The sequence below is a fragment of the Pseudomonas sp. MWU13-2100 genome, from assembly GCF_023242365.1.
Taxonomy (GTDB): domain Bacteria; phylum Pseudomonadota; class Gammaproteobacteria; order Pseudomonadales; family Pseudomonadaceae; genus Aquipseudomonas.
Map to the genome: position 1 here is coordinate 1 of NZ_JALLIX010000029.1, position 54,494 is coordinate 54,494.

Sequence of the window (54,494 nt, forward strand, 5' to 3'; positions counted from 1 at the left end):
TCGGGTCAGCCTGTGGCGCTTTCATCGTCACACAGGACACGCCGTCGAGGCCTGTCTGTTTCACCCACCAGTCCTTGCTCGGGTCGCTTTCCGCCCAATCCTTGATACCCGGAATCAAGGAGGTCAGTTGATAGTGCTTCTGGTTCTCCACATCCGTCAGCATCACCTGGAAGAAGCCCAGCGGATAGAACGCTGCTGCGTTGATCTCAAAGCCGAAGACCCGCCCGCCTGCCTTGAGCGTGCCGGTATGCCACCACCATTCAGTCGGTGCGCCGACGTGCAGGTACTGGTCCTTGGGAAGGTGGAGGACCACTTCGGACGGGGGAATGGGAACAGGAACAGAAGGATGCGCAAGCTGCGATGACTTCATGATGTCGCCTCTCTCTATGGAAACCAGATGGTGGGTGTCGACCGCGCCTGTACCCGCGCACTGCTGTGCGCTTGTGCAGGAGAAAGAAATCTACTGTCAGCGAAGGCCGGGGCAACCCGGTTCGGCGGGGGAAGGGCTGTCAGGGCGAAGGAGGGGTGTCGCACACTCGAGGTGACACCTGGGCTGGTCATGTCTTCTTCCATGAAAGAGGAGCAGCGTGATTGGCCGGTTTTCGGGGCTGGGAGCTTCAAACGTCCTGGCCGATAAGGCTAGCTGAGAATTCTGAAGCTGCAATGTCAATTTGATGTCGTTGGTTATTAAGGGCTGAATGCCGAAAAGACATTGCCAGCATGACCCCCAAGGGCGAGTGCTACTTCGACCAGGCTTGCTGCACGGGCGCCAATCATGCTTTCCTGCCATGTCCGTCGGATCGGTGGCATTACCGCAATGTGCAATCAAACTTCTGAATACCAGCATGGGGCCTGTTTATGTCGAGTGAAGTGAAGCTGGTTGTTTTGATTTCCACGCAGGTAGGGCGAGGGCAGGCGCAGATTGATGCATTTGAAAAGCTTGCCCCACTGGTCAGAAATGAAGAGGGATGCCTGCAATACGATCTTCATCGGGTTGCTGGCAATGACGACCAGTTTGTTTTGATGGAGCGATGGGCATCGACATCAGCCCTGGCGGCTCATGACCTAACGCCTCATATGATTGCGGCGGGTACACACAACCCTACCTTCAGAGCTGGTCCCGCAACCGTTTTGCACCTTGGCCCAACGATTCCAGCCTAGCTGCGCGAGGGCTTGGGCCAATTTTGACGCGTTCCAGGGGCGAGCCTGCACGGCGGTTATGATGTATTGCGGATCGTTGAACCGCTCATAAGGACCTGACACTACCTGGCGTGCCGCTCAACGACATGATCAAACACTCTTTGGTCGCGGCTGAGCGGGCACGCGCCTATTTTTCATAAGACGTTATCAGTATTAGTTGGGTTGTAGGATGTTTTTGATGGTTGGTGGGTACCGATATTAAATCAAAACCACATTGTATTTTGAAATCACTTTTTTCTGGCTGCTATCGTCTTCTGCATATGGGAGCAGTTTCAATAAGCCCGTCACTTATGAGTTTGTATCCGATTGTAGTCATTTCTGACACATTTCTTCATGTTCTCTTGTGTCTGTTAGTGCATGCTGGAGCAACTTCCGTAATCCTCTTCTGAACGGCGGCACGCCACTTTCGCCGGCTCGAAAAGTTTCATGTTCGAAAGCTTGAGGGGGTTCATGGCATCAGCGAATATCGCCGGTCTCAGCTATACCCCTATATAGAGTCCTCAGACTCAACAGCCAGGAACTCGGCCTGACACCGCATGCCGGAACTTGACTTTCAATTCGCAGAAGAGGTTTCGCGTCTATGCAAGACAGCCATATCAGCATCAGGCCGCTGTCGGAGATCGATGCGCAACCGTACAGGGAAATCCGTCTTCGCGCGATTGTCGATGCCCCCTCCACCATGTGGCCAACGGCTGAGGAAGAGCTGGCGTGGCCCGTGGCGCAAACCGAGGCGCTGCTTCATGCCACTGTGCATGAGATTGTGTTCGGGGCCTTTGCCGGAGAACACCTGATAGGGGTCACCAGCCTGCACCGAGAGCCTGTTCGACAGGCCGAGCACACCGGCTTTGTCTGGGGCGTCTTTGTCGATCAGGCTTACCGCCGGCAAGGAACCGCCCGAAAACTCTTCGCAGCCGTAGTCGCCCAGGCCAAGGCGACTGGCGTCATTCAGCTTCATCTGTCCGTCAATACCGAGAATTTCGCCGCCAGCAACTTCTATCGTTCGCTCGGTTTCGAGTCCTTCGGCATCAAGCCGCGGGTGTTGTGGGTAGGCGGACGCTTTTATGACGAAGAGCAAATGGTGCTGCGCCTGGACGACTGACGGAGAGGTTTCGGGAACCGAGCCCCCCGCTGGAGGACAAGTGTGCCGAGCAAAGACCGCGTTGTCGGCACGGCACCCGTCTAGATTTTCTCGGGCAGCTCCGCTTCTTCCACCATCACACAGTTCCTGCCGTTCTGCTTGGCCCGATACAGCAGCTTGTCGGCCTTGTCGAATACCGCGGCGACGGACTCCTTCTCTGGCGTCCAGAGGGCAACGCCGAACGAAACCGTGATATGTCCGACCGTATCGATGGCTTCGTTCTCGATCGAGGCCCGAAGCCGTTCGGCCACTTCGGCCGCCGTCCTGAGCGAGCTGTCCGGCAGCAGCAGCACAAACTCCTCACCTCCCACCCGACAGGGCAAGTCGTTCGCCCGTGAGTTCTGTCTCATCAGGTCGGCGACGACGCGAAGGGTTTCATCGCCCGCAGCATGACCGAAGGTGTCGTTTACCCGCTTGAAGTGATCAATGTCCAGGGACACAACGGCGAATGAATGACCGGTTTCCTCCCAGAGCGTCAGCGCATCTTGCATGGCCCGGCGATTGGCCAGCCCGGTGAGCGCATCGCTTTGGGCCTGCCGGTTCAGCCGGCCGATCTTATCCTGTAGCAAACCGACGCTGAACAGCAGGGCGCGGCGGATTTGCCAGGCTTCGTTGAAAAAGGCCGAAACCGCACTGATGCGCTTATAGCTGTCAGGCGCATCCAGGCGTTTCGCATACCTGGCCAGCAGGGAAAGCGGGCTGGCTATCTTCGTCCCCGACCACCAGATAAGAACCAGCCCGAGCAGTCCCAGCGGCGCTATGCCCTTGCCGACCTTGGCCATCAGGTGATTCAGCGTGGCCAGGGTATTGTTGAGCGGCTGTTGTGAAACGACGCCCCAGCCGCTGCTGGAAACGGTTTCGAAGCCGGCAAGCATCTCGATGCCGTTGGCGTCGCGCGACTGGAGGCTACCGCTCTTGTTTTGCAAGACGGCATCCACGATGGGGTCATCTCCCACTGTGACGCCGATGTTGTCGGGCCGAGGGTGATAGAGCACACGACGTGTTTTGTCGACCAGATAAACATAGGCCCCATCATGACGGACATGCTGATCGACCAGGGTGTGCAAGGCGTTTTCCTGGTCGAGCCGGACGGTCCCGCCGATGAGGCCCAGGTATTCTCCCCTTGCGCCGAATACGGGATAGGAGATGAAGATCACGAGATTGCCGGCGATGGACTTGAATGAGTTGCTGATCTTCGGCTCGCGGCTTTGCAGGGGTTCTGTGTTGCGCAGCGTCTGGCCATTGATGCTCAGACTTTCTGGTGCCGATGCCACGACCGTGCCGGAGGCGTTGGCCATCAGGACGGAGTTGAAGCTGTTGTCCTGCTTCAGCAGTCGCAGGGCTTCGTCATCCAGGCGTCCCTGGTCGTTGAAACCCTTGCCGATGGCACTGGCGCTGTATTTGAGTTTGTCGATGTCTGAACTGAGGACTTGCTCGATACCGGCGGCGATTCGGGAGGCATAGTCCTTGTTGTTTTCGAGTGCGTGGGTGATCAGTTCCTGTTTCTGAACCTTGTAGATGACCCAGAAACTGTTGGCCAGGGTGGTGACTGCGGAGAGTAGTGCGATCAGCAGGATGAGTGTGCGCAGGTTAAGCGTGGGCTTTGGCCGGGTGGGCATTTGATGAGATCCGGATAGACATGGGAATACCTGTTGCGGTGCTGAAACAAGGGGGCGCTGGGCGCGCGTGGCTTACGCGGTCCCTGGCCCCCGGGTTCTGCTATTGCTGAGTGGACCTTCAACCGCGGCGCGTCAGCCCCGTTAGTGTATCGGCAATTGTCTTGGTCCGTCGCGAGGTCCCTTCGGTCATCTGGCCGGAGTCTTCCAGGGCGTCGAGCAAGCTGCGCAGGGTACCCACGGCCGTGGACTGGTCTTCGATCTGCACCGCCACTTTCTGGATCTCGGACGACAGCCGATCGATATCCACACCGATCTCCCCGGCATTCTTGCGGGTGATCTCCGCCAGTTTGCGCACTTCATCGGCCACCACGGCAAAGCCCCGGCCCATTTCGCCGGCCCGTGCCGCTTCGATGGCGGCGTTGAGGGCGAGCAGGTTGGTCTGGCCGGCGATCTGTTGGATCACCTGCACGATCGATTGGATGCGCAGGCTCGATTGAGCCAGCTCACGGGCGCCGCCGACCACTTCGTCGGCCTGGGAGGACAGGCCGTCGAAGGTCGAGCGCGCTTCGGCGGCGACGTCGTGTTGCCGGTCGATGGTGCTGGCCAAGTCGTCCATCGACAGGTGCAGTTCCTGGGAATAGTGCTGCAGCTCGCCGCTGATCTGTTCCTGATGGCGGTTGGCCTGGTCGAGCACCGCACCGAGGTCGGTCAGGCCGTGGAACACCGGTTGCAGGTTTTCATCCAGGCCACTCACATCCAGGGTGCTGGCGAAGTTGTTGTTCTTGAAGGCTTCGATCTGTTTGACCAGGACATGGTTGAGGCCGACCAGCTTCTTGATCTGGCGACGCAGGAAGAAGGCCTTGAATTCGCCGTAGTGGATCGGGAAGCGGTCGACGTAGTCATCCTCGAAGCTGGCGCCGTTGGTGACGCGGAAGAAGAAGATCGCGGTCAGGGTCTGGTTGAGGTTGAGCCCGAGAATCTCGCCGAAAGTGGAAAAGCCAATCAGTGGCACGTCGCCGAAGAGGCCGGTCATGGACCCCAGCTCCGTGGCGTTGTTGAGCCGGCGCAGGATGCAGTCGTTGAGGATACCGGCAATCGGCTGGCCGCCCTTGCCCTGCAGGAAGCGTTGGTAGTCGCTACGGGTGGCGTCGCGGATCGAGGTGCGTTTGACCATGAGCAGCTCTTCGCCCGGCGCCACGTCGCAGAACAGGTGCACCAGGCCTTGCTCCGGGTCGATGCGGGCGATGGAGCGGACGAACAGCTCCTGGCCCACGCGGATGGCGAAGGAGTAGTCGCCCAGGTGCTGCTCCAGTGCCTGCGGCGCGCATTTGAAGGCATCGGCCAGGGCCTGGACCATGGTCTTGATATTGCCCTGGGCGTCGATGACCTGGTGAATGGTGCGATCTTCCAGGGACGCGGTCAGGACGCTGAAGGTCAGCGTCGAGGGTTGGAAGTTCTGGCTTTTGAACACGCCGAAACGGATACCGGGCGGGCACTTGAGAAAGACGATCTGGGCGTGGTTCTCGTAGCTGCGGTTGCCGTCATGGATCAGGGTTTTCTTGAAGTCGCCCTTGCCGCCCGCCGAGCCGCCAACGAACAGGCAAGGGAAGCGACCGGATTCGTAAAGGGCTTCCATGAAGAAGGATTCGGACGCCGACAGGCCATCGAAGAGGATGTAGGCCAAGGTGTCACGCTGGTCGATGGGGGTGCGCACTTGCGCCGCCTTGAGGTTTTGTACGAGGCGGGAGATGCGCTCGCGCATGCTGATGCGTTTGCCGTCGCCGCGGATGTCGGTGCACTCCAGGGACACCATGGCAATTTCGGCGCTGGCGATCACGCTGCGGTCGAACAACTGCAGCACGATCCGGTCCCAGCGTTCGCCGGTAGGGCAGTAGAGCTGGCTGTCTGTGCTGCTGAGTTCTCCGGAGGTGGTACAGAGGCTGATGATGCAGCTTGGGAAACGCTGGCGGACCGTGCGGGCGATCTGGTCGAGGTCCAGGTGCGGGGACACGAAGCCGCTGATAAATACCGGCTCCAGACGAACCGCCTGCAGCTTGGCCTGGAGTTCACTGGCGGTACTGAGCACGCTGTGGGTGCCTGAGGAAGAGGAACGGGTCCGGTTGAGCAAATGAGAGAGATTCATCAAGGACTACCTCAAGGTAAACCGCAGATTGTTATTGTGGATAACAGCGGTCCATTGCTGTCGGGGCGCTTGCAGGGCTTGGTGACGTTGATTTGAGCGTAGCCCGTGCAACCCGTGCTGTTCAGCGTGATATCAATATGATTTCGGGTTTTGATTTTGATCAATGAAACCGATTAGGCCGATTGTGCCAATGGTCGTTGCTGACACCACACTGCCCATCTGCTCGAGCGAAGAGGGGGCAGGTCGCTTGCAACGAATCATGTAGTCTATGGGGCGGAACGTTTCCCACTCGCGCGGGCTAAATCAGGAGTACCTGGCCATGGTTCGAGATCTCCTGGTTCTGATCGAGCTGGCTCCCGAGAGTCTTGCTCGCCTGGAAGCTGCCGGCTTCAGGGCGCACGTGGCGTTCTCCACTGAAGCGAAGGTCAACACCCTCAAGAGCATGGGCCCTGAGATTCAAGCCGTTCTGACAAACGGGTCTACAGGACTCTCGGCCGTTGAAATGGCCGCTCTACCTCAACTGAAGATCATCTGCGCCCAGGGCGCGGGCTACGAAAAAATCGATCTGATTGCGGCTCGTGCGCGTGACATCGTCGTAACCCATGGTCCCGGCACCAACGATGCCTCGGTCGCTGACCATGCGCTCGCACTGTTGATGGCTATTGTCAGAGGTATTCCCCAGGCGGATGCCGCAGTCCGTCACGGTCGATGGTCTCAATCCAGGCAGCCAAGGCCCATGCTCTCGAAAAAGAAGCTGGGGATTCTGGGGCTGGGCAATATCGGTCAGCAGATTGCCCGGCGCGCTGTCGGCGGGTTCGAGATGTCGGTGGGGTATCACAGTCGTCATCCTCGACCCGACTCACCCTTTACCTATTTTGATACGCCGGTAGCCTTGGCCGGCTGGGCCGATTTCCTGATCGTCGCCACCCCCGGCGGTGCCGGTACATTTCATCTGGTCGACGCCGCGGTACTGAAGGCCCTTGGCCCCAACGGTTATCTGGTCAATATCGCCCGCGGTAGCGTTGTGGACACGGTTGCGCTTATTGCTGCACTGACAAACCGGGACATTGCCGGGGCGGCACTGGATGTCGTGGAAGGTGAGCCGGATGTGCCGGTGGAATTCACTAATCTGGATAACTTGATCCTGACGCCGCATATCGCCGGGCGATCACCGGAGGCCGTCGCTGCCACGGTGCAATTGGTCATCGATAACTTGAAGGCGCATTTTTCCGGACATCCCGTCCTGACACCGGTGCCATTGGTTCAATAGGATTTTCAGAGGATTGGCTATGGCGCAATTGTTGGCGGTGATCTCCATTACCCTATTGGCTGTCATCAGCCCTGGCCCGGACTTCGCCATGGTCACGCGCAACAGCCTGATGTTGTCACGTCGGGCGGGTGTGCTCACGGCCTTGGGCATAGGGTTGGGCGTGCTGGTCCACGTCAGCTACACGCTGGTTGGCCTGGGCCTGCTGATCCAGCAGTCGTTGTGGCTGTTCAACAGCATCAAGCTGGCCGGGGCGGCCTACCTGATCTGGTTGGGTGTGAAGATGTTGCGGACCCGGCCCAGTGGCGCGCTGGCCGCGAGTGCTGTTGCACCGCTATCGGATTTTGCCGCACTGCGCACGGGTTTCCTGACCAATGTCCTCAACCCGAAGACGACGATTTTTATCATCAGCCTGTTCATGCAGGTGGTCCGTGCCGATACGCCGCTGACCGTGCAGATCGGCTACGGGGCTTTTATCTCGGGGGCGCATATGGCCTGGTTCAGCGTGGTTGCCTTGTGCTTTTCGGCTAGCGCCGTGCGCGAACGGTTGCTGGCTGTGCGGCATTGGATCGACCGTGCGTTCGGCGGGTTGCTGGTGGGCTTCGGTATTTTGCTGGCGGTTGCCAGAGGGGCACGCTGAGGTGCTTGGGGTTGCAGGATTCATCCAAGATCCTATAGAAATTGCCCTGATTGCAATCAATGCTTAAAATGCACTCATTGATGAGTGATGGAGGTATGCCATGGCCAGCATGACGATTCGTAATGTTGATGAACAATTAAAGGCGCGTTTGCGAGTGCAAGCGGCGTTGCATGGTCGCTCCATGGAGGAGGAGGCTCGCGATATCCTGCGTTCGGCATTGTCAGTCGTATCTGGGCGCTCCGGTTCGCTAGTCGAGGCCATTCGTGCACGGATCGAACCTTTAGGTGGCGCGGATTTGGACATTGCCCCACGCGAGGCGATGCGGGAGCCACCGGATTTCGACGCATGATCATTCTGGATACCAATGTCCTGTCCGAAATAATGCGACCCGTTCCGGCAACTGGGGTCATGAAGTGGTTACAGATGCAACCACGAGCCTCAATGTTTACCACCACGATGACTCGTGGTGAGATCCTTTATGGGGTGCGTCTCATGCCAGAAGGGGCGCGACGTGACCGCTTGTGGGATATTGCTTTGGATATTTTCAATATCGACTTTGCCGGGCGCTTGCTTGGGTTCGACAGTGATGCGGCGGATGCCTTTGCTGAGATATCAGCATCGCGCCGCCATGCAGGTTCACCCATCAGTCAATTTGATGCAATGATCGCGGCAATGGCATGTTCGCGTGGGGCAATATTAGCGACCCGCAATATCAAGGATTTTATCGGTTGTGGCGTTGATGTCGTAAACCCTTGGGACTGCTAGATATTGTTTTGAGTCCCCGCCGCCAACCATGGATAGCGGGCCGTCCTGCTGATTTATGCGTGATTTGGGATCGGGTGTGGAGCAAGGCCTAATAACGTTAGTTACGATATTGGCTTCGCCTCCCACCAGAACGCCATGCCTTTGGTGCGTGTGAGTGTCTGGAATCAGGGCGAAAGAGGGGCGATGAGCACCCGATCGGTTCCGCTGATCATCTCGAGTGCCGCGACATAACTATTGGTCCGGGCGACAATCTGCCGAGTAATGCTTCGGGTTGAACCGGGACCATCACGATCATCGCGGCCATCACCGCCGTCAGCGACCACCAGGCCCACTCGAAGCTGCCCAGCCGGTCGCGAATCACCCCGGCCATCAGCGGCGAGAGGCCGGCGATCAGATAGCCGATCCCTTGTACGAAGGCGGTCAGGCCGCCGGCACGACGCGGGTTATCCAGGTGGTCGAGGGCGAGATCAGGCTCAAAGGACAGGACGATGGTGCGGTGTTCACCGAAGCGCTGGGCGATACGCATCCCGAGGAACATCGCCAGGCCCATTGCGATGACCGGCAGCATGGTCAGCAACGAAGCGGCGCTGAAACTCAAGGGGATGTTCCCGCGAATCGCCGATAGCAAGGGCCCGACCGCGGCCATCGAGGGTCGCAGATTGAGGGCGACCAACACCACACTGACCATCAGCCATGCGGCGCGGGTGCTTGAGGCTCGTACATTGTCCATAGGTGAGCCTTGGTTGGCAAAGCTCTGATTAGGCCGTCGCGGCTGGGCAGGTGCAATTTGATAAATAGGCCGGGGTATCGAGAAATTAGGACTCGGTATTTTCCTGGGCCGAGAGCGGCCAGGAATGTGGCTGGATTTCACCGGCTGCCGAGCGGAGTTGGTGGTAGGCAACGACCAGTTGATCAAGGCTGAACGCACGATTGCGCCCGCTGGGGTTGGGCAGGACCCAGACCGCGGCATTGCCAAAGGTTTTTGACTGCGGCCCCCAGGCTACGTCTCGTTGGTCGGATAACCCGCAGTATGCGGCCTTGCCGAGAAAGGCCACGAAGCGTGGCGCATGGCGGGTGATCTTTTGTTCAAAGTCCGTGGCGATAGCGCTGAATTCAGCGGCGGACAACTGATCCGCGCGCGCCGTGGGCCGTTCAACCACGGCGGTCAATCCACACCGGTATTGCAGGATCGTTCGATCGTTTTCCGGGCGGATTTCCTCCTGGGTGAAACCGGCCAGATGCAGCGTGCGCCAGAAACGATTGTTTCTGCCCGCAAAGTGATGCCCCTGGGCGGCCGCCATCAGCCCCGGATTGATGCCGCAGAAAATCACCGCGAGGTGTTCATCCAGAATGTCTTCGAGTCTTTCAGCCACCCCGCACCTCACAGGCCCGGCGGCTGTCGGGCGCCTTATTCGCACTCATCCGCAGATCACCTTGACCGCGTTGCCTGCCAGCGTCGTCAGTTCCGCCCGGGACTTACCCGCCCGGGCCCGTATCGAAAGGCTATGCAGCAGGGATGAGGCAAGTACGGCAAGGGCGGCCGGGTCGGCATCGGCTTCCAATTCACCGGCGTCGACGGCCAGGCGCAGGCGCGCTTCGAGATCGGCGTCGAGTTGGCTCAGACGATCAGCCAGCAGGTCGCGTATTTCGGAGTCTTCGGCAGCCTCGGTGGTGGCGGTGCCAATCACAAAGCAACCGCGAGGCTGACCGTCCCCCGAGAAATAGATCGACAACTGCCCCTCGTAGAACCCCAGCAACGCCTCGCGCAGGGTCAGCGTGCTGTCCGTCAGTGCCGCGTGCACGGCAGCCGAGGCCTGCGCCCAATACTGCTCGAAGGCCTTGATGTAGAGGGCGTGTTTGTCGCCGAACGCCGCATAGAGACTGGGGCGGTTCATGCCGGCCGACGTGGCGATGCTGTCCAGCGACGCGCCGGAATAGCCCGTGCTCCAGAAAACCCCAAGCGCCTGCTGCAGTGCAGTCTGCGGGTCATAGGCGCGGGGCCGGCCACGGCCCTTGGCCTCGGTGACTTTATTTTGTGCCATTCTGTATAAAAATCCTTGAGTGGAGGTCGCTGTGGGGATATTCTTACATCATCGCACAAAATTAAGGAACCAGAAGTTCCTGACTCTCAGGTTTGTTGTGGCGGAGCTCGATGCGGGTGGTGCTGCGATTGAACAGGTGCGCTGGAGCAACCCTCCAGGCCGCGCATGGACTGCTTTCTCATAGCAACTATTGATCTTGGGGCCGCCAGCGATTCGCGGGCCCGAGTTCCCGGTTAAAGGTGCATTCGATCATGACCCAACAGTTCGACATCCCCGCTTCACAGAGCTTCGAGCACCCAGGGCCGAACCCGGCCGGCGGGCTTATCCGCAAACCGCTCAGGGAGCGGCTGCGGCCACTGTTGATGGTCGGTGTCCCGGTGCTGTTCGCCGCAGTCGGGTATGCCCGCTATCTGGCCGGCGAGCCTTATGTCACCACCGATAACGCCTACGCCCGGGTGGCGAAGGCCTCGGTCAATGCTCGGGTCTCCGGGCAAGTGGTGGAAATCGCCGTCGAGGACAACCAACCGGTGCGCAAGGGCCAGGTGCTGTTTCGGATCGATCCGCAGCCGTTGCAGATCGCGGTCAACCGGGCCGAAGCCCAGTTGAGCGTGGCGCGCCTGCGTATCCAGGGACTCAAGGCCAACTACCGCCAGCAGCAGGCTGAGCTGCAATCGGCGAGGGAGTTGGCCGGCTTCGATCAAAAGGAGTTCGCCCGCAAGCAGGCATTGCTGGCCACCGAGTTTGTCTCGCGCGCCCTTTATGAGCGTGCCGATACCGACCTCAAAGTGGCACGGCAACACGTGGCATCCATCGAACAACAGATCGCCAGCACGGTGGTCGCGTTGAACGGCAATCCGGATATCGAGGTCGATAGCCATCCGGCGATTCGCGAGGCCAAGGCCCAACTCGACGAGGCGCGGCTCTACCTCTCGTACGCCACGGTGTATGCGCCGGACGATGGCATCGTCGCCAAGGTCGACGATTTGCAGGTGGGCAACCATGTCAGCAGCGGTGCGCCGGCTTTTGCCCTGCTGTCCCGGCGGGTCTGGGTCGAGGCCAACTTCCGTGAAACGGAGGTGAGCCATATGCATCCGGGCCAGGCTGCGACGATCCGTATCGATACCTATCCGGGTCACGCCTTCAAGGCCCACGTGACCAGCATGAGCCCTGGGGCCGGCGCGGATTTCGCCCTGCTGCCGCCGGAAAATGCCACCGGCAACTGGGTCAAGGTGGTCCAGCGGGTTCCGGTTCGACTCGAACTCGATCAGGCCGATCCCGATCTGCCGCTGTTTTCCGGCACCAGCGCCACGGTCAGGGTCGATACCGGCTATCGCTCGCCCTGGTGGCAACCGCTCAAGGCGCTGTTGACCGCGGGGACTGATCAATGAACGGCAACCCCGGAAAGGAGGGCGCGCGCGCGCTCAGGCTTGCCGCGCTGTTCGTGACCTATATGCAGTCTGCCAGCCTGCCGCTGCCGAATGCGATGCTCAGATTTATCCAGGGCGCCTTGTCGATGAGCGACGACCAGGCAGGTTGGGTCTTCACTTCGTATCTGGCGGCGAGCGCGATTACTCTGCCGATGGCGCAGTGGCTCGCCGGCCGCTACGGCTTGAAGGTGGTGTATCAGGCCGCGATAGCCTGCTTTGTCCTTGGCTTGTTGCTCGCAACCCAGGCAACGACGCCGTTGGGGTTTGTCGGCGCACGGATTATCCAGGGCGCCGCGAGCGGTGTCTTGGCACCGCTGTCGATGGCCATTGCCATGGAGACGTTGCCGCCGGCACGACGTGGGAGATTTGGCCCGAGGTGGACGGCCATTGTGCTGCTGGGCATCGTCAGTGGCCCGAGTCTCGGCGGCTGGCTCGGTGAGCTTTACGGTTGGCGCTCGATCTTCTACATCAGCGTTCCCCTGTCGGTCTTGATCTTCCTCGTGGTGACGTTGTTGCTGGAGGAGAAAAGGGCCGAGCAACGTCCGCCCTTTGATTTCTTCGGCTTCGGCAGCTTCACGCTGGGCATGATCGGGCTGCAGATGCTGCTCGATCGCGGTGAACGCCTTGAGTGGTTTGCTTGCGCGGAAATCTGCCTGGAAGCCGTGGCCTGTGCCCTGGGGTTGTATCTGTTCGTGGTGCATGCGCTGACCGCGAAGGTGCACTTCCTCAGCAAGGGGTTGTTCCGGGACCGCAACTTCGTGCTGTCGACCGTGATGTTTTTCGCCCTCGGTTTTGTGCTGTTGTCGACCATGGCGCTGACCTCGCCGATGTTGGATGAACTGCTCGGCTTCCCGCCGGATACCACGGGTTATCTGACGATACCGCGGGGTGTCGGGCTGCTCGCTGCCTTCCTGCTGATGGACCGTGTTCCCGAGCGTCTCGACCGCCGCCTCTTCGTGGCCCTGGGGATCGCCGTGGTGATCTATGCCAACTGGCTGATGCTCGGTTATTCGCCGTTGATGGATTGGTGGCCAGTGGCGCTTGCCGGTGCGCTGCAGGGCGCGGGGCTCGGGGTGTTGATGCCGGCGCTGAGCAAGGTGGCGTTCAGTACCCTGGACCCGAAGCTGCGCGCGGAAGGCACTGGTTTTTTCAATCTGGCCCGGGTCTACGGCAGCACGCTCGGCGTGGCGGTGGTGCAAGCCTGCTTCTTCAACAACACGCAGGCAATGCACCAGGCACTGGCCAGTCATCTGACCGCGTATCGGCTGGCGGCAGCAACGTCCTTGCCGGCGCTGGGCGCGCTCAACGAAATGATCACCGGCCAGGCGGCCTTCATCGCCATCATCGACCAGTTCAAGATTTTGATGTGGGCGATGCTGGTGGTGGCTCCATTGGTGGTGTTTCTTCGCAAACCCGTTCCGACCAACTAGTTTTCGTGGAGTCTGGCAAATGAAAGCCAATATGTTCGTCCTCGACAGACCGCTGTTGCCTATGATGGTCGGTGCGCTGTCGGCGGTTCTGTTCCTGTCGGCCTGTACCGTCGGGCCTGATTACCAGGCACCGGTGGCCAGCCTGTCGCAGCACTATGACCAACAGGCCGAGTCGGGACTGGGGCGCAGCGGCAAGATTGACCTGGGCAAGAAGGCCGGCGGTGACTGGTGGTCGGCTTTTCAATCGGCGAAGCTCGACCAGGTTGTCCGGCGGGCCATCGACGGTAATCTTGAACTGGTGGTGGCGGATGCCACCCTGCGGCAGGCAGCTTCGTCCGTGCTTGCCGCGCAGGGGGCGCTGTATCCGCAGGTCGACTTTGCCGCCCAGGGCGGTCGCCAACGGGTCCACACCGGCGCCCAGCCTTCGGTGGCCAACTTCTACAGTGTCGGGCCACAGGTCAGCTTTGACCTTGATGCCTTCGGCGCTAACAAGCGGCGGGTCGAACAACAAGCCGCCCTGGTCGATTTTCAGACGCATCGCTACGAGGCCGCGTACCTGACCCTGACCGGCAACGTCGCCAGCCAGGCGCTGCTGGTTGCCTCTGCCAACGCGCAGATGGCCGCGGTCGGGAAACTGCTGGCCAATGGTCGCCGAAATCTCGAACTGGTGCGCATGGCCCGTCTCAACGGCAGCACCACGCAGATCGACGTGGCGCTGGCCGAGACGCGGCTGGCGCAGGATCGCACGCTGCTGCCGCCGTTGGCCCAGCAACGAGATGCGGCACGCCATGCGCTGTCGATTCTGGCTGGAAAAGGCCCGGCCGACTGGATCGCGCCTGACTTCGACCTGGCCGAATTTGCCTTGCCCTCCAGCGTGCCCGTCAGCCTGCCCTCGGAAATGGCCCACGAGCGGCCCGATATCCTGCAAGCGGAGGCTGACTTGCATATGGCCAGCGCCGCCGTGGGTATCGCGACCGCGAACCTTTATCCCCATGTGGTGCTTTCCGCGTCGCTCGCGCAGGCCGCTTCCGGCAATGGCGGCGCGGCACTCTGGGGCTTGGCGGCGGGGCTGGCGGGGCCGATCTTCGATGGCGGGACGCTCAAGGCTGAACGCCAGGCGGCCGTCGACGGTTACCGGGCGTCCCTCGCCAGCTACCAGCAGACGCTCATCCAATCGTTCGGCCAGGTCGCCGACACCTTACAGGCCATCAACCATGACGAGCAGGAAAGTCTCGCCCAAGGCGACGCGTTAAGCGCCGCCGAAACCAGCGTGCGCTTGAACCAGCAAGCCTACGCGCAAGGCGAGAACAGCGTTCTTCAAGTGCTGGAGGCCGAACGTGCCTATCAACAGGCGCTGTTGGGACAGATCCGGGTGAAGACCGCGCGCTATCTCGACACGGTGCGCTTGTTCGTCGCGCTCGGCGGTAATTGCGTCGGTGTCCTTGAGCAAAAAGTGGCGGCTCGCTAAGAGCGGCCAGCTTCGAGTCCACCGCTCAGTCATCTGTTCACGGGCCCTGTCCGGCCTGGCGAAATTTTATGAACGGGCACTGCCGTTGTCGCGGTGGTGACCCTTGGCAATGGAGTAAAGACATGACCTATCACGATGCTCTTCGCGACACCCGATTTCCCATCGTTCATGGAACCGGTGAGATGCCGGCGGTGGGCTTTGGTACGCTGTTTCGAGACCTTTCGCTAACCACGCAAGCCGTCAAGGCCGCATTGGAGGCGGGTTTTCGACATTTCGATTGTGCCGAGCGCTATCGCAACGAGGAAAGCGTCGGCATTGCTCTGCAGGCGGTTTTGCAGACCGGTGAGGTTCGACGGGAAGAGCTGTTCATTACCACCAAACTGTGGAATACCAACCATCGTCCCGAGCGCGTCGAACCGGCTTTTGCCGCCAGTTGCCGCCGACTTCAGGTGGATTACATCGATTGTTATCTGGTCCATACACCTTTTGCCTTCCAGCCCGGCGATGACCAGGACCCAAGGGATTTTCAGGGGCATGTGATCTATGACTCGGGCGTCACCTTGATCGAGACCTGGAGGGCGCTTGAGCGCCTGGTGGATGAAGGCCGCTGCCGGTCCATCGGTTTGTCCGATATCAGCTTGGAGGCCTTGAAAGAGCTGGTGGCCGTGGCGCGGATAAAACCCGCGGTGGTGCAGGTCGAATCCCATCCTTATCTGCCTGAGTGGGAACTGCTCGAGTTCTGCCAGGAGCACGGCATTATCCTCCTGGCGTTTGCGCCACTCGGGCATGGCATGGAGCCTAATGTGCTGGAAGAGCCGGTGATGACCGGGATCGCCCGGCGCTTGGGCAAAACCCCGGCACAAGTGGCGCTGGCCTGGGCGGTACAGCGCGGCGTCGCTTTCCTGACCACCTCCGTATCACCGAGCCATATCCAGGAAAACTTTGATATATCGAGCTTGCCGCAGCGGGCCATGGCGGAAATTCGCGACGATATCACCACCCGGATACGCTTCAATTCGGTGGTGGAAACCGGCGTGCCCGGGTTTATTCCGCGCAAGAAATAATCTGTGGCCGGGGGCGGCTGTTGCAGGGCCGTCCCTTTTTGCGCGAGCGCTGCTTCAAACCAGGCCTATGGTATTTTTACTGATTTCCCGAGGTGGAAACGATGGATGTGTTCCAGACCATGCGTTTTTTCACGGCGGTCGCTCAAAGCGGCAGCTTTACCGGCGCCGCCGAGATCCTGAACACCACCACCGCCAACGTCTCCAAAGCAGTCTCCAGCCTTGAGGCCAGACTGCAAACCCGCCTGATCAACCGCACGACTCGCCGCCTGGCATTGACCGAGGCTGGTCTGCGTTATTTGCAGCGCTGCGAGAAAATCCTCGATGAGGTGCGTGAAGCGGACGAGGAGGCCGGTACCGCTCAAGTCATGCCGTCTGGCAGGCTCAAGATTCATGCGATGTCGGCCATTGGCAATCATTATGTGATCCAGGCCATTGCCAAGTATCGGGAGACGCATCCCACGGTGATGTTTGATCTGGTCCTGACCAATCGCTTGCCTGACTTGCTGGAGGAGGGCTATGACATGTCGATTGTGTTGGCGCGGGATTTACCCGACTCAGGGTTTGTCGCGCAGCGGCTCGGTAGCACCTACAGCATTCTTTGCGCTTCGCCTGCCTACCTGGAAAAACGCGGATACCCGGATTCTCCGGGGGATCTTTGTTCACACGATTGTCTGAGAATCGTGAACACGGTAATGCCGGCTGAAAACTGGATATTCGAGGGGCCGGAAGGTATGGAAAGTGTCAGCACTCCATTATCTCCCCTGCACATCAATACCGCCGATGGCATGACCGTCGCGATAAAAAGCGGGATGGGCATCGGGATACAACCTATTGCTTCGGCTGTCGAGGGGCTCAGGCACGGAACATTGCTGCGGGTATTGCCCGACTATCATCTTGAAGAGTTGAATCTGTTTGCAATCTACCCCTCGCGAAAGTTTCTCGATGCCAAGATAAAAACCTGGCTCGAATTTCTCAAAGGCGCGATTCCGGAGTTGTTGGCATCGAATAAGGAAGTTGTCGGTTCACAACAACGATAATGACTTTTTTCAGCTGGCCGTGCGGGGAAGGAGTGTCGACCCTCCATCGTCCACAACAGGGCTCAACCGTTCGAGCAACCAGTGCCCATCACTTGATATTGCAGGATGTGGCGTTGGCCGTGGGAGTCTTCATAGGTCATTTGCACGGGGACCGGCGCGCATTGGTCGGCGGCCTCGGTGATTGAAACGACTTTTTCGATATCGGGTTTTGCTGCGTCAGTGTAGGTTTCGACAGGGACCGGGCTGCTGGCGGCCGATGAATAGTTGTCGTCGGCAAATGCCTGCGCGGCAGTACTGCCAAGAACAAGGATAAGTGCGATTTTCGAGAAGTTCATGATGTTCACCGTATCGTCTGGGTCGGTTGCTTGGCGACCACGATGGTCGTAAAGCCTGGAGCGGAGTTTCCGAGTGTTTACCAGGTGAGCGGTATTGGCTCACTCGGTAGAGACGATATTAGGTGTTTGTTATGCCTCCATATAGCGGCCTGTTGGACAAACACTGTTGCCAGATTCCGCATCAATCGCCGGTTGGAAACGACAACGGCCCCAATCAGGGGCCGTTGTCGTTTCGCCAGTCCAGCGCGTCGGGCTTGGTTACTCGGCACTGCGCTCCTGGTGGCTGGAGACGAATTGCTTGAAGCGTTCGGTCGGCAAGCCTTCGAACAGTTCCGCCGGCGTTCCCTGGACATCGACCAGGCCACCGTGCATGAACACCACCCGGTTTGACACGTGGCGGGCAAAGCCCATTTCGTGGGTGACCACCAGCATGGTGCGGCCTTCTTCGGCCAGGGAGCGCATCACCCGCAACACTTCGCCCACCAGCTCAGGGTCAAGGGCCGAAGTCGGCTCGTCGAACAACATCACTTGGGGGTTCATCGCCAGGGCGCGGGCAATCGCCACGCGCTGCTGCTGGCCGCCGGACAGGTGCGCCGGATAATAGTCACGGCGATCGTACAGGCCGACCTTGTGCAGCAGGGCTTCGGCTTCTTCGACGCACTCGGCGCGGGAACGCTTGAGCACCCGCATCGGGCCTTCGATGACGTTTTGCAGCACGGTCATGTGCGACCACAGGTTGAAGCTCTGGAACACCATGCCCAGGCAGCTGCGCATGCGCTCCACCTGGCGGGCGTTGCTCGGGGTCTGGCGGCCGTCGGCGTGCTGCTTCATTTCGATCATTTCACCATTGACGGTGATGATGCCCTGATCGGGGGTTTCCAGCAGGTTGATGCAACGCAGGAAGGTACTTTTACCGGAACCACTGGCACCAAGGATCGAGATCACGTCGCCCTTGTGGGCGTCCAGGGAAATGCCCTTGAGGACATGGGCGCTGCCGAAGGATTTCTGGATGTTGGTGACCGACAAGGCTGAAGCGGGCTGAGTGCTCATGGCATGCTCCGTAGCAAATCAGGAATGGGTAGGCAGCGAGGGGCTGGCTTTTTTGATGACGTCGACTGGCCGCTCGCGCAAGTGCGGCGAGAGGCGATACTCGAGCCAGGCGACAGCACGGACGACCAGGAAATTCAGCACCAGGTAGATCACCGCCGCACAGATGAACACTTCCATGGTGCGATAGGTGCGCTGGATGATCTGTTGCGCGACGCCGGTGACGTCCCACACGGTTACCAGGCTGGCCAGCGCCGTGGACTTGACCAGCAAGATGGCTTCGGTGGAGTAGGCCGGCAGGGCCTGGCGCAGGGTGACCGGGGCAATGATCCGGCGCAGCAGTTCCCAGGGCGACATGCCCACGGCCTTGCCGGCTTCGATCTGCCCCTGGGGCACGCTGAGCAGCCCGCCACGAATGATCTCGGCGGTATAACCGGCAGTACACAAGGCCAGCGAAACCACCGCGCAGCCATAGGGCGACTTGAGCAGGACCCAGGCGAAGCTGTCGCGGATGGCCGGGAACTGGCCCAGCCCGTAGTAGATCAGGAACATCTGGATCAGCAGCGGCGTGCCGCGAAACAGCATGATGTAGAAGCGCGCCGGGTAGCTGAAGAACCACCAGCGGCTGACCCGCAGGCTGACAATGCCGACGGAGAGGGTAAGGCCGATCACCAATGAGCAGAAAAATAGCGACAGCGTTGTGGGCAAGGCTGCCAACAGCTTGAGCATGGTGTCAGCGAGGAACGGAAAATCGATCATAAATAGTCCTTCCGACTCGAACTAGACTGGGCTGCGCTGCTGCGTGCGACGCACGCGAGCCTCGGCCATGTTGAAAAGCCGACCGGACAGGCCAGTGAGAACCAGGTACACGATGCCGCCGATGATGTAGAACGTGAAATATTGCCGGGTCGATCCGGCCGCGACCTGACTGGCCCGCATCAATTCCACCAGGCCGATCACGGAAATCAGCGCGGAGTCTTTCAGGCTCATTTGCCAGACGTTGCCCAGCCCGGGCAGCGCAAAGCGCAGCACTTGGGGAACCAGGATCCGTTTGAAGCGCATGGCCCGGGTCATGCCGATAGCCAGCCCGGCCTCCAGTTCACCCTTCGAGACCGCGAGAAAAGCGCCGCGGTAGACTTCGGCCTGATAGGAACCGGAAATCAGCCCGACCGCCAACGCGCCCACCAGAAAAGGCGGCACATCGATATAGCCTTCGCCGCCGAACCAGTGGCCAACGGCCGTGACCACACTGGCACCGCCAAAGTAGAACAGGTAGATCACCAGCAGCTCAGGGATGCCCCTGAACAGGATTGAATACAGGTCCCCGAGCCAGCGCAGGGTACGCTGACGGGATAGTTTGGCCGCAGCGACCAGGCTGCCGAATACCGCACCCACCAGCAGCGCCGCCAGGGTCAATATCACGGTCATGCCTGCTGCCTTGAGCAGCGCCATTCCCCAGCCTGAGTCACCAAAACTGAGTAGCTGCAAGAGGTTCATAGAAGGTCCCACTTATGATGAAGGTTCAAGCAACCCGGCAACCTTCAGGTTGCCGGGCCATTCAGAATCACTGCTTAGGGGTAAGGTCTGCCTTGAACCACTTCTCGCTCAGTTTCTTGATCGTGCCGTCAGCCATGGCTTCCTTGAGGGCGGCGTCGAACTTGGCTTTGAGCTCCGGGTCTTTCTGACGGAAGCCCAGCGCTTCGCCATCACCCCAGATCGGACCTTTGATGACCGGGCCGGTAAAGACCAGCGGTTTGTTCTCCGGCTTGTCCATGACCGAATTGAAGAAGGTCACGTCGTCGAAAGCGACGTCGATGCGGCCGGCCAGCAGGTCGAGGATGGCTTCGGCCGAGCTGCCGTACTCGCGAATGGTCGCGACGTCCTTGAAGTTCTCGTCAATGAACGAGGTGTAGATGGTGCCGGAGGCGATACCGATGGTCTTGCCTTTGAGGGCCTTGCGCAGCTCTTCAACGCCGGCGCGGACTTCCTTGGCATCGGTGCCCAGGGTGATGGCGGCGGCGTCACCGGTTTTGCCCGGCAGCAGATCGGCTTTCAGCGAGACGAAGCTGGCCGGGGTCTGGGCGTAAGGCGTCGAGAAGGCCATGACCTTCTGGCGCTCTTCGTTGATGACGATGGCGTCCATCAGCACGTCGAATTTACCGGCATTGAGGCTGGCGATCATCCCGTCCCAGTTCTGTACCACGACGTTGCACTTGAGCTTCATGCGCGGGCAGATGATATCCATCAGCTCCGGTTCGAAGCCGCCGATTTTTCCACCTGGGAGCGTCAGGTTCCAAGGCTCATAGGCGCCTTCGGTGGCGATATTCACCGAGGTCCACTCTTTGGCCTGCAGTGCCGGGGCACAGGCCAGAACCATTGCACTGAGCGCTACAGAACCCAACCAGCTTGATTTCTTCGACATCTTGATAACTTCCTGCCTAATCAATGGAGTGTTGCGAACTGATCCGGCTCAGGCCGAATCTCCAATGCTTGCCTGCGCAACGATTCTTGTGCAGACAAGACAAAACCATAAACAGCCAACCTGCCAGTCAGGCCGGTTGATTCGCACCCATAATGGTTTCAGCCTGGATTGCTGTCCCCTCTCCATGTGCCCCTGAGCGATCGATCAAGCCGTGATCATCGGCAGGTTTCTGGCCTTGCCCTCGAGCGTAAACAGGTGCCGTGCACAGGCCGTGTTGGCGACTTATACGCACACACATTTACTTGTACATACAAGCATATGCAATCAAGCGGCCAACTTGTCGGGTCCCGCTCAATAAAACCTGGGATTTGCCTGTAGCGCTTGTACGACAAGGGTTTGCCGGGACGCGTTTTTTTCCTGGGAGGTTGGCCATGGGGCTGACGATTGTTACCTGGGCTGGGAATTGCGCCAGGTTGGGGCGCTCGGTGACAGTTCGGGAGATGTTAGTGCGCGATGGGGAACGCTGGGTGTGGGGGCTTATGGGGCGAAAAAGACCGTCCTTCAGTTGTCAAGAAGCAGGCCAATGCCTAGCTCGACGGCCAAAGGACGACGCTGGGGTTCAACCTGTTTACTTGAGGTGTTTCTGCACCGTGGCTAGCACCTGTCCACTGCGTACTTGTTCGGTAACACTCACCATGTCCAGGTAGAAGGCACGGTCATTCTCGGCGACCGGTACGCGGCTGCGCACCAGGTCGTAAACCGCCCTGGTCACGCTGGACGCCTTGTGCACATCATGGAAGTCCAAGGCCTGGCAACCCACCAGCAGTTCAATCGCCAGCACTGACTCGAGTTTTTCGGACACCTTGTAGGCCTTGATGGCGGCGTTGTAAGCCAGGCTGACCAGATCCTCCTGGTTGGCGCAGGTCGAGAAGCTGTCGACCGTGGAGGGGAACGACAGCGCCTTCATTTCCGCATACAGGCCCGCTGCGGTGTATTGAAGGATCATGTAGCCGCTGTTGAGACCGGGGTTGCGCACCAGGAAGGCCGGCATTTCGCTGAAGTGCGAGTTGACCATGCGGTCGATACGGCGCTCGGAGATCTTCGCCAGGTTGGCCTGCGCCACGCACAGCGAATCCGCCGACATGCCGATATAGCTGCCGTCGAAGTTGGCGCCGGAGATGGCAATGCCGTCGCCGTCCTCAAGCGGGTAGATGATCGGGTTGTCGCCCGAGGAGTGGATTTCGTTTTCGATATTTTCCCGGGCGTGATCGATAAAGCGTTTCGACGCACCGTGCACCTGAGGAATAGCCCGCAGGCTGTAGGCGTCTTGCAGTCGGTAGTCGATGTTTTCGGCGATCAACTGGCTGTCGTGCAGCATCGCCTTTATACCCCTGGCGGTTTGCGCCTGCTCCTTATGGGCCTTGATCGAGTGATAACGCGGATCGAAGGCTCGAATCGTGCCCTTCAGCGCTTCCAGCGAAAGGGCGGCGGCGACGTCGGCCAGGGCGGCGCTTTGCATGGAGTTGTAGAGGGCCAGAATCGCGATGGCGGTCACCGACATGGTGCCGTTGAGCATGGCCAGGCCTTCCTTGCACTGCAGGTCCGTCGGTTGCAGGCCGACCTGTTGCAGCGCGGTGGCGCCATCCACCCATTCGCCGCCGTTGACCCGGGCCTTGCCCTCACCGAGCAGGACCAGGGCCAGGTGCCCTTCGACCGCCAGATAACCCACCGACCCCTCGCCGGGTGCAAACGGCACGACATCGTGGTTGAGCAGGCCGGCGATCAGTTCCAGCAACTCCAGGCGCACTCCGGAAAACCCTTTGCCCAGGCTGATCAGCAGCATCAACTGGATTGCCCGAACCTGTTCACGCTTGAGCGGCTCGCCGACGGCGACGGCGTGGGAGCGCACGATATTGATCTGAAGCTCCTTGGCATTCTGCGGTGAAATCACATGGCGGACGTTGTCGCCGAACCCGGTGGTCACCCCATAGACCAGGCGATTCTCCTCGAGAAAGCGCTCGACCAGGCCGCGGGACTTGTTCACGCGGTTCTTGTAGGTCTCGGAGAACGACACCTTGGCGCAATAACGGGCTACCGCGACGAACTCTTCGATGGAGGGTTCCCTGTCGCCAAGAACGACCTGAGTGATCTGCTGAGGATGAGCTTTCATTGCGAACTCCCGAGAAACGAAATGATTGAGGGCCGGACCGGCTGAGCCATCGCTCGATTGAGCGTGGAGGAAGGCTAAAGCGCTTTGAGGATGAAGAAAATATGGTGATTTCTGTCAGTTTTAATAGAATATCTAAACTTAAAACGCCTTCGAGAGCTTTGTATCGCATGAGCCGCCTACCGTCTTTACGCGCCCTCCAGGTATTCGAAACCGTCGGCCACTGCGGCGGCATATCCCAAGCGGCCAAGCGCTTGAGCATTTCCGTGGGAGCGGTGAGCCAGCAGATGAAGTTGCTGGAGGAGGCATTGGGTCTGAGCCTGACGGTCAAGGAGGGACAGCGCCTGCGGTTGAACGCTATTGGTCTGCGGTTTCATGCGCGCTGTTCTACAGCCTTTGAAGAGTTGAGAGCCGCCGTTTCCGAAGTCGAGCGTTCGAAGAATCCCAACAATCTGTATGTCAGTGGCCTGCCTTCGCTCATGACCAAATGGTTAGCGCCCCTGACCTACGAATGGCAGCATGGGCATGGGGATCTCGACATCTATCTGGACGGCACGCTGGCGGATACCTCGGAGGAGGAAAACGCCGATTTTCGGATCGGTTATGGCGAGCCTGGCCAATATGCCGAGCACAGCGTCGTGCTGTTTCGCGATTGTGTGGTGCCGGCCTGTTCACCGAGGCTGTCGGGCCTTTCAGGCTATCCTGGCCCGGTGCGGCAGGCCGCTGATCTGCTCCACTACCCGCTGATCCGGATCGATTCGCGGCCGAAATTCGACTCGCCACCGTCATGGGCCGAATGGTTCGAGCACGAAGGCGTTGCGCTCGAGCAGGCGATTGTCATCCGTCGCAGTTTCTCTTCGTCGAGTATGGCGATTCAAGCCGCCATCGATCACCAGGGCGTGGTGCTGGCGCAGTTTTCGATGATTTCCCGCGATATTGATGAAGGACGCCTGGTCATCCCCTGGGGACGTGCCATGCCGCTGCCTTCGCCGTATTACCTGAGCTGGCACCCCAACACCCTGCACAAATCCCAATGTCGGGCCTTTCAGCGCTGGTTGATCGGCCGGGGCAGGGCGCAAGAGGACATTAGCGCCGGCTTGATCGTTGCCCTTTGATCGAGCCAAAACCAAGTATCGTGAACGTTGCGCCGGGTTTTGGTAGATTCGCCGCGCGTACAGCCTGCCTTGTACGGCAGCTTCAGAGACTGAGCTTCAGATTCGGAAAGGTTCATGGCCAAGAAACCAGCGGCGTCCTCCACTGACACATCGATCTCCGCGCCCAAGAAGGGCGCCAGCCTGACCTTGATTGATGTGGCAAAGGTGGCCGGCGTTTCGCCGATGACTGTTTCCAGGGCGTTGCATCGACCGGCACGCTGGACACCGAATCCAGTCGTCTGCGACTCGCCCAGGCAGGTATCCCGGTGGTTGAGATCCTGGGATCTGAGCGAAGAACCCCTGGATATGCTGGTGGGCTTCTCCCATGAAAAAGTCGGGGAAGAGACCGCACGGCATTTGCTGAAAAAGGGCTACAAGCGTTTCTCGGTGGTGACCATCATCGACCCCCGCGGCCTGCGTCGCTGCAGCAGCCTGATTGCCGAGCTTAAACGCCAGGGTATCGGAGAAGTACCGCTGGAGATCCTGGCGCCGCCGGCCACCCTCTAAGTGGGCAGGGAAGGGTTGCGACGTCTGCTTGAACAGCCGGTGCCGCCCGATATCGTGGTGTGCAGCTCCGACACCGTGGCTCAGGGTGTCCTGGCCGAAGCCGCCAGTCGCGGGATGAATGTCCCGTCTGACCTGGCGGTGATGGGCTTCGGCGATCTGAGCAGTGCGGCGCAGGTTCACCCGGCCTTGTCGACCGTCAGTGTCGATGGCAGGCACATTGGTCTGCAAGTGGCCCAGGCGCTTGATGGTGGATGCCAATCAGCAATGGGATCGCCCAACGGCCCAGCGCATGTGTCGCCAGTTTGAAGCGCACAACCTGATCTGGATCGAAGAGCCGCTGGACTGCTACGACGCCGAAGGCCACGCCGCCCTGGCCCAGCAATTCGATACGCCGATTGCCACCGGTGAAATGCTCACCAGCGTTGCCGAGCATGCCGAGTTCATCAAGCTGCGTGGCGCTGATTTCCTGATGCCCGACGCACCGCGTGTTGGGGGGATTACCCCTTACTTGAAGGTGGCGGCCATGGCCGAGCAAGCGGGGCTGATGTTGGCGCCACACTTCGCCATGGAACTGCATGTTCATCTGGCGGCGGCTTACCCGACGGAGCCTTGGGTCGAGCATTTCGAATGGCTTGAGCCACTGTTCAACGAGCGTCTGGAAACCCGTGACGGTCGCATGCTCGTGCCCACCCGTCCGGGGCTGGGGCTGGGGCTGACGCTCAGCGAGCAGGTCAAAGCCTGGACCGCTCAAGTCGCCGAGGTGGGGGGGGCCATAATCCCGTTCGAGGCAGCGCGTGCATGACCTCGCCAAAGGTGTCTTTGGCAACGTTGTTATCCAGCTCGCTGGAACCTGATCTGTTTCAGCGACCGATTGATGCGAACACAATCAAAGGTGGTCGGATCAAAGTCGTTGTCCCCGAACCACTCCAGCACGTTCCCGTGCTCGGGGTGGTCGGCGTCATTCAGGGCCGTCAGGAACTCGTCATAGCCCGGCATGCCGCCGATATTTTCCGGCGGCCGGGCGTTGGCGCCGTCGATGCAGTAGGGCAGTTGCGGGCAGACGTCAGCAGGGATGATTTTTTCCAGCCTGATCAAGTGCTCCCAGCCATCCCGGAAATCGTAGACATAACGGAAAGCCCGGTTCCCTCGCAGGGCGCTGATCAGCGTCTTGCGTTTCTGCGCAATGATCGGAGGCTTCCAGCCGGCGCTGGAATCTGAAACGCCGTAGCTGTCACCGGCGATTTCAAATTCATGCAGGTGGGTGTCCGTCCAGCCCATCGTCGCCTGAATGACCTGGTGCAGGTTGCCCAAGGTGATGCTTTCGGGGACCGCCACCTGGCGCCAGATCGTGGGTGTTATCCACTTCAACTCAATGCGCAGAATCAGCACGCGGTCGCTGTTGGGTGTCGGCAATTGGGCAGTCGGGGTCATGAGTCAGGCGGCCTCTTGAAGGTCAATGGACAAGGAGCGAGGTCAGGGATCGCTCTGGGCTTCATCGGTCATCCACTTCAAGTGTTCAGTCTCTGGAGGAGCAGTTGTTGTAGGAACTTGATTGATGGACGCCATACTACCGATGGTAACGACGTTGTTCATTGACGAAAATCAGACCGCAAGGACAAGTTTGGTGTGAATGGGCCTACAGTAATTGGTTGTATTTAAACGTGGTGGCTGGGTAATAACGTTCAGCCTTGTCGAGTTGTTAGAATTTCGATTTTTTTGAAGTTGCTGAATGTCAATTGGCTTCTGTATGTATTCATTGAATAGGGAACACCGGCATTTTCTTCGCACCTTCTCCGCAGGGTTGGCGGTGATGGCTATATTGACGCTGCCATTAAGGCTTTTCAGGATCTTGCAGTGAAACTCGCGTACGCGCTCGTCATCGTCAACGATCAATATGGAAAGCCAGTCGCTCTGCTTGGATTGACTTTCGGTGGTGGTGGTTTCCTTGGCCTGCTCTGCCTGCATTGAAAAAAATTAAGCATATCTGCCCCCGAAAACTCAAGGTCGGAGCAACTTTTTTCGACGCGGGCCAGTAGCTGTTTCATTTGCTCCGCAGTCATGTTGTCCGCCTTCCTCGCGTATCGAGTGTCGTGTGCGTTTCTCAGCTTGATCCTTCGGTACGTGCAACCTCGCTGCGCAGCGCATTGGCCAACTCTTCGCAGCATCGGTAATAGGTGCGCTCGGCGATCTTGACGGCTTTGAACCCTTCTTCCAGCGTGTCTTTCGGCGACTTGCTCAAGGCAGCGACCGTCGTGCGCCATGTTACGCGGGCGTTGTCTGCCTCGGTCAGGTAGGATTTCAAGAGATCCGCGTCAATCATCGTCATGGAGAGCGATTCCTTTATGTGGTTTTTCTACGGCGGTCAGCCGGCGAGCGGGTCCACATTGGGGCTGCCGCCTGCATACTGATGAAAATCATTGTTGTCCAGGGGGTTGTCTCCGGTTGATCGCGTCTAGCCAATCCAGCGTGCCATCCCTGTCTTTTTCTTCGCTCAGCTTAGGGGGACACGAATGAACTGTCGAATCTTCGCACGGCTGATCGCCAAGGGCTGGTGTTATGCCTGAAATTCTTCGATCCATTCCGCGCACAGTCTGGGCGCTGGGCTTTGTCAGCCTGTTCATGGATCTTTCTTCGGAGCTGGTACATGCCCTCTTGCCCGTCTACCTGGTGGGAACGCTGGGCGTCAGTATGCTGGCCGTCGGTATCATCGAGGGGGTGGCGGAGGCTACGGCGCTGATCGTGAAAGTCTTTTCCGGGGCGCTCAGCGATTTTATCGGACGCAGAAAGGAACTGCTGATTCTCGGCTACGGCCTCGCGGCCCTGACCAAACCGTTGTTCCCACTGGCGGCGTCGGCGCAGTTGGTGTTTACCGCGCGGATCCTCGACCGGATCGGCAAGGGGATACGTGGTGCTCCGCGGGATGCGCTGGTTGCGGATGTTGCTCCTCCCGCCATCCGTGGTGCCTGTTTCGGGTTGCGCCAGTCGATGGATACCATCGGCGCATTCCTGGGGCCGTTGCTGGCCATTGTGCTGATGATCGGCCTTGCCGGCGACATTTCCCGGGTGCTCTGGTTTGCAGTGATTCCCGCCGCGGTTGCCCTGGGGCTGCTGGTGTTCGGGGTCAGCGAACCCCAGCATGAGGCGGGGAGAAAACCCTTGCGTTCGCCCATACGGCTCCAATCGTTGAGTCGATTTTCCCGCGACTACTGGTGGGTGGTGTCCATCGGTGCGGCATTTACCCTGGCGCGCTTCAGTGAGGCCTTTCTGGTCCTGCGGGCCCAGCAGGCCGGCTTCAGCGCGACATGGGTGCCGCTGGTGATGGTGGTGATGGCCGGTTTCTACATGCTGTCGGCTTATCCGGTGGGCAGATGGTCGGACAGTGTCAGCCGAACGACGCTGCTCGGTGTCGGCCTGGTGTTGTTGATTCTGGCCGATTTCGCCCTGGCTGAAGTGCAATCGATTTCCGGGTTACTCCTGGGCGTCGCTTTGTGGGGGCTGCACATGGGCTTCAGCCAGGGCATCCTGGCCACGCTGGTGGCGGACACTACACCCGCAGACCTGAAGGGCATGGCCTTCGGGGTGTTCAATTTGATCAGCGGGGTTGCCTTGCTAATGGCCAGTGTGATCGCCGGTTGGTTGTGGCAGGTCCATGGCGCGGCGGCGACGTTCTACGTTGGTGCTGCATTTTCGGCGGCAGCGTTGTGCCTGTTGTTCGCCAGGCGTCGTCGTGGATAAACCCTCTCCGCGCGGGGACACATTGCCGGAGCTCATGGGGCATACTCGGCGCCGCCGAAATGAAAAGGACCAAACCATGTTGTTGAGTAAACGCGAGCAGGCGCAGATCGAGCGTCGCCTGGTTGCCTGCCTGACCGAGGCCTGCGAGATGGCCAAGGCCCGGATCCCGGGGTTTACCTGGCTGACCCACGAGGTGGACTTCGCGCACTTTCCCTCCAGCCTGCGGGTGACCTGGGTTTTCGACACCCGGGTCAACCGTGATCAAGCAATGGCCGGCGAGTCCGCTCGAGAGATGCTTGAGCTGACCAGCGAAGCCTTGCGCGAGGCGGACGTCGAGCTCAAGCAGGTTGCGGCTCATCTGGCGTTCGACAGCGAGGAGCACTGCCGGCAGGTGAGCGCCGGTAACTGGCAGCGGCACCTTGCCCGCAGTCCGCGCCCGGAGCGCCACTGAACCATGGCCAAGGACATCGACAATCCCTGTATTTCCGTGTGCCAGCTCAACAGCGAAATGTGCCTGAGCTGTGGCCGCTCCAAGGAAGAGATCAAACAGTGGAAACGCATGAAGCGCCCGGAAAAAATGGCCGCGGTGCAACGTGCGACCCTGCGCCTGAAAAGCCTGCAGAAAAAGAAGCGTTAATCCGCGTCAAAGTCCGTGGAGCGGGTCAGCGCTTCCCAGGCGTCGAGCTGCGCGGCATCGCTGGCGAGCTTTTCCCGAACCAGGCCGAGTGCGTCACTACCCAGGAGCAGATGAGCCGCCGGCATAAAACTTGCGCAGAAACGACCGGATACTCATTTTTTTGGAGTGTGCTCAATGAACGCTGAAAACATATTGTTACGATTTATTTGAGAGTTATTGGGTAAATATTTTCCTGGGCTGTTTGAGTTTGAGTGGTCGGGGGGGTGTTGCAGGTGAGGTGTGTAATCTTTTCGCTATCCTGCGTGTAAGTTGTGTTGGTTGTGTTTTAAAAAGTCAGTGTATTCAGAGGGTTGCAAGTGGGGTTTTAAGTTCATTGTTTTAATGTGCGGTGGACATCTTTCTTATTTGAGCTAGGTTAAAAGTTCTCCCTGAGTTGGAGAGATTTCTTTCAAAGGAGTGAGAAGAATGAACAAACCGTTGTCGAAACCTGAACTTAAACATGGCCGTGTTGTTTCGCCTGCCAGCCGTGGGTCGGTGGCCGTGGAACTGGGGCTGCTCGGTACCTGGCAGGTCAATGAAATGGAGGGCGGGAAGAATTTTCCGGCGCTCACCGCCGGGCCGTTCGCCAAACCGTTTGAAACCGATGACCAGAGCGTCGTCCCACCCGCTGACGGTTATATCCTCAGCGGCGGGAAAAACGATGCGCGTGACTGCATCAACTTCACCGACGAGGAATTGAGCAAGAAGCTCAATCGTCCTTATGTCTGGCCGCTGTTGAACGTCAATCCGGGGCAGGCCTTTCAGGTGCAGTGGGAGTACACCGCCGCCCACGTCACCCGGGGCTATCGCTGGTTCATCACCAAGGATGGCTGGGACCCGAAACAACGCATCAGCCGTGCACAGCTCGAGGCCAGGCCGTTTTACGAGGACTTCTACACCCAGGTGCCTTACTACCAGCACAGCGATGAGCTGAAGGCCAAGGTGGAGCACGAGGTGAAACTACCGACGGGCAAGCAGGGCCGGCACGTCATTGTCCTGTTGTGGATCGTCGCCAATACCGGCAACGCCTTCTACCAGGCGTTTGACGTGGACTTCAAATGACCTCGCCGCTGCTCAATCGCTCTCATGCAAATTTCTAAGGGACTGGAATGTGACCACAATCGATTTTTCACTGCTCAAATCCAAGGCCAGCGATGCGGCGTCGGCGATGCCGAGCCTGGCCGGCAAGAAAATCCTCATGGGTTTCTGGCACAACTGGGCCGCGGGGCCAAGTGATGGCTACCAGGGCGGGAAGTTCGCCAACCTGGCGCTGACGGATGTGCCCACGGAGTACAACGTGGTGGCCGTGGCCTTCATGAAAGGCAACGGCATTCCGACGTTCAAGCCGTATAACCTTTCGGATGCGGAGTTCCGCCGCCAGGTCGGTGTCCTCAACGCTCAGGGCCGTGCCGTGCTGATTTCGCTGGGGGGCGCCGATGCCCATATCGAGCTGCACAAGGGCTCCGAGCAGCCGCTGGCCAACGAAATCATCCGCCTGGTGGAAACCTATGGTTTCGACGGGCTGGATATCGACCTGGAACAGAGTGCCATCGACTATGCCGACAACAAGGCGGTGTTGCCCGCGGCCCTGAAACTGGTGAGGAACCATTACAAGGCCGAGGGCAAGCACTTCATCATCAGCATGGCGCCCGAGTTTCCTTATCTCACCACCAGCGGCAAGTACGTCGATTACATCACCGCGCTCGACGGCTACTACGACTTCATCGCGCCGCAGTATTACAACCAGGGCGGCGACGGGGTCTGGGTGCCGGAAGCCAACGGGGGCAGTGGGGCCTGGATCGCGCAGAACAACGATGCAATGAAGGAAGATTTCCTCTACTACCTGACCGATAGCCTGGTCACGGGGACGCGGGGCTTTACCCGGATTGCGCCGGACAAGTTCGTCATTGGCCTGCCGACCAATAACGACGCGGCGGCAACCGGGTATGTGATCGACCCGGCGGCGGTGGTCAATGCGTTCAAGCGGCTGGAGGCCGCCGGCCATTCCATCAAGGGCCTGATGACCTGGTCCATCAACTGGGACCAGGGGCTGAGCAAGCAACAGGTGCCTTACAACTGGGAGTTCCGCAATCGCTACGCACCGCTGATTCATGGTGCGCAGGGGGCGGCTGAAGTGCCAGTGGGCAAGCGACTGGCTTGAGCTGAAAAACAAAACCCGGCCACTACGCCGGGTTTTGCTTTATCTGTGCTGGCTTAGTAGCGCCAATGCCCAGGCACCCAGATCCATTGATTATGCCCCCAGCGATAATGTCCGGCGACCCAGTGATAACCCGGTGCGGGCATGACCGGTACGACTTCGACAATCGGCGGCGGTCGGCGCGGATGCACGGGCTCGACAATGCAGCCGGCCAGTGAGGCAGCCATCAGGGGGGCGATAAGCGCGGTCTTGAATATTCGCAACATTGCGTAACTCCTTGCGGGGCATTTAGTTGTCGCCTTGTTGGCGGGCTTCAAGCATTAAACGTTGCCACACGCAAAATCCGTCGCGATTACAGGTTTTTCTGCGGCCCCTTGCCTTTGCCCTGCGCGCGAAAGTACAGCGAGTCGACCAGCTTGCGCCGTTCCTCCTGGGGCAGGGTGCTGGCGAATTCCGCCAGGGTGTTGTCCACCAGCGAACGGAGTGAGGCATCCGCCTCGCGGGCCTTGCCCAGATCCGCCAGCAAGGCCGGCCGGTCCAGTGTCGGTGCTTCAAGTTGCTTGATCACATCCTGACGGGCCTGGCGTCCCGCCATGATCAGCGGCTGGCTATCGGCTCGATTGCGTCGCAACAGCTGACGCAGTTCACGTTGTCGTGACTCCGGCAGCTGCACCATTGCCTGGCGCAAACCGTGCTGGTTGATGGCCGCCATGGCCGGTTTGGTATTGACCAACCAATGGTACACGCCACCGCCGATGCCACAGATCAGGAAGACATTGAGCATCAACGACATCAGGAGGAAGTTCTTGAGGGGCTTGGACGGTTGACTCATTGCTCGCTTTCCTCGGCGTTTACAGTGAAGACGATGTCGGCATCGCCCTGGTCGAAGACGCTCGGCAGCGCTTCGGATGCGCCGGGCAGCGGCAGGCTCAAAGAGGCCACCAGTATCCCGGTGGCAATACCCGCCAGGCCCACGCCGACAAAGCCGACCCGGGAAAGCCAGTCGGCATAGCGGCTCCAGAACGACTCCGGCCTGTCCGGGATCGCGGAAGCGGCGATACGTCGGGCCAGTGCCGGGTCGGGGGGCGCCAGGTGATAGCTGTCGAGCAGGCTGTCGAGCTGTCTGGCCTGTTGCAGCACCTGGAGCGACGCTGCATCGTTACGTTCGAGTAACGCCTGGGCGGCGCTGCGCTCGGCGGCCGGCCAGCGTTGCAGGTCAGCGCCGTAAGCGTCGGCCAGGTAGGCAAATCGTTCGGGCGTCATCATCTTCCCCTTCCCAGGCTATCTGGGCCGTGCGTTTCGGCAAGGTGGCTGCGCAGGTTGCGCCTGGCCCGCGACAGCAGGCTTTCCAGTGCATCGACGCTGATATTCATCAGCGCCGCCGCTTCGATGTTCGACAGCTCCTGGTAGTACTGCAACACGATGGCCTCACGCTGACGATCGGGCAATGCGGCCAGTGCAGCGGCCATCTGTTCACTGCGCGCGGTCGCCTCCAACTGTTCATCGGGGCGTGGCGCGCTGTCGAGCGGTTCGCTGCCGGGCTCGTCGTCCTCCAGCGGGCGCTCCTTGCGCTTGCGCAGGCGGTCGTGACAGAGGTTCAGTACCACCCGGTGCAGCCAGGTGTCGAAACGGGCCTCGCCGCTGCGCCAGTTCGCCGCCTGTCTCCAGATGCGCAGAAAGCTTTCTTGCGCCACATCCTTGGCCTCATCGGCATCGCCCAGTATCCGGCTGGCGAGGGCGAGCAAACGCGGCAGCTTGCGCGACACCATCTCGTTGACGGCGGCCGGCTCCTTGTTGCCAATACGGGCCAGTAGCTCAACATCCGGATCAATTTCTTTCAATCGGTCAAGTCTCGGTCCGGTGATGGGGTCGGGCATGACAAGGCCGGGCGGTGCAGTGGCGCCGCCCGGCCCGGGGTTCAGCGGATCCAGTGTCCTTCTATCCAGCGCCAGTTGGGTCCGCGCGGTTCCCAGTGACCCGGCTCCCAGCGTGCATTGCGCATCACCCGCTGCCAGTGGCCGGGGACCCAGGCGTAACCTCGACCCTCCCAGCGCCAGTGGCCACGGTCCCAGGCGTAGCCGGGGCGCTCCATGGGAACCGCCTCGACGCGCATGGGCGGTGGCGCTTCGCGGATAATGACTTCGGTCTGAGCAAAGCTCGGCGTACTGGTCAGCGCGGCGAACGCCAGCGGGATCAGCAGGAGGGCATGGCGCAATTTGGCCAGGGGTCGTGTAGATCTCATGACAACTCCTTCAGGCTGCGTACGAAAGTGAACGCTGCTGATGAGTTGAACGATAGGTGCCGGGGAAATCCGTCGCGAGAAAAATCATTTTTTATCGATACATGCTGAAGGACGTGCGACGGCAGTATTGCCCAGGGAAGCTGGGCACTTGATGAAATTGTTCAGGGCAGCGACGGATTGTTTGCCGCTGTCACGTTCAACCGGTAACCGTCGCAACCGACAGGTGCCTTGGCCCTGTGCGTTGAGCGGTTTTGCCCATTGAGCCACCTGAGGAAACCATCATGTCACGTCGTCTTTCGCTGCTGGGTGCCGCTGTGTTGCTGCTGAGTCTGAGCGGTTGTGTGATCTTGCCGGGCCATCGGGACCATTGCTGCTGGCGGTATTACGGGGATGCGACGCCCGCTGCTGTGAATTCCGTGGCAAACGGCTAATAGGGACAGCGTCTTGAAAGCGCCACGAAACCTGTAGGAGCCGGCTTGCTGGCGATGGGATCGACGCGCTGTACTGTCAAACCGCGTCGTCTGAATCGCCAGCAAGCCGGCTTCTACAGGGGGCACTGTTGGCTTGTCATAAAATGAAGTAATTCCCAACTTGTGTTTTGTGCTTTGTTGAGACTGGAAAATCATAAAGAACAGGCCCATCATTCCCGTTGCTGTCTAAGCTTCACAGATCTGCGCCGCGTCTCTTGGAGAGCGGTGGGAAATTAGCCTTCTTCCGGGAAATTATTTTGTCTAACGTCTGCTCCAGCGGCCTCGATATTGGCTTCGCTTCGCTGAATTACCTGCAAATCGGCATCCTGGGCATCATCCAGGGCATCACGGAACTGCTACCTATCTCGTCCACGGCGCATATGCGCATTGTGCCGGCGGTACTCGGCTGGCAGGATCCGGGCTCGGCTTTTTCGGCCGCGATGCAATTGGCCGCGCTGGCGGCAGTGGTCAGTTATTTCTGGCGTGATGTGCGCGATGTGGTCGGCGGCAGTATCGGCGCCGTGCGCCAGCGCGACTACAACAGCCCGTGGTTCAAACTGGCGGTGGCGATCATCCTGGCGACCATTCCCATCGGGATCGCTGGCCTGGCCCTGTCTTCGACACTCAACGCCTGCGACTCGCCCCTGCGCGGGCTGACGGTGATCGGCATTTCCTGCCTGGTGATGGCGGTGTTGATGGCGATATCCGAGTTCAGTGCCCGCCATCAGCGAGTGGTGGGCCAGATGCGCCTGCGCGATGCGCTGATCGTCGGTATCGCCCAGGTCGGTGCGCTGATCCCGGGCGTGTCCCGTTCCGGCTCGACACTGACCGCGGCGCTGTTCCTCAACTTCAAGCGTGAAGAGGCCGCCCGGTTCTCCTTCCTGCTAGGCTTGCCGGCGATCGCGCTGGCCGGGCTCAAGGAGTTGTGGGTGCTGCACCATGCGCAGATCCCGGTGGAGGCCTGGAGCCATCTGCTGTTCGGATTGGTGGTCGCGAGCGTCTCGGCGTTCTGCGCGATCTGGGGCCTGATGCGCTTCCTGGAGCGCTTCTCCACCTGGCCGTTCGTGATCTATCGCGCGGTACTGGGGATTTTCCTCCTCGTCGGGGTCAGCACCGGCTTTCTGTCGTAATCGACACGCCCGAGCGTAGCCTGCGGGCTACGCTTATTTCGCCGTTCCCAGCGCATAGCGTCGGCAATGCTCCAGATAGCCCTGCTCATGGCTGCCGACCAATTGCACGACACTGGTCCATAACCAGGACGGCGCATCGAGGGTTTTCGAGCGATTGAGCTGCAGCTCCGCTCGCCAGTTTTTGCGCGTGGCTTCATCCATCTGCCGGGCATGGGCGATGCCGATCACCCGGGCCAGATAGCCTGCCGCGTGCATGGCGTCGGTTTCATTGAGGGTGTCCAGTTCCAGCTTGAGGTCCTGGGGCAGCAGTTCACGAATGAACATCCCATGGTCGAGAAAGCGCGTGGCGATCATCCGTTCTCCCAGGCCGGGGGAAAGGTGTCGGGCACCCTCGACCACCCGTCGCGCGTTATCCCGCGGCATGTGCACGTGGGGGCCGCGAGGGGCAGCCGCGGCGACGGCTTCCTTGACGTCGATCAGGCAGTAATCCTGCTCATCATGCCCGCCGACACCCAGTAGCACGGCGTAGCGCAGCAGTCCCAGGGAACTGCAACCCTTGACCCAATAGGCACAGTCGAGCAGTTCGACACTGGCATCGTTGGGACGCCCCTTGAGCGAGGTCACCAGGGCCTGGAGCTCTGCCCCGGCACACAAGGCCTTGATCTCGGTTTTTTCGCTGCGGGACATCGGCCAGAAGTGCCGCCCCATTGGCAGGGTCGGTTTGGTGTTCTCCATACGCTCGCGGGCCAGGTTCTTCCAGGTGCGCTTGACCGCGTCGCGCAGGCCGGCCTTGACCTGCGACGGGCGCTCGGGCGTACGGTCGGTCTCGTCCAGCAGGGCCTGTTCGTAGCCCACCATCATTTCCTCGAGCATGCGTGCGGTGGTCACGCCGGGCAGGTCCGAGCCGCGGGCGGCGGTCGCCAGGGACAAGGCCAGACGCACCAGGTCATGGGCGGGGTTGCCGATCACCGTCTGGTCCAGGTCGCGAATATGGATATCGATCCCCCCGTGGCTGTCCCCGGTGGGGCCCAGGTTGCCGGCGTGACAGTCGCCGCAGATCCACACGTTGGGGCCATGGGGCAGGCGTCTGCCGCGTTGGCTGTGCAACCACTCATAGAACTGGACCGTGCTGCCACGTACATAGGCGTGGGCCGAGCGGGCCATCTTTTCATTGCGCAGGTTGGAGAGGAGGGCGTTGCGGTCGGCGGGGCGAGGTGGTTTCAAGGGTGGGCTCTTCGTTCTGATGAGAATGCATACTCATTTCGTATAGAGCCTAGACCTCGGCGTGGATGCGTTCGATCCCTGGCCGGATGATTTTCCGCGTTTTCCACGCAAAAAAAAGGCCCGCAAAAAATGCGGGCCAATAAGAGGTTTCACCAAAGAAGCAGGTAGAAATATAAACAGTCCAGGCCTTGTTCACAGTGAAAGAAGTTTTATTCTATAAAGAATAAAACCTAATATTTTCAATGGCTTGTATGTGAATGTCGGAGTGTTTTTGCGGCCGCCCCTGAAGAAATTTTCATTATTGCCCTGGACTCCGTGGGAGGGGCCGGAAGGCGCTATCGCTGCAGATTTTTTTCCAGTCCCAGGCGAACGTCTGGCCACTCCTCGTCAATGATGCTGAAACGTACGGAGTTGCGTTTACGCCCGTCCGGCATGATCCGCTCGTTGCGCACGATGCCTTCCTGCTTGGCGCCCAGGCGCAGAATGGCCGCCCGGGACTTCTCGTTGATCTCATCGGTGGTGAACTGCACCCGTACGCAAGCGAGCACTTCGAAGGCGTGGCGCAACATCAGGTACTTGGCTTCGGTATTGACGAAGCTTTTCTGCCAGCGGGTCGAGAGCCAGGTGCTGCCGATTTCCAGCTTGCGGTACTGGCGATCGATCTTCCAGAAGCGCGTCGAGCCGATTACTTCGCCGGTGGCCTTGATCACGATGACAAACGGCATCACCGTGCCGGCTTCCCGCCCCGTGAGGGCTGTGCGCAGGTAGGACCCGACCGTGCCGGGCCCCGGAACGATGGTAAAGGGCAGGTTCCACAGTTCGCCATCCCGGGCGGCTGCCACCAGGGCGTCGGCATCGTCGGGCTGGAGTGGGCGCAGCAGCAAGCGGTCGCCTTCAAGGGATTGCAGCAAGTGCAGGTTTTTCACGGGGCAGGCGCTCGCAGTGCGGATTTCAGCGAGCATTACAAAGGAGCCGGGATCGGGTTTGCAAGGGCCATTCAAGGTTGAAACAGGCAGGCCAATGCCGCCGTCGGCTCAGGCCTGGCTCACATCGAGCAGTTGGGGCTTGGCAATCGCCAGGTAATCCTGGGTATCGAGCACCATTGACGCATCCAGCCGGCCGGCATTGAAGGCAATTTCGCCGTAGCGGGTGGTCAGGGCCGGATCGACGATCAATTGAATCCGCTCATCGAAGACGAAAGGCGGAATGGCGCCGATCCGGCAGCCGGTCAGCTCCATGGCGGTTTCGGCCTTCACCAGTTCGGCTTTTTTCCCGCCCAGGGCCGCACCGACCTTCTTCATGTCAAGCTTCTGGTCCCCTGGCAATATCACCAGGGCATAGGTTTCGGCCTGGCCCTTGAGCGAGCAGAGCATGGCCTTGGCACCCTGGCCCGGCTCGGTGCCACGGATTTCGGCGACCCGTGCCGACTGGCCCTCGGCATCGTGCATCAACACCCGGTAGGAGGCGGCGCGGGCATCGAGTAGTGCCACCAGGCGATCGAACATCGGATACATGGAATTTTCCTCAGGTGTACGGAATCAGGCTTGCAGAATCAGGTCGTAGGACAGTTTGCTGATCAGGATCACCAGCAACACCAGGAACAGCGCCCGGACAAAGGGTACGCCTTTATGCACTGCCAGCCAGGTGCCGGTCAGCGCACCGAGGATGTTGAAGACGGCCATGGGGATGGCGATCAGGTAAAGCACGTTGCCCGTTGGGATGAAGAAGATCAGCGCCGCGACGTTGGTCGCGATGTTCACCACCTTGGCCGACGCCGAGGCATGCAGGAAGTCAAAGGCGAAGCAGCGGATAAACAGGAAAATCAGGAAACTGCCGGTCCCGGGGCCGAACAGCCCGTCGTAGAAACCGATGGCCCCGCCGATAACGATCGCCAGCAACTTTTCCCGGGTGCCGATGCGCATGGGCTTGTGCAGGGCGCCGAAGTCCTTCTTCCAGAAGGTGTAGATCGCCATCAGCACGATCAGCACCAGCACCGCCGGGCGGATCACCGATTGCGGCACGGAGGAGACCGTGGCCGCGCCGAAGAAGGCCATGGCAAAGGCCGCGCAGGCCGCGGGGACCACCAGGCTCCAGTCGATCACCACCTTGCGTACGAAGGACCGGGCGGCGAATGCGGTGCCGCAGGCGGCCGCGACCTTGTTGGTACCCAGCAACGCCGCCGGTGATGCCGTGGGCAACACGTTGAACAGCGCGGGTATCTGGATCAGTCCGCCGCCGCCCACCGCCGCATCGATCAGGCCGGCGGCGAAGGCGAACACGCAAAGGATGACAATATCGACCATGAAATCAGGCTCTGACGATGAAAGGTTGGTGAGGGTCCAGCGGCACCACGCGTGCCGGGTCGTTGACCCCGAAGACGCGCAGCATCCAGCGGTCGCGGCCGTCGTAGCGCGGGCTGAAACCGTCCCGGGCATGCAGGGTTTGTTGGTTCTTGAAGATCAGCATGTCCCCCGGTTGCAGCAGAATCTGGTGCTCGACATCGGGATGGTTGGCGGCAGCGGCGAACATCTGCAGGGCAAACTGCGCGTTGGCGCAGGTCGCGGCGACACTGGCCTTGTTGTAGCGGCAATACAGATCACCGCCGGCATTTCTATACAGCAGAGGGACGTTTTCCAGCACATTACCCTGTTTGTCGAAGGAGGCCGGTCGGCGAATGGCGAAGTGCGGTCGCGACAATTCTTCTTCGACCGAGGCTGGCAGCATGGCCAGCACGTCGGCGATGGCGACGATGCGTGTCGGCACGTCGAGCTCGCAACGCAGACCGGTCAGGGACAGGTATTCCGGACAGGCCGACAAGTGCGCGACGGGTTCGCAGGTCAGGGGCAGGTGCGGGTTGTCGACATGCATGCCCAGGTCCATGCGTGAGCCATAGGAGCTTGTTTCGCTCTCGCGCTGCTGCTTGGGCGATACATGGCGGAACACCGTGTCATCGCTTTCGCCTTCGTAGGCCACCGGATGGGTTTTCAGGGTTTGCAGCACGGACAGGATCGCCCCCGCTATCACCGGCAGATTCTCGATACCCGGTGCCATGTCGTAGGGGGTGGTCGGTAGCTGCAGGTCCACAGGCAGCCCCCTGACAATCATCGCCACATCACTGGACTGGGGAAAGTCACGCAGTTGTTGGATTTTCTCGGCGCACAGGGTGTTCTCCAGCAACTGGCCCAGGGCCGGCATGCGGTTGATGCCTGAAGTGCTGTCAGTCACCGCCTGCGACGCCAGGCCGGCGTGTAGGCTACGCTGTTCTTCGAACGATACATGAATCTGCGATATCCCCTGTCGGGTCGAGGTCGCAGACTTTTTCCCCAGCCATTCGCGAATTTCTTCACCGATAAGCGCCGCAGATTTCCCGACTATTTCATCCAGCTTTGACACGTCCGTTTGCTCCTGTTTGCCTACGTCCCTGTGGGTTGAGCGGGAAGGCTAACGGAAGGGCCTTTTTTGTGTTGCAATACCACGTTGTGAAAAGTGCAATGAGGTGGGGAATGGCCCTGGATATGTTGGGGGAGCTGGAAGCCTTCGCGACGGTGGCGCGCAAGCGTAGCTTCGTTGCCGCGGCCCGCGCCCTGGGACGTTCTCCCAGCTCGCTGACCCGTGCGGTGCAGGCCCTGGAGGAAAGTGCCGGGGTCAAGCTGTTCAATCGATCGTCGAATGCCGTAAGCCTGACCGAGGCGGGTGAACGCTTCTTGCCCCATGCTTGCAAAATGCTGGATCTGCAACGTGAGGCGGATGAAGACCTGGCCGGTCTCAGCGGCCTGGCCCACGGCTGGATCCGCTTTTCCGCCCCCGAGTTTCTCGGACACGGGGTCTTGCCACGGCTGATCGCGCAGTACTGCGAGCATTATCCGGATGTGAACGTCGATGTGATTTTCACCGATGAGACCATCGACCCGGCCAAGAGCAAGTTGGACTTCTCGATTCGCGGCGCGTTTCCGCAATCCAGTGACCTGATCGGTTTTCCGCTGTGGAGCTATTCACGTTACCTGTATGCCAGCCCCGGGTATCTGGAGCGGCGCGGGATGCCGGATTCCATCGAGGCGCTGGAGGCCCATTCGCTGATCCTGCATACCGCGCCGCGGATCCTCAAAGAGTGGAATTTTCGCAACGAGGAGCAGGCCATCAGCTTTCGGGTCCATCCGAAGTTTCGCTTTAGCTCCGGTGCGGCGGTGTTCCACGCGGCCCTGGCGGGGGTCGGCATTGCCCGCCTGGCGGACTGGCTGGCGGAACCCGAGGTCGAGGCCGGGCGCCTGGTCCGGGTCTGTCCTGAATACAAGCTCACCTCCAGCAGTGGCGAGAGTCCGCAGATGCATGCCGTGTATCCGGCGGGGAGTCTGCCGCTGCGGGTGAAGTCGCTGCTGGAGGTGATTCGCGGCTTCGGCGAAAGCCTGGATCGCAAGCATTCGCTGACGTTCTAGGCGGCCGCCAGGCCGCCGGCCACCGCCGTGCCGATTTCCCGTCCGGTGCCGAAGCCCGAGGAGCGGGTCTGGGTCGGGAACTGACGGCTGAGGAATGAACCCTGCGGGGCAAACATCATCGGTGCCAGGACTCCGGTGCCGATGCCGATTGCCAGGTAGATCTGCCAGTTTTCACCGCTACCCAGCAGCATCAGAAAGGGATAGGCGCACAGCAGCGAAAACGCCCCGCCGAGAATCAACACCGCCTTGCTGCTCCAGCGATCGCACAACCAGCCGAAAAATGGCACGGCGACGATGGCCACCAGACTGGCGAGGGTCACCGACAAGGACCTCACATGTACGTCGACGCCTTTGTATTGGGTGAGGTAGGCCAGGGAAACAGTCTTGAAGATATGGCTCAGGGCGTTGTAGCCGATGGCGACGAAAAACACCACGACGAGGTCCTTGAGGTCGTTCTTCAACAGTGCTTTCAACGGCGAGACCTTGGGCTGCGCGCGTTTGTGCTGGTCCAGTTCCTTGAAATCCGGGGTTTCCGGAATGCTGTTGCGCACCCTCAGGCCGACACCGACCAGGGCGATGCTGCAGACAAAGGGGATGCGCCAGCCGCCTTCGAGCAGGAACCCATTGCCGTTGAGGGTCAGCAGGTAGATGGTCAGCGACGACAGTAGCTGGCCGAGGTTCAGCCCCAGCGTCGGCCGGGCGCCCTGGCTGCCTTGGTCGGGCAAACGAGGAGGGGGTACTCCCGTAAGCGGGAGGGTTGTGGGTTAACGGGGGGCGAGCAGTCGGTCGGCGATCATCCCGCCGATCGGTATGGCCGAGGTGGCGGCCGGCGACGGTGCATTGCAGACGTGGACCATGCGCGGCGTTTCGGCGAACAGGAAGTCATGCACCAGGGTGCCGTCGCGCATCACCGCCTGGGCGCGGATACCGGCTTCGTAGGGCAGCAGGTCTTCGAGGACCAGGGACGGGCAGTACTTGCGGCACTGCTCCAGGTAGCCGCGCTTGAAGACTGAGTTCTTCATTTCCTGGCTACCGGAACCCAGGTTCTGCCACAGGGTTTTCCAGAAGCCGGGGAAGGCGGCGTATTGCGCGACGTCCCGCCAGTTGATGGAGAACTTCCGGTAATTCTCCCGGCCCAGCCCCAGCACGGCGTTCGGGCCGACGGTGACGCTGCCGTCGATCATCCGGGTCAGATGCACGCCGAGGAACGGCAGGTCCGGATCAGGAATCGGGTAGATCAGGTGATTGACGATATTGTTCTTCGCGGCCGGCAGACGGAAGTATTCGCCGCGGAAGGGAATGATCTGATGGTCGATGCGGATGCCGGCCAGGCTGGCCAGGCGATCGGATTGCAGGCCGGCACAGGCCACCAGTTTGTGAGCCTGCCAGACCCGGTCGTGACTGCTGACGGTGACTTTGGCGCCGTCTTCCTGGATGGCCGTGACCGTGGTGTCGAGCTGGATTTCGCCGCCGCCGACGCGAATGACCCGGGCCATGGCCTGGCAGATTTCGCGATAGTCGACGATGCCCGTGGCGTCGAGGAACAGGCCGCCGAGGCCGACGATATTCGGTTCGCGCCGCCGCAGTTCGTCAGCATCAAGGCGTTCGACGCGCATGCCATTGAGTTGCGAGCGTTCGTACAGGGCTTGCATGCGCTGCCCTTGCAGGGGAGTAGAGGCCACCAGCAGCTTGCCGCAGACTTCGAAACGGATCCCGTGTTCGCGGCAGAAGTCCTTCGTGGCCTGGGCCCCGCGCTTGCATAGATCGGCCTTGAGGCTGCCCGGCGCGTAGTAGATGCCGGCATGGATCACGCCGCTGTTGTGACCGGTCTGGTGACGGGCGAGGGTGGCTTCCTTTTCCAGGATCAGCAGCGAGGCACCGGGCTGGCGCTTGAGCAACTCCATGGCTGTGGCGAGGCCGACGATGCCGCCGCCGATGATGCAGAAGTCATAAATCATGGAGGGAATTCACCTTGTTATTGTTCATGTCTAGTTATCAGGTTGTCAGACTAATAGGGGCGAGCCGAATCGAGCTTGCTGGCCCCGGCGCCGCAGGCGGCGTGGGGCCGATTGGTTCAGTTCATGGGCGGCAGTTCCAGCTGCAGGCGTTTGGCCGAGGCCCGCAGATGCGCCTCGGCGCACGCGGCGGCCGCCTGGCGATTGCCCTCGGCGATAGCCCGATGAAAGGCCACATCCGCGCCGGCTGCCGCATCGAAGTCGGTGGGCAAACGCGATTGCGCGGCGAGGCGCCCGGCATCGATTTCCGCACGAATGGCGCTGACCACTCGTTCAACCAGGCAGTCAGGGCGTTGGAGTTCCAGCATGAAGGGCAGGCTCGGTAGTCAGGTTGTCAGACCATTCCCGAGAGGTTCAGGCGTTGTCAAGCACCCGGGCCGGGGCCAAGCATTCCCGGATCAGGGCCACGAAGCGGGTGGCGGCGGGGGACAGGGGCTGACCGCTGCGGCTGATCAGGCCGATTTCGCGACTGACGCCGGGGTGTTCCACGGGGCGTGTTTGCAGGCCGCCGAGGCCGTCATCCGCCGATTCCGGCAGCAGGGCCATGCCCAGCCCCTGGCGTACCAGTGCCAGGACCGTGGACATATAGTTGGCTTCCAGCCCCGGGACCAGCGTCAGGCCTTGCTCGTCGAACAGTTGCTCGACCCGTTCGCGTACGCTGCTGTCGCGTCCGGTGAGGATCATCGGTTGGCCACTCAGGTCCGGCAAGTTGACTGTGGTCTTGCGCGCCAACGGGTGTTCGTCGTGCAGGAACAGGCACAAGCGATCGACCATGACCACTTCGAAGTCCAGGCCATGATTGAGCCTGGCCCGTACACCCAGCCCGAAATCCACCTCGTTCTCCCGAACCAGGCTGTCGATGCGTTGGGCAACCACGTCCCGCAGGCGGATTTCGATGCCGGGATAGGCTTGGCGAAACAGCTTCAGTACCGGTGGCAGGGCGCCGGAGCAGATCGACGGCAAGGCGGCCAGCGTCACCACGCCCCGCTGCAGGCTGGCCAGGTCGCGGGAGCCGCTGACGATATTGTCCAGGTCCAGCAACAGCTTCTCCATGGGGCCGCGGGCCTGCTGGCCGGCGCCGGTCAGGTTGACCTGGCGCGGGCTGCGCTCCAGCAGGGTGACGCCGAGCCACTCTTCCAACTGCTGGACCTGCACCGTCAGCGCCGAGGGCGAAAGGTGCAGCAGCGCGGCGGCGCGGGCGAAGTTGCCGGTCTGGGCGACCGTCAGGAAGGCGCGGATATGCTGGACGGCGTTCTTCATTCTGTTTTTCCGAATGCATGGCGGTGAACATTCCAATTTACAAAGTTTAACCGCGTTCCAATACTCCGGGGAAAACAATAACTGTCCGCCATTGAGCGGCCCCGGAGTCTTTCCATGCTCGCCACGTTGGGTGTCATCACCATCGTCTGTCTGCTTGCGGCTGTCATGAGCAAGCGTCTTTCGCCCCTGGTCGCGTTGATCGCCTTGCCGATCATTGCCGCGCTGCTCGGCGGTTTCGGTCTGCAAACCAGCGCCTTTATCGTCACCGGCATCAAGAACGTCGCCCCGGTGGTCGGCATGTTCGTGTTCGCCATCCTGTTCTTCGGGGTCATGACGGATGCCGGTATGCTCGACCCGATCATCAACCGCATCCTGCGCACGGTGGGCACGCGGCCCACGCGGATTGTCATGGGCACGGCCTTGCTGGCGTTGCTGGTGCACCTCGACGGTTCCGGGGCGGTGACCTTTCTGGTGACCATCCCGGCGATGCTGCCGCTGTATACGCGACTGGGCATCGACCGGCGGATCCTGGCTTGTGTCGCGGCGATGGCCGCCGGGGTGAATTTCCTGCCCTGGACCGGCCCGGTGCTGCGTTCGTCGGCGGCCTTGCACGTGCCAGTGGCGGATCTGTTCCAGCCGTTGATTCCGGTGCAGATCGTCGGCTTGCTGTTTGTCTTCGCCTGCGCCTGGTGGTTGGGCCGGCGTGAAGAACGGCGTCTGGGCCTGGGCGCCGGCCTGACCACGGGCGGCGTGCCGAGCCGGGTGATCAGCCAGGAGCAAGAAGCCCTGCGCCGCCCACGGCTGTTCCGGGCCAACCTGCTGCTGACGGTGCTGGTAATGGCGGTGATGATCGCCGGCTGGGTCGACCCGGTGGTGATGTTCATGCTCGGAACCGTGGTTGCGCTGTGCCTCAATTACCCCAATGTCGATGCCCAGCGTGCCCGCATCGATGCCCATGCCAAGACGGCCCTGACCATGGCCAGTATTCTTCTGGCGGCCGGAGTCTTTACCGGCATCATGCAGGGCACGGGCATGCTCAAGGCCATGGCCGAAGTGGCGGTGGCGCAGATCCCGGCCGGCCACGGCAAGCTGATTCCGGCGGTGGTGGGTTTCCTGTCGATGCCGCTGAGCCTGTTGTTCGATCCGGACTCGTTTTATTTCGGCGTGATGCCAGTGATCGCCGAGGTCGGCAAGGCCTTGGGCGTGGAGCCGTTGCAGGTGGCCCAGGCGTCCTTGCTGGGGGTGCACACCACCGGTTTTCCGGTCAGCCCGCTGACCCCCGCGACCTTTCTGCTGGTGGGCCTGTGCAAGATCGAACTGGCCGATCACCAGCGTTTCACCATTCCTTTCCTGCTCGCCGCCTCGGTATTGATGACCCTGACGGCGTTGCTTCTGGGTATCTTTTGATATGAGGGACCTTGCGATGAAAACCTTGCGTATCGGCTCCGGTGCCGGCTATTCGGGCGACCGCATTGAGCCGGCGGTGGAACTGGCGGCCAAGGGTGAGTTGGATTACCTGGTGTTCGAGTGCCTGGCCGAACGGACCATCGCCCTCGCGCAGCAGGCCCGGCTCAGTGATCCCGAGGCCGGTTATGACCCGTTGCTGCGTGAGCGGATGCAGCGTGTGCTGCCGTTTGTGGCCGGTGCCGGGCGACGTCTGCGGATCATCACCAATATGGGTGCGGCCAATCCCCTGGCCGCCGCGCGTGAGGTCCGGCGGATCGCTGCCGAGCTGGGTTTGCACGGACTCAAGATTGCCGCGGTGACGGGTGACGATGTGCTTGAGGTGCTGCGTGCCGGGCCGAGTCGTTTGCTGGACAACGGCTTGCGGGTCGAACAGTTGGGCGACCGGCTGGTCTCTGCCAATGCCTATCTGGGCGTGGAAGGTATCGTCCAGGCGCTGGCGGCCGATGCCGATGTGGTGATCACCGGCCGGGTGGCCGATCCGTCGTTGTTCCTCGCGCCGCAGTGCTTCGAGTTCGGCTGGGCGGCAGACGATTGGCCGCGCCTGGGCCGTGGCACGCTGATCGGTCATCTGCTGGAGTGTGCGGGGCAGATCACCGGCGGTTATTTTGCCGACCCGGGCGTCAAGGAGGTGCCGGACCTGGCGCACCTGGGCTTTCCCCTGGCCGAAGTGGATGCCGAGGGCCGGGCGACCATCACCAAGGTTGTGGGCAGCGGCGGTCGGGTGGATGCGGCGACCTGCACGGAGCAGTTGCTCTATGAAGTGCATGACCCGGCGGCCTACCTGACGCCGGATGTCACGGCGGACTTTGAGGGCGTGAGTTTTGTCGAGGAAGGGGCCGACCGGGTTGGTGTGCAGGGCGCGAGTGGACGCCAGCGTCCGGACACCTTGAAGGTCTCGGTGGGTTACCTGGACGGTTGGATCGGCGAGGGGCAGATGTCCTACGGTGGTCCGGGCGCCCTGGCCCGGGCGCGGCTGGCGCGGGAAATTGTCTTGCAGCGCCTGGAAATCATCGGCGTCAAGGCCGAGGAAGTTCGTGCGGAACTGATGGGCGTTGATGCCCTGTATGGCGAAGCGCTGAGTGCGCGAGGGCAGGGCGAGCCTTGGGAAGTCCGTTTGCGGGTGGCGGCGCGTTGTGTCGATCGGGCCGATGCGCTGCGTGTCGGCAATGAAGTGGAGACGCTATACACCAATGGCCCGTCAAGTGGTGGCGGTGCGAGCAAGAGTGTGCGACAGGTGGTGGCGGTGGCGTCTCTGTTGCTGCCACGGGAAAATCTGACGGTAGCGATTCATCTGGAGGATCGGTCATGAGCGGTCTTGAGTTACGCGCTTTTGCCCATTCGCGCACGGGCGACAAAGGCGACACCTCGAATATCTCGGTGATCGCCTATCGGGTCGAGGACTACCTCAGGTTATGCGAATGGCTGACGGCAGAGCGGGTGGCGGACTACTTTGCGCCCTTGCTCGATCCGGCTGCCGGACCGGTACGGCGTTACGCGGTACCGGGAGTGCGGGCCTTGAATTTCGTCTTGCCGGGCATTCTCCGTGGCGGGGTGACCCGCTCCCTGGCACTGGATGCCCACGGCAAGAGCCTGGGTTCGGCGTTGCTGGATATGCCGTGGGAGCGCGATTAACCCGCCTGTTTCAAGCGCTGGGCGACACGCTCGGTGATCAGGCTGCGTTGTTTGTGCGACTCCGCCGCTCGTTGCCGGGCAATCTCCAGCACGTCCGCGGGGGCTGTCTCCGGGCTGCCGGCGTTGAATGGAGGCGCCGGTGCGTATTCCAACTGCAACTGGATCACCTGGGCTTCTTGTGCCCCGACCAGTTCAGCGACCAGGGTCAGGGCAAAATCGATCCCGGCGGTGATGCCGCCGCCAGTCAGCAGGTTGCCGTCACGTACCACACGATCCTTCACCGGGAGCGCGCCGAAGCTCGCCAGCAGGTCGTGATAAGCCCAGTGAGTGGTGGCCTTGCGGCCTTGCAGCAGCCCGGCGGCACCCAGCACCAGGGAACCGGTGCAGACCGAGGTGACGTACCGCGCCCGGGCGGCCTGGCGGACGATGAACGAGAGGGTTTCGGCATCTTCCATCAATGGTCCGACCCCGGCACCGCCCGGAATGCAGATCACGTCCAGGGGCGGGCAGTCGTCGAAGGTGGTCGTCGGGGTGAAGACCAGACCGGTGCTGGCGGTGACGGGGGCGAGGTCCTTCCAGATCAGGTGGATTCGCGCATCCGGCAACGTGGCCAGAACGTCGTAGGGGCCGGTGAGGTCGAGCTGTTGGACTTTGGGGAATAACAGAAAGCCGATATGCAGCGTCATGTAATAGCTCCGTGGAAGTAAATAGGCGGGTCCTGCAGGGCTGGACGACTTCACTGTAGTTCCGTAGGCTTTGGCGTATCTGCCATTGACCCCACGTTTCACGCCAATCCCCATGAATACACCCAGAACGATCCGCATCCTGGCTTTTCCCAATGTCCAGGTGCTCGATGTTACCGGGCCGCTGCAGGTCTTTGCCTCGGCCAACGACCTGGCCCGTGCCGCGGGCCTGCCGCTGCCTTATGCGGTGAGTGTGATTGCCGACCAGCGCGAGCCGGTGATGAGTTCGGCGGGGTTGGCCCTGGTGGCCAATCCTTTGCCGGCCACGGGCGTGTCTTGCGACACCCTGATCATCGCGGGTGGTTGGGGCACCTACGCGGCTTCCGAGGACCCGGCGCTGGTGGCCTGGGTACGCCAGCAGGCCAGTTGCGCGCGACGGGTCGCCTCGGTCTGCACCGGGGCCTTCCTGCTGGCGGCCAGCGGCTGGCTGGACGGGCGGCGAGTGGCAACCCACTGGACCCGCTGCGAACAATTGGCGGCGCAGTACCCGCGGGTACGGGTCGAGCCCAATCCGATCTTTATCAATGATGGCCCGGTCTGGACCTCGGCCGGAGTGACTGCGGGTATCGACTTGTCCCTGGCGTTGGTTGAGGCGGACTTGGGGCGTCCCGTGGCGCTGGAGGTCGCGCGGCATCTGGTGGTGTTCCTGAAACGCCCCGGCGGGCAGTCGCAATTCAGCGCCACCTTGTCCTTACAGAAGGCCGGCAGCCGCTTCGGCGATTTGCAGGCCTGGATCGCCGAGCATTTGGCGCAGGACCTGTCGATCCCGGTCCTGGCGCAGCAGGCGGGCATGAGCGAGCGCAGTTTCGTCCGTCACTACCGTGCCGAGACCGGGCAGACGCCGGCCCGGGCCATCGAACAGATCCGGGTGGAAACCGCCCGGCGCCTGTTGAGCGATACCGCGATGCCGATCAAGCGGATTGCCACCCGCTGTGGTTTCGGCAGCGAGGAAACCCTGCGCCGCAGCTTTCTGCGGGCCATGAGTGTCACGCCACAGGCTTATCGCGAGCGCTTTTCGCTGCGTCCATGAGATTCCCACGGGGGCGCCGTCGATCCACTTCGTTGACCTAAGCCATCCCCTGAGTCCCGATTGCACCTAAGCTGTTGGAATATCGGACGTAGTTCGCAATAAAACCTGTACGCTGAGTATGTTTTGTAAAAGTTATGGCATCATGCCATTAATGCTTTCCCTGATACCCAAATAAGATGAGCACCGGTCTGTGTCAGTGATTCCCCTACTTGTGTGTGACGACTCCAACATGGCCCGTAAGCAGGTTTTGCGGGCGCTGCCGGCAGACTGGCAGGTCTCGATCACCCAGGCCAGCGATGGTCGACAGGGGCTGGATGCCATTCGCCAGGGATTGGGGCAAGTGGTGCTGCTCGACCTGACCATGCCGGAAATGGATGGCTATCAGGTGCTCTCGGCGATCCGGGCCGAAGGTTTGCAGGCACAGGTGATCGTGATCTCCGGTGACGTCCAGGAAGAGGCGGTACGCCGGGTTCACGAGCTGGGTGCGCTGGCGTTCCTGAAAAAGCCCTTCGACCAGGACGAGCTGCGTGAGATCCTCGACCGACTGGGGCTGCTGAAGGCCCCCGGTCCGACACCATTAGCTGCTCGCCCTGAACCGACGACTGAAATCAGCTTTCGCGATGCCTTTCGCGAAACGGTCAACGTGGCCATCGGGCGTGCGGCGGCGCTGATTGCCAAGGTCCTGGGTGTGTTCGTGCAGTTGCCGGTGCCGAACGTGAATATCCTCGAAGTGGGCGAGCTGCACATGGCGCTGATGGATGCCGGGAGCTGCAACCAGCTCACCGCCATCTGCCAGGGCTTTATCGGCAGCGGCATCGCCGGCGAAGCCTTGCTGATGTTCCATGACTCGGAAATCGCCGACATGGCGCAGTTGATGCAACGCCAGGGCACCGAATATTCGGACCTTGAAATGTTGCTCGACCTCTCCAGCGTGCTGATCGGCGCGTGCCTGAGCAGTATTGCCGAGCAGATCGACGTGGTGTTTTCCCAGGGGCACCCACAGATTCTCGGGCAGCACGCGGCCATCGACGAACTGATCCGGGTCAACCAGCAGCGCTGGAAAAAGACCCTGGCGGTAGAAATCAGCTACAGCCTGGAAGGGCACGATATTCATTTCGACTTGCTGTTGTTGTTCACGGAAGACTCCATCCAGCGGTTGACCGACAAACTCGCCTACCTGATGAGCTGAGCCATGAACGACATTCTCGATCTGAACGAGTTTCACTGGTTGCTGGCGATTGTCCAGAGCATCGACGTGGGCGTGGTGGTGCTGGACCGCGACTACTGCGTGCAGGTCTGGAACACCTTTATGGAGAACCGTTCCGGGGTGCAGCCCAAGGACGCCACCAGCCAGTCCTTCTTCAGCCTGTTCCCCGAAGTCGATCGCGAGTGGTTCAGCCGCAAGGTGGAGAGTGTCGCGACCCTGGGCACGCCGGCGTTCACCATCTGGGAGCAGCGACCTTACCTGGTGCGGTTCAAGAACTACCAGCCGATCACCGGCCAGGAAGACTTCATGTACCAGAACACCACGTTGTTGCCGTTGCGTTCCACCAACAGCACCATCACCCATATCTGCCTGGTGATCTACGACGTCACCGACGTGGCCACCAACCGCCACCAGCTCCAGGCGGCCAATGCCAAGTTGCAGAAGCTCTCCAGCACCGACCGCCTGACGGGGCTGTACAACCGTGGGCATTGGGAGGAAAGCCTGAAGGCCGCTTATGCCCGGAACCAGCGGTATGGCAATGCCACGAGCCTGGTGATGTTCGACATCGATCACTTCAAGCGGGTCAATGACACCTATGGCCACCAGGCCGGGGACAAGGTCATTGAGCATGTGGCCGATCTGGTCCGCGAGCATGTGCGCGACAGCGACGTGGCCGGGCGTTATGGCGGCGAGGAGTTTGGCGTGGTGCTGTCGGACACCGACAAGTCCGGCGCGCGCTTTTTTGCCGAGCGTTTGCGCAAGGCGATCGAAGACCTGGAAGTGCTGCACGAAGGCCAGAGCATCCGCTTCACCATCAGCCTGGGGGTGGCCGACTTGAGCCGGCCTTCAATCAGTCACGCCGACCTGATCGCCTGGGCGGACCATGCCTTGTATGCATCGAAAAAGGCCGGGCGTAATCGGGTGACGGTCTACGAGTAACGGATGGGGCGGGGTCTCAGGCCCGTCGCGCCGTCAGCAGCACCGAAGCCGCTGCGGACAACAACACCGCACAACCGCGATTGAACAGACGCTTGCCCTTTGGTTCGGCGAACCAGCGGCGCATGTGCACGCCCATATAGGCGTAAGCGCTGATGGCGATCAACTCCAGCATCAGGAACAGGGCGCCCAGTACGGCGAACTGGGCGCAGACGCCCCGGGTCGGGTCGATGAACTGGGGGAGGAAGGCGGTGAAGATGAGGATTGCCTTTGGGTTTCCAGCCGCGACCAGGAACTCCTGGCGGGCGAGGGCGCGCAGGCTGACGGGGGCGCTTTGGGTACGGGTGTCGGCATCGGGGTTGGCACGCCAGAGCTGGATGGCAAGGTAGATCAGGTAGCCCGCGCCGAGGATCTTGATGCCATAGAACAGCAGTTCCGAGGTTTGCAGCACCACCGCCAGGCCCGCCGAAGCCAGGGCGATCATTCCGGCAAATGCCAGCAAGCGCCCGAAGCCCGCCAGGCATGAGGTGCGAAAGCCATAACGCGTCGAGTTGCTCACCGAGAGCAGGTTGTTCGGACCGGGCGCCATGTTCAGGGCGAAGCACGCCGGGATAAACAGGATCAGTGTCGGCAGGTCCATGGCGGGCTCCGGAATCGAGGCGGAAAAAACCGACAATAACGCCAACTATTGATTGGGTGCCAGTGGGCCAAAGGCTTTTCCCATCTGTACCTGAGACTTGTCACGCAGGTGTACGGTACGTCAGCACTGACAACCCCATGTCCGAAAAGCGCGGCACGGCGCGTCTGCGGACCCTGGGAGCCGCAGGCCTTCTGAAAGCTCAAACGAACAGCTCCCGACTGTTCTCAAGAATAAGTAGCTGTTTTAAAACAAATTTGTTCGCCTTGGGGCTTCCCAGACGCTGGGAAAGTTGGTAAATTTCCGCGCACTCTCGCAGCGACCCTTCGCGGGTTCGCAAGCTGCAAGATCAACAAGCGGGTGTCATGCACTCGTCGCAACAGATACAGGGGCGTCGCCAAGCGGTAAGGCAGCAGGTTTTGATCCTGCCATGCGTTGGTTCGAATCCAGCCGCCCCTGCCATTTTTCTTCTCGTACCTGAGATCATGCCAGCCGCTGACGCATCTGCTCGCTGGCCGCCGGCCCGGCCTGCACCGTGCTGCGGTTCAATGGCACCGGACGCCCATCGGCGATATCCGCCATCATCAATTGCAACGGTCGCCCGCTCTCGCGTTCGACGATCTGCACACTTTCGCCTTCCGGCGCATAGTGACGATTTCCCCATTCCACAAACGCCATGAGCACCACGCGAAAATCCTCGCCCTTGGCGGTCGGTACATATTCATGGCGCAGCGGGCGCTGGCTGTAGGGCTGGCGTTCGAGCAGGCCCGCGTCCACCAGCGCATTCAGGCGCCGGGTCAGCATGTTCGGGGCAATCTCCAGGCTGCGGGAGAATTCGTCGAAGCGCTTCAGGCCATGCAAGGCGTCGCGCATGATCAAGATACTCCACCACTCACCTACCCGTTCAAGGCTGCGGGCAACCGGGCATTCGGCATGGCTCAGGTTTTTGCGTTGCATGGTGGCTCCTGTCGGGGCGCTCGGACATTTGTGAGATGACTATGTTACTTTCATGATGATAGTAGCGTCCACAAGCCATTACCTCGCTCAATCACCTGAAGGAGTTGGATCGTCATGAACAAACGCATCGTCGTCACCGGCATGGGCGCGCTGACCCCGCTGGGCTGCGGAGTCGAACAGATCTGGCAGCGCCTGCTGGCCGGACAGTCCGGTATCCGCCAGTTGCCGGCGGAGTTGATTGGCGACCTGTCGATCAGTATCGGTGGCCAGGTCCCGGACCGTGTCCAGGACCCGGAAGCCGGCTTCGATCCGGATCAACTGCTGGCCGCCAAGGAGCAGCGCAAGATGGACCGCTTCATCCTGTTTGCCCTGGCGGCGGCGGATGAAGCCTTGGCCCAGGCCGGCTGGGCTCCTGACTCCCCTGAGGCGCAGGAGCGCACGGCGACCATTATTGCTTCCGGGGTCGGTGGTTTTCCCGCCATCGCTGAAGCGGTGCGCACTACCGACAGCAAGGGCCCAAGGCGTCTGTCGCCGTTCACCATACCCTCGTTTCTCAGCAATATGGCCGCCGGTCACGTCTCTATCCGCCACGGTCTCAAGGGGCCACTGGGTTCTCCGGTGACCGCCTGTGCCGCTGGCGTCCAGGCCATCGGCGACGCCGCCCGGATGATCCGCGCGGGGGAGATCGATGTGGCGGTCTGCGGTGGCGCGGAAGCCTGCATCCACCGGGTCAGCCTGGCCGGATTCGCGGCGGCCCGGGCGCTTTCAAGTGATTACAACGAGACTCCGTCGCTTGCCTCCCGGCCCTTCGATCAGGCCCGCGATGGCTTCGTCATGGGCGAGGGGGCCGGCCTGTTGGTGATCGAGGAGTTGGAGCATGCCCTGGCGCGCGGCGCCAAACCTCTTGCCGAATTGGTGGGCTACGGTACCAGTTCCGATGCCTACCATATGACTGCTGGCCCGGAAGACGGTGACGGCGCCCGCCGCGCCATGCAGCAGGCATTGCGCCAGGCCGGGATCGAGCCGTCCCAGGTCCGGCACCTGAATGCGCATGCCACCTCGACGCCGGTGGGTGACAAGGGCGAATTGGCGGCGATCAAGGCCGTGTTCGGGGCAATCGGTGGGCCGGCCATCAGCTCGACCAAATCCGCCACCGGACATTTGTTGGGCGCCGCCGGAGGGATCGAGGCGATCTTCACGGTGCTGGCATTGCGCGATCAGATGGCGCCGGCGACGCTCAATCTGGATAACCCCGATGAGCTTGCCGAAGGTCTTGATCTGATTCGCGGCCAGGCCCGGTCGTTGCCCATGGAGTACGCGCTCTCCAATGGCTTCGGTTTTGGCGGGGTCAATGCCAGCGTGCTGTTCAAGCGCTGGGTGTAGGGCAGCAGATACCGTCTTGACCCAGGGCTCACTACTTCGCTCAGCACGTTCAATGTGGGAGCCCGGCTTGCCGGCGATGAGGCCCTTGAGGACGCCATCGCCAGCAAGCCGGGCGCCTACAAAGGACAGCGTCTACCTGGAGAATTTGCGTGCACCGGCCACGCAAAGGATCACCGCCACAGTAACCCCCAGCATCGCCAAACTGACCGGCTCGTGAAGCAAGGTCGCGGCCAGGGCCAGGCCGAAAAGCGGCTGCAAAAGCTGCAGTTGTCCCACGGCGGCAATCC

General features: G+C 60.8%; 57 protein-coding genes, 1 tRNA gene and 6 pseudogenes (1 of these 64 running past the window's edge). 30 read left to right on the top strand and 34 right to left on the bottom strand.

What is annotated here, in order from left to right:
• Positions 1-370: carotenoid 1,2-hydratase (locus tag M5B99_RS19435; protein WP_248805553.1), on the bottom strand; the 370-nt coding region annotated here is incomplete at its 3' end.
• Positions 371-858: 488 nt separating this feature from the next.
• Here M5B99_RS19435 and M5B99_RS19440 point away from each other — a divergent pair.
• Together M5B99_RS19440 and M5B99_RS19445 are read left to right on the top strand one after the other, a co-directional pair.
• Positions 859-1,161 carry a putative quinol monooxygenase gene (locus M5B99_RS19440; RefSeq protein WP_248805554.1) on the top strand — a complete coding sequence of 101 codons (303 nt, stop codon included), beginning with the start codon at positions 859-861 and terminating at the stop codon, positions 1,159-1,161.
• Positions 1,162-1,780: 619 nt separating this feature from the next.
• Complete coding sequence (locus tag M5B99_RS19445; protein ID WP_248805555.1) at positions 1,781-2,299, top strand: GNAT family N-acetyltransferase; 519 nt, start codon at positions 1,781-1,783, stop codon at positions 2,297-2,299.
• An 80-nt stretch (positions 2,300-2,379) separates the two neighbouring features.
• Here M5B99_RS19445 and M5B99_RS19450 read toward each other — a convergent pair whose 3' ends face one another.
• The 3 genes and pseudogenes from M5B99_RS19450 to M5B99_RS30310 all read right to left on the bottom strand — a co-directional run.
• The gene (locus M5B99_RS19450; RefSeq protein ID WP_248805556.1) at positions 2,380-3,957 is read right to left on the bottom strand and encodes a sensor domain-containing diguanylate cyclase; all 1,578 of its coding nucleotides are present in this window, start codon (positions 3,955-3,957) and stop codon (positions 2,380-2,382) included.
• A 118-nt stretch (positions 3,958-4,075) separates the two neighbouring features.
• Positions 4,076-4,573 (bottom strand): methyl-accepting chemotaxis protein, encoded by a 498-nt coding sequence (locus tag M5B99_RS30305; protein ID WP_412548747.1) that lies wholly within the window; start codon positions 4,571-4,573, stop codon positions 4,076-4,078.
• Between the two features lie 372 nt (positions 4,574-4,945).
• Positions 4,946-6,100, bottom strand: a pseudogene (locus M5B99_RS30310) (FIST signal transduction protein); the annotation flags it as partial.
• Positions 6,101-6,419: 319 nt separating this feature from the next.
• Here M5B99_RS30310 and M5B99_RS19460 point away from each other — a divergent pair.
• The 4 genes from M5B99_RS19460 (at position 6,420) to M5B99_RS19475 (ending at position 8,772) form a co-directional block, all read left to right on the top strand.
• Positions 6,420-7,370: a 2-hydroxyacid dehydrogenase gene (locus tag M5B99_RS19460; RefSeq protein WP_248805558.1), complete on the top strand. Its 951-nt coding sequence runs from the start codon at positions 6,420-6,422 to the stop codon at positions 7,368-7,370.
• 19 nt (positions 7,371-7,389) lie between these two features.
• Complete coding sequence (locus M5B99_RS19465; protein ID WP_248805559.1) at positions 7,390-8,007, top strand: LysE family transporter; 618 nt, start codon at positions 7,390-7,392, stop codon at positions 8,005-8,007.
• A 100-nt stretch (positions 8,008-8,107) separates the two neighbouring features.
• Positions 8,108-8,356, top strand: a complete 249-nt coding sequence (locus tag M5B99_RS19470; protein WP_248805560.1) for a FitA-like ribbon-helix-helix domain-containing protein — start codon at positions 8,108-8,110, stop codon at positions 8,354-8,356.
• Complete coding sequence (locus tag M5B99_RS19475; protein WP_248805561.1) at positions 8,353-8,772, top strand: type II toxin-antitoxin system VapC family toxin; 420 nt, start codon at positions 8,353-8,355, stop codon at positions 8,770-8,772. The genes M5B99_RS19470 and M5B99_RS19475 overlap by 4 nt, the downstream gene beginning before the upstream one ends.
• A gap of 231 nt (positions 8,773-9,003) precedes the next feature.
• Here the strand turns inward: M5B99_RS19475 and M5B99_RS19480 are convergent.
• From M5B99_RS19480 to M5B99_RS19490, 3 genes and pseudogenes are all read right to left on the bottom strand, one after another.
• Positions 9,004-9,502: pseudogene (locus M5B99_RS19480) on the bottom strand (hypothetical protein).
• Between the two features lie 85 nt (positions 9,503-9,587).
• Positions 9,588-10,145 carry a G/U mismatch-specific DNA glycosylase gene (mug, locus tag M5B99_RS19485; protein ID WP_248805562.1) on the bottom strand — a complete coding sequence of 186 codons (558 nt, stop codon included), beginning with the start codon at positions 10,143-10,145 and terminating at the stop codon, positions 9,588-9,590.
• Positions 10,146-10,190: 45 nt separating this feature from the next.
• The gene (locus M5B99_RS19490; protein WP_248805563.1) at positions 10,191-10,814 is read right to left on the bottom strand and encodes a TetR/AcrR family transcriptional regulator; all 624 of its coding nucleotides are present in this window, start codon (positions 10,812-10,814) and stop codon (positions 10,191-10,193) included.
• A 251-nt stretch (positions 10,815-11,065) separates the two neighbouring features.
• On the opposite strand from M5B99_RS19490, the gene M5B99_RS19495 reads away from it, so the two are divergent.
• The 5 genes from M5B99_RS19495 to M5B99_RS19515 all read left to right on the top strand — a co-directional run bounded on the left by M5B99_RS19495 (position 11,066) and on the right by M5B99_RS19515 (position 17,240).
• Positions 11,066-12,202 carry an HlyD family secretion protein gene (locus M5B99_RS19495; RefSeq protein ID WP_248805564.1) on the top strand — a complete coding sequence of 379 codons (1,137 nt, stop codon included), beginning with the start codon at positions 11,066-11,068 and terminating at the stop codon, positions 12,200-12,202.
• Positions 12,199-13,671, top strand: a complete 1,473-nt coding sequence (locus M5B99_RS19500; RefSeq protein WP_248805565.1) for a DHA2 family efflux MFS transporter permease subunit — start codon at positions 12,199-12,201, stop codon at positions 13,669-13,671. The genes M5B99_RS19495 and M5B99_RS19500 overlap by 4 nt, the downstream gene beginning before the upstream one ends.
• Before the next feature lie 19 nt (positions 13,672-13,690).
• A complete protein-coding gene (locus tag M5B99_RS19505) occupies positions 13,691-15,139 on the top strand; it encodes an efflux transporter outer membrane subunit (protein WP_248805566.1) in 1,449 nt (482 codons plus the stop codon).
• 122 nt (positions 15,140-15,261) lie between these two features.
• The gene (locus M5B99_RS19510; protein ID WP_248805567.1) at positions 15,262-16,203 is read left to right on the top strand and encodes an aldo/keto reductase; all 942 of its coding nucleotides are present in this window, start codon (positions 15,262-15,264) and stop codon (positions 16,201-16,203) included.
• A 101-nt stretch (positions 16,204-16,304) separates the two neighbouring features.
• A complete protein-coding gene (locus M5B99_RS19515) occupies positions 16,305-17,240 on the top strand; it encodes a LysR family transcriptional regulator (RefSeq protein WP_248805568.1) in 936 nt (311 codons plus the stop codon).
• A gap of 62 nt (positions 17,241-17,302) precedes the next feature.
• Here M5B99_RS19515 and M5B99_RS19520 read toward each other — a convergent pair whose 3' ends face one another.
• The 6 genes from M5B99_RS19520 to M5B99_RS19545 all read right to left on the bottom strand — a co-directional run bounded on the left by M5B99_RS19520 (position 17,303) and on the right by M5B99_RS19545 (position 23,214).
• On the bottom strand, positions 17,303-17,575 hold the full coding sequence (locus M5B99_RS19520) for a DUF2790 domain-containing protein (RefSeq protein WP_248805569.1): 273 nt from the start codon (positions 17,573-17,575) through the stop codon (positions 17,303-17,305).
• 258 nt (positions 17,576-17,833) lie between these two features.
• The gene (locus M5B99_RS19525) at positions 17,834-18,625 is read right to left on the bottom strand and encodes an ABC transporter ATP-binding protein (protein ID WP_248805570.1); all 792 of its coding nucleotides are present in this window, start codon (positions 18,623-18,625) and stop codon (positions 17,834-17,836) included.
• 18 nt (positions 18,626-18,643) lie between these two features.
• Positions 18,644-19,381 (bottom strand): ABC transporter permease, encoded by a 738-nt coding sequence (locus tag M5B99_RS19530; protein WP_248805571.1) that lies wholly within the window; start codon positions 19,379-19,381, stop codon positions 18,644-18,646.
• Positions 19,382-19,402: 21 nt separating this feature from the next.
• Positions 19,403-20,074: an ABC transporter permease subunit gene (locus M5B99_RS19535; RefSeq protein ID WP_318654578.1), complete on the bottom strand. Its 672-nt coding sequence runs from the start codon at positions 20,072-20,074 to the stop codon at positions 19,403-19,405.
• A gap of 112 nt (positions 20,075-20,186) precedes the next feature.
• A complete protein-coding gene (locus tag M5B99_RS19540) occupies positions 20,187-20,951 on the bottom strand; it encodes a transporter substrate-binding domain-containing protein (RefSeq protein ID WP_412548748.1) in 765 nt (254 codons plus the stop codon).
• 721 nt (positions 20,952-21,672) lie between these two features.
• Entirely contained in the window at positions 21,673-23,214 is a 1,542-nt protein-coding gene (locus M5B99_RS19545; protein ID WP_248805574.1) for an HAL/PAL/TAL family ammonia-lyase, read from the bottom strand.
• 101 nt (positions 23,215-23,315) lie between these two features.
• Here M5B99_RS19545 and M5B99_RS19550 point away from each other — a divergent pair, with 101 nt between their 5' ends.
• The 4 genes and pseudogenes from M5B99_RS19550 to M5B99_RS19565 all read left to right on the top strand — a co-directional run.
• The gene (locus M5B99_RS19550; protein ID WP_248805575.1) at positions 23,316-24,326 is read left to right on the top strand and encodes a LysR substrate-binding domain-containing protein; all 1,011 of its coding nucleotides are present in this window, start codon (positions 23,316-23,318) and stop codon (positions 24,324-24,326) included.
• 114 nt (positions 24,327-24,440) lie between these two features.
• The gene (locus tag M5B99_RS19555; RefSeq protein ID WP_248805576.1) at positions 24,441-24,872 is read left to right on the top strand and encodes a LacI family DNA-binding transcriptional regulator; all 432 of its coding nucleotides are present in this window, start codon (positions 24,441-24,443) and stop codon (positions 24,870-24,872) included.
• A gap of 75 nt (positions 24,873-24,947) precedes the next feature.
• A complete protein-coding gene (locus M5B99_RS19560; protein WP_248805628.1) occupies positions 24,948-25,178 on the top strand; it encodes a substrate-binding domain-containing protein in 231 nt (76 codons plus the stop codon).
• Positions 25,114-25,674, top strand: a pseudogene (locus M5B99_RS19565) (enolase C-terminal domain-like protein); the annotation flags it as partial. The gene M5B99_RS19560 and the pseudogene M5B99_RS19565, both read left to right, overlap by 65 nt.
• A 29-nt stretch (positions 25,675-25,703) precedes the next feature.
• Here the strand turns inward: M5B99_RS19565 and M5B99_RS19570 are convergent.
• Both M5B99_RS19570 and M5B99_RS19575 read right to left on the bottom strand, forming a co-directional pair.
• Positions 25,704-26,303, bottom strand: a complete 600-nt coding sequence (locus M5B99_RS19570; RefSeq protein ID WP_248805577.1) for a plasmid pRiA4b ORF-3 family protein — start codon at positions 26,301-26,303, stop codon at positions 25,704-25,706.
• 670 nt (positions 26,304-26,973) lie between these two features.
• Positions 26,974-27,198 (bottom strand): hypothetical protein, encoded by a 225-nt coding sequence (locus tag M5B99_RS19575; RefSeq protein ID WP_248805578.1) that lies wholly within the window; start codon positions 27,196-27,198, stop codon positions 26,974-26,976.
• Positions 27,199-27,428: 230 nt separating this feature from the next.
• Here M5B99_RS19575 and M5B99_RS19580 point away from each other — a divergent pair, with 230 nt between their 5' ends.
• The 3 genes from M5B99_RS19580 (at position 27,429) to M5B99_RS19590 (ending at position 29,244) form a co-directional block, all read left to right on the top strand.
• Positions 27,429-28,607 (top strand): MFS transporter, encoded by a 1,179-nt coding sequence (locus M5B99_RS19580; RefSeq protein WP_248805579.1) that lies wholly within the window; start codon positions 27,429-27,431, stop codon positions 28,605-28,607.
• Positions 28,608-28,683: 76 nt separating this feature from the next.
• On the top strand, positions 28,684-29,058 hold the full coding sequence (locus M5B99_RS19585; RefSeq protein ID WP_248805580.1) for a hypothetical protein: 375 nt from the start codon (positions 28,684-28,686) through the stop codon (positions 29,056-29,058).
• 3 nt (positions 29,059-29,061) lie between these two features.
• Complete coding sequence (locus tag M5B99_RS19590; RefSeq protein WP_103494981.1) at positions 29,062-29,244, top strand: DUF1289 domain-containing protein; 183 nt, start codon at positions 29,062-29,064, stop codon at positions 29,242-29,244.
• Here the strand turns inward: M5B99_RS19590 and M5B99_RS19595 are convergent.
• A pseudogene (locus tag M5B99_RS19595) lies at positions 29,241-29,378 on the bottom strand (short-chain dehydrogenase/reductase); the annotation flags it as partial. The gene M5B99_RS19590 and the pseudogene M5B99_RS19595 overlap by 4 nt on opposite strands.
• Before the next feature lie 331 nt (positions 29,379-29,709).
• Here M5B99_RS19595 and M5B99_RS19600 point away from each other — a divergent pair.
• Positions 29,710-30,345 (top strand): lytic polysaccharide monooxygenase auxiliary activity family 9 protein, encoded by a 636-nt coding sequence (locus tag M5B99_RS19600; RefSeq protein ID WP_248805581.1) that lies wholly within the window; start codon positions 29,710-29,712, stop codon positions 30,343-30,345.
• 49 nt (positions 30,346-30,394) lie between these two features.
• Positions 30,395-31,423, top strand: a pseudogene (locus tag M5B99_RS19605) (chitinase); the annotation flags it as partial.
• A 74-nt stretch (positions 31,424-31,497) separates the two neighbouring features.
• Here the strand turns inward: M5B99_RS19605 and M5B99_RS19610 are convergent.
• The 5 genes from M5B99_RS19610 to M5B99_RS19630 form a co-directional block, all read right to left on the bottom strand.
• Positions 31,498-31,707, bottom strand: coding sequence for a YXWGXW repeat-containing protein (locus tag M5B99_RS19610; RefSeq protein ID WP_248805582.1), 210 nt, complete (start codon positions 31,705-31,707; stop codon positions 31,498-31,500).
• 86 nt (positions 31,708-31,793) lie between these two features.
• A complete protein-coding gene (locus M5B99_RS19615; RefSeq protein ID WP_248805583.1) occupies positions 31,794-32,273 on the bottom strand; it encodes a periplasmic heavy metal sensor in 480 nt (159 codons plus the stop codon).
• Positions 32,270-32,704: a hypothetical protein gene (locus M5B99_RS19620; protein WP_248805629.1), complete on the bottom strand. Its 435-nt coding sequence runs from the start codon at positions 32,702-32,704 to the stop codon at positions 32,270-32,272. The genes M5B99_RS19615 and M5B99_RS19620 overlap by 4 nt, the downstream gene beginning before the upstream one ends.
• Positions 32,704-33,282: an RNA polymerase sigma factor gene (locus tag M5B99_RS19625; protein WP_248805630.1), complete on the bottom strand. Its 579-nt coding sequence runs from the start codon at positions 33,280-33,282 to the stop codon at positions 32,704-32,706. The genes M5B99_RS19620 and M5B99_RS19625 overlap by 1 nt, the downstream gene beginning before the upstream one ends.
• A 77-nt stretch (positions 33,283-33,359) precedes the next feature.
• The gene (locus M5B99_RS19630; RefSeq protein ID WP_248805584.1) at positions 33,360-33,683 is read right to left on the bottom strand and encodes a YXWGXW repeat-containing protein; all 324 of its coding nucleotides are present in this window, start codon (positions 33,681-33,683) and stop codon (positions 33,360-33,362) included.
• A gap of 727 nt (positions 33,684-34,410) precedes the next feature.
• Here M5B99_RS19630 and M5B99_RS19635 point away from each other — a divergent pair.
• The gene (locus tag M5B99_RS19635; RefSeq protein WP_248805585.1) at positions 34,411-35,283 is read left to right on the top strand and encodes an undecaprenyl-diphosphate phosphatase; all 873 of its coding nucleotides are present in this window, start codon (positions 34,411-34,413) and stop codon (positions 35,281-35,283) included.
• 33 nt (positions 35,284-35,316) lie between these two features.
• Here M5B99_RS19635 and M5B99_RS19640 read toward each other — a convergent pair whose 3' ends face one another.
• The 5 genes from M5B99_RS19640 to M5B99_RS19660 form a co-directional block, all read right to left on the bottom strand.
• Positions 35,317-36,507 carry a DUF2252 domain-containing protein gene (locus M5B99_RS19640; protein ID WP_248805586.1) on the bottom strand — a complete coding sequence of 397 codons (1,191 nt, stop codon included), beginning with the start codon at positions 36,505-36,507 and terminating at the stop codon, positions 35,317-35,319.
• Positions 36,508-36,842: 335 nt separating this feature from the next.
• Complete coding sequence (locus tag M5B99_RS19645) at positions 36,843-37,415, bottom strand: GNAT family N-acetyltransferase (RefSeq protein ID WP_248805631.1); 573 nt, start codon at positions 37,413-37,415, stop codon at positions 36,843-36,845.
• 126 nt (positions 37,416-37,541) lie between these two features.
• A complete protein-coding gene (locus M5B99_RS19650) occupies positions 37,542-38,021 on the bottom strand; it encodes a YbaK/prolyl-tRNA synthetase associated domain-containing protein (protein WP_248805587.1) in 480 nt (159 codons plus the stop codon).
• Between the two features lie 24 nt (positions 38,022-38,045).
• Positions 38,046-38,810 (bottom strand): sulfite exporter TauE/SafE family protein, encoded by a 765-nt coding sequence (locus M5B99_RS19655; RefSeq protein ID WP_248805588.1) that lies wholly within the window; start codon positions 38,808-38,810, stop codon positions 38,046-38,048.
• A gap of 4 nt (positions 38,811-38,814) precedes the next feature.
• On the bottom strand, positions 38,815-39,900 hold the full coding sequence (locus M5B99_RS19660) for a TauD/TfdA family dioxygenase (RefSeq protein ID WP_248805589.1): 1,086 nt from the start codon (positions 39,898-39,900) through the stop codon (positions 38,815-38,817).
• 110 nt (positions 39,901-40,010) lie between these two features.
• Here M5B99_RS19660 and M5B99_RS19665 point away from each other — a divergent pair, with 110 nt between their 5' ends.
• Positions 40,011-40,940: a LysR family transcriptional regulator gene (locus M5B99_RS19665; protein ID WP_248805590.1), complete on the top strand. Its 930-nt coding sequence runs from the start codon at positions 40,011-40,013 to the stop codon at positions 40,938-40,940.
• Between the two features lie 5 nt (positions 40,941-40,945).
• Here M5B99_RS19665 and M5B99_RS19670 read toward each other — a convergent pair.
• The 4 genes and pseudogenes from M5B99_RS19670 to M5B99_RS19685 all read right to left on the bottom strand — a co-directional run.
• Positions 40,946-41,656, bottom strand: a pseudogene (locus tag M5B99_RS19670) (MFS transporter); the annotation flags it as partial.
• A 48-nt stretch (positions 41,657-41,704) separates the two neighbouring features.
• The gene (gene lhgO / locus M5B99_RS19675) at positions 41,705-42,898 is read right to left on the bottom strand and encodes an L-2-hydroxyglutarate oxidase (protein ID WP_248805591.1); all 1,194 of its coding nucleotides are present in this window, start codon (positions 42,896-42,898) and stop codon (positions 41,705-41,707) included.
• 116 nt (positions 42,899-43,014) lie between these two features.
• Positions 43,015-43,263 carry a hypothetical protein gene (locus M5B99_RS19680; RefSeq protein WP_248805592.1) on the bottom strand — a complete coding sequence of 83 codons (249 nt, stop codon included), beginning with the start codon at positions 43,261-43,263 and terminating at the stop codon, positions 43,015-43,017.
• Positions 43,264-43,309: 46 nt separating this feature from the next.
• A complete protein-coding gene (locus M5B99_RS19685) occupies positions 43,310-44,215 on the bottom strand; it encodes a LysR family transcriptional regulator (RefSeq protein ID WP_248805593.1) in 906 nt (301 codons plus the stop codon).
• A gap of 114 nt (positions 44,216-44,329) precedes the next feature.
• On the opposite strand from M5B99_RS19685, the gene M5B99_RS19690 reads away from it, so the two are divergent.
• The 3 genes from M5B99_RS19690 to M5B99_RS19700 are packed head-to-tail and all read left to right on the top strand — an operon-like array spanning position 44,330 to position 47,314.
• Positions 44,330-45,622, top strand: a complete 1,293-nt coding sequence (locus tag M5B99_RS19690) for a CitMHS family transporter (RefSeq protein WP_248805594.1) — start codon at positions 44,330-44,332, stop codon at positions 45,620-45,622.
• Positions 45,623-45,638: 16 nt separating this feature from the next.
• Positions 45,639-46,991: an acyclic terpene utilization AtuA family protein gene (locus tag M5B99_RS19695; protein WP_248805595.1), complete on the top strand. Its 1,353-nt coding sequence runs from the start codon at positions 45,639-45,641 to the stop codon at positions 46,989-46,991.
• Positions 46,988-47,314: a hypothetical protein gene (locus tag M5B99_RS19700; protein ID WP_248805596.1), complete on the top strand. Its 327-nt coding sequence runs from the start codon at positions 46,988-46,990 to the stop codon at positions 47,312-47,314. The genes M5B99_RS19695 and M5B99_RS19700 overlap by 4 nt, the downstream gene beginning before the upstream one ends.
• Here the strand turns inward: M5B99_RS19700 and inhA are convergent.
• The gene (inhA, locus tag M5B99_RS19705; RefSeq protein ID WP_248805597.1) at positions 47,311-48,000 is read right to left on the bottom strand and encodes an isonitrile hydratase; all 690 of its coding nucleotides are present in this window, start codon (positions 47,998-48,000) and stop codon (positions 47,311-47,313) included. The two genes, M5B99_RS19700 and inhA, sit on opposite strands and share 4 nt — an antisense overlap.
• Before the next feature lie 112 nt (positions 48,001-48,112).
• On the opposite strand from inhA, the gene M5B99_RS19710 reads away from it, so the two are divergent.
• The 3 genes from M5B99_RS19710 (at position 48,113) to M5B99_RS19720 (ending at position 51,233) form a co-directional block, all read left to right on the top strand.
• Positions 48,113-49,087: a GlxA family transcriptional regulator gene (locus M5B99_RS19710; RefSeq protein WP_263860580.1), complete on the top strand. Its 975-nt coding sequence runs from the start codon at positions 48,113-48,115 to the stop codon at positions 49,085-49,087.
• 190 nt (positions 49,088-49,277) lie between these two features.
• The gene (locus M5B99_RS19715; protein WP_318654579.1) at positions 49,278-50,276 is read left to right on the top strand and encodes a response regulator; all 999 of its coding nucleotides are present in this window, start codon (positions 49,278-49,280) and stop codon (positions 50,274-50,276) included.
• A gap of 3 nt (positions 50,277-50,279) precedes the next feature.
• Complete coding sequence (locus tag M5B99_RS19720; RefSeq protein WP_248805599.1) at positions 50,280-51,233, top strand: diguanylate cyclase; 954 nt, start codon at positions 50,280-50,282, stop codon at positions 51,231-51,233.
• A gap of 16 nt (positions 51,234-51,249) precedes the next feature.
• Here M5B99_RS19720 and M5B99_RS19725 read toward each other — a convergent pair whose 3' ends face one another.
• Positions 51,250-51,870 carry a LysE family translocator gene (locus M5B99_RS19725; RefSeq protein ID WP_248805600.1) on the bottom strand — a complete coding sequence of 207 codons (621 nt, stop codon included), beginning with the start codon at positions 51,868-51,870 and terminating at the stop codon, positions 51,250-51,252.
• Positions 51,871-52,254: 384 nt separating this feature from the next.
• Between M5B99_RS19725 and M5B99_RS19730 the strand changes: the two genes are divergently transcribed.
• A tRNA-Gln gene (locus tag M5B99_RS19730) sits at positions 52,255-52,329 on the top strand.
• A 21-nt stretch (positions 52,330-52,350) separates the two neighbouring features.
• On the opposite strand, the gene M5B99_RS19735 is transcribed toward M5B99_RS19730, so the two are convergent.
• Positions 52,351-52,824 (bottom strand): winged helix-turn-helix transcriptional regulator, encoded by a 474-nt coding sequence (locus tag M5B99_RS19735; protein WP_248805601.1) that lies wholly within the window; start codon positions 52,822-52,824, stop codon positions 52,351-52,353.
• 114 nt (positions 52,825-52,938) lie between these two features.
• Between M5B99_RS19735 and fabF the strand changes: the two genes are divergently transcribed.
• The gene (gene fabF, locus M5B99_RS19740) at positions 52,939-54,207 is read left to right on the top strand and encodes a beta-ketoacyl-ACP synthase II (RefSeq protein WP_248805602.1); all 1,269 of its coding nucleotides are present in this window, start codon (positions 52,939-52,941) and stop codon (positions 54,205-54,207) included.
• 132 nt (positions 54,208-54,339) lie between these two features.
• On the opposite strand, the gene M5B99_RS19745 is transcribed toward fabF, so the two are convergent.
• Positions 54,340-54,494 carry the 3' portion of a DMT family transporter gene (locus M5B99_RS19745; RefSeq protein ID WP_248805603.1) on the bottom strand. Its footprint extends 742 nt past the window's final position, so the window shows 155 of its 897 coding nt (coding positions 743-897); the start codon falls outside the window, past its right edge; it ends in the stop codon at positions 54,340-54,342.

Excerpts from the sequence above, each read along its gene's own strand:
- M5B99_RS19440 (WP_248805554.1), top strand. The coding sequence starts at position 859 with ATGTCGAGTGAAGTGAAGCTGGTTGTTTTGATTTCCACGCAGGTAGGG.
- M5B99_RS19445 (WP_248805555.1), top strand. The coding sequence starts at position 1,781 with ATGCAAGACAGCCATATCAGCATCAGGCCGCTGTCGGAGATCGATGCG.
- M5B99_RS19450 (WP_248805556.1), bottom strand. The coding sequence starts at position 3,957 with ATGCCCACCCGGCCAAAGCCCACGCTTAACCTGCGCACACTCATCCTG.
- M5B99_RS30305 (WP_412548747.1), bottom strand. The coding sequence starts at position 4,573 with ATGGACGACTTGGCCAGCACCATCGACCGGCAACACGACGTCGCCGCC.
- M5B99_RS19460 (WP_248805558.1), top strand. The coding sequence starts at position 6,420 with ATGGTTCGAGATCTCCTGGTTCTGATCGAGCTGGCTCCCGAGAGTCTT.
- M5B99_RS19465 (WP_248805559.1), top strand. The coding sequence starts at position 7,390 with ATGGCGCAATTGTTGGCGGTGATCTCCATTACCCTATTGGCTGTCATC.
- M5B99_RS19470 (WP_248805560.1), top strand. The coding sequence starts at position 8,108 with ATGGCCAGCATGACGATTCGTAATGTTGATGAACAATTAAAGGCGCGT.
- M5B99_RS19475 (WP_248805561.1), top strand. The coding sequence starts at position 8,353 with ATGATCATTCTGGATACCAATGTCCTGTCCGAAATAATGCGACCCGTT.
- M5B99_RS19490 (WP_248805563.1), bottom strand. The coding sequence starts at position 10,814 with ATGGCACAAAATAAAGTCACCGAGGCCAAGGGCCGTGGCCGGCCCCGC.
- M5B99_RS19495 (WP_248805564.1), top strand. The coding sequence starts at position 11,066 with ATGACCCAACAGTTCGACATCCCCGCTTCACAGAGCTTCGAGCACCCA.
- M5B99_RS19500 (WP_248805565.1), top strand. The coding sequence starts at position 12,199 with ATGAACGGCAACCCCGGAAAGGAGGGCGCGCGCGCGCTCAGGCTTGCC.
- M5B99_RS19505 (WP_248805566.1), top strand. The coding sequence starts at position 13,691 with ATGAAAGCCAATATGTTCGTCCTCGACAGACCGCTGTTGCCTATGATG.
- M5B99_RS19510 (WP_248805567.1), top strand. The coding sequence starts at position 15,262 with ATGACCTATCACGATGCTCTTCGCGACACCCGATTTCCCATCGTTCAT.
- M5B99_RS19515 (WP_248805568.1), top strand. The coding sequence starts at position 16,305 with ATGGATGTGTTCCAGACCATGCGTTTTTTCACGGCGGTCGCTCAAAGC.
- M5B99_RS19520 (WP_248805569.1), bottom strand. The coding sequence starts at position 17,575 with ATGAACTTCTCGAAAATCGCACTTATCCTTGTTCTTGGCAGTACTGCC.
- M5B99_RS19525 (WP_248805570.1), bottom strand. The coding sequence starts at position 18,625 with ATGAGCACTCAGCCCGCTTCAGCCTTGTCGGTCACCAACATCCAGAAA.
- M5B99_RS19530 (WP_248805571.1), bottom strand. The coding sequence starts at position 19,381 with ATGATCGATTTTCCGTTCCTCGCTGACACCATGCTCAAGCTGTTGGCA.
- M5B99_RS19535 (WP_318654578.1), bottom strand. The coding sequence starts at position 20,074 with ATGGCGCTGCTCAAGGCAGCAGGCATGACCGTGATATTGACCCTGGCG.
- M5B99_RS19545 (WP_248805574.1), bottom strand. The coding sequence starts at position 23,214 with ATGAAAGCTCATCCTCAGCAGATCACTCAGGTCGTTCTTGGCGACAGG.
- M5B99_RS19550 (WP_248805575.1), top strand. The coding sequence starts at position 23,316 with ATGGTGATTTCTGTCAGTTTTAATAGAATATCTAAACTTAAAACGCCT.
- M5B99_RS19555 (WP_248805576.1), top strand. The coding sequence starts at position 24,441 with ATGGCCAAGAAACCAGCGGCGTCCTCCACTGACACATCGATCTCCGCG.
- M5B99_RS19570 (WP_248805577.1), bottom strand. The coding sequence starts at position 26,303 with ATGACCCCGACTGCCCAATTGCCGACACCCAACAGCGACCGCGTGCTG.
- M5B99_RS19575 (WP_248805578.1), bottom strand. The coding sequence starts at position 27,198 with ATGACGATGATTGACGCGGATCTCTTGAAATCCTACCTGACCGAGGCA.
- M5B99_RS19580 (WP_248805579.1), top strand. The coding sequence starts at position 27,429 with ATGCCTGAAATTCTTCGATCCATTCCGCGCACAGTCTGGGCGCTGGGC.
- M5B99_RS19585 (WP_248805580.1), top strand. The coding sequence starts at position 28,684 with ATGTTGTTGAGTAAACGCGAGCAGGCGCAGATCGAGCGTCGCCTGGTT.
- M5B99_RS19590 (WP_103494981.1), top strand. The coding sequence starts at position 29,062 with ATGGCCAAGGACATCGACAATCCCTGTATTTCCGTGTGCCAGCTCAAC.
- M5B99_RS19600 (WP_248805581.1), top strand. The coding sequence starts at position 29,710 with ATGAACAAACCGTTGTCGAAACCTGAACTTAAACATGGCCGTGTTGTT.
- M5B99_RS19610 (WP_248805582.1), bottom strand. The coding sequence starts at position 31,707 with ATGTTGCGAATATTCAAGACCGCGCTTATCGCCCCCCTGATGGCTGCC.
- M5B99_RS19615 (WP_248805583.1), bottom strand. The coding sequence starts at position 32,273 with ATGAGTCAACCGTCCAAGCCCCTCAAGAACTTCCTCCTGATGTCGTTG.
- M5B99_RS19620 (WP_248805629.1), bottom strand. The coding sequence starts at position 32,704 with ATGACGCCCGAACGATTTGCCTACCTGGCCGACGCTTACGGCGCTGAC.
- M5B99_RS19630 (WP_248805584.1), bottom strand. The coding sequence starts at position 33,683 with ATGAGATCTACACGACCCCTGGCCAAATTGCGCCATGCCCTCCTGCTG.
- M5B99_RS19650 (WP_248805587.1), bottom strand. The coding sequence starts at position 38,021 with ATGTATCCGATGTTCGATCGCCTGGTGGCACTACTCGATGCCCGCGCC.
- M5B99_RS19655 (WP_248805588.1), bottom strand. The coding sequence starts at position 38,810 with ATGGTCGATATTGTCATCCTTTGCGTGTTCGCCTTCGCCGCCGGCCTG.
- M5B99_RS19665 (WP_248805590.1), top strand. The coding sequence starts at position 40,011 with ATGGCCCTGGATATGTTGGGGGAGCTGGAAGCCTTCGCGACGGTGGCG.
- lhgO (WP_248805591.1), bottom strand. The coding sequence starts at position 42,898 with ATGATTTATGACTTCTGCATCATCGGCGGCGGCATCGTCGGCCTCGCC.
- M5B99_RS19680 (WP_248805592.1), bottom strand. The coding sequence starts at position 43,263 with ATGCTGGAACTCCAACGCCCTGACTGCCTGGTTGAACGAGTGGTCAGC.
- M5B99_RS19685 (WP_248805593.1), bottom strand. The coding sequence starts at position 44,215 with ATGAAGAACGCCGTCCAGCATATCCGCGCCTTCCTGACGGTCGCCCAG.
- M5B99_RS19690 (WP_248805594.1), top strand. The coding sequence starts at position 44,330 with ATGCTCGCCACGTTGGGTGTCATCACCATCGTCTGTCTGCTTGCGGCT.
- M5B99_RS19695 (WP_248805595.1), top strand. The coding sequence starts at position 45,639 with ATGAAAACCTTGCGTATCGGCTCCGGTGCCGGCTATTCGGGCGACCGC.
- M5B99_RS19700 (WP_248805596.1), top strand. The coding sequence starts at position 46,988 with ATGAGCGGTCTTGAGTTACGCGCTTTTGCCCATTCGCGCACGGGCGAC.
- inhA (WP_248805597.1), bottom strand. The coding sequence starts at position 48,000 with ATGACGCTGCATATCGGCTTTCTGTTATTCCCCAAAGTCCAACAGCTC.
- M5B99_RS19710 (WP_263860580.1), top strand. The coding sequence starts at position 48,113 with ATGAATACACCCAGAACGATCCGCATCCTGGCTTTTCCCAATGTCCAG.
- M5B99_RS19720 (WP_248805599.1), top strand. The coding sequence starts at position 50,280 with ATGAACGACATTCTCGATCTGAACGAGTTTCACTGGTTGCTGGCGATT.
- M5B99_RS19725 (WP_248805600.1), bottom strand. The coding sequence starts at position 51,870 with ATGGACCTGCCGACACTGATCCTGTTTATCCCGGCGTGCTTCGCCCTG.
- M5B99_RS19735 (WP_248805601.1), bottom strand. The coding sequence starts at position 52,824 with ATGCAACGCAAAAACCTGAGCCATGCCGAATGCCCGGTTGCCCGCAGC.
- fabF (WP_248805602.1), top strand. The coding sequence starts at position 52,939 with ATGAACAAACGCATCGTCGTCACCGGCATGGGCGCGCTGACCCCGCTG.